This window comes from Blastococcus sp. Marseille-P5729, assembly GCF_900292035.1.
GTDB lineage: Bacteria > Actinomycetota > Actinomycetes > Mycobacteriales > Antricoccaceae > Cumulibacter.
This window is the reverse complement of record NZ_OMPO01000005.1, coordinates 1-42,960: the sequence shown is the minus strand read 5'-3', so window position 1 is coordinate 42,960 and position 42,960 is coordinate 1. Positions and strand designations below refer to the sequence as shown.

General features: G+C 68.1%; 42 protein-coding genes and 2 pseudogenes. 28 read left to right on the top strand and 16 right to left on the bottom strand.

Going from position 1 to position 42,960, the window contains the following annotated elements:
• Positions 1-249 precede the first annotated feature (249 nt).
• Positions 250-519, bottom strand: a pseudogene (locus DAA40_RS16000) (hypothetical protein); the annotation flags it as partial.
• A 212-nt stretch (positions 520-731) separates the two neighbouring features.
• Between DAA40_RS16000 and bluB the strand changes: the two are divergent.
• The 3 genes from bluB (at position 732) to lipA (ending at position 3,242) form a co-directional block, all read left to right on the top strand.
• On the top strand, positions 732-1,361 hold the full coding sequence (bluB, locus tag DAA40_RS15995) for a 5,6-dimethylbenzimidazole synthase (protein ID WP_106850766.1): 630 nt from the start codon (positions 732-734) through the stop codon (positions 1,359-1,361).
• 9 nt (positions 1,362-1,370) lie between these two features.
• On the top strand, positions 1,371-2,240 hold the full coding sequence (gene lipB, locus DAA40_RS16815; RefSeq protein WP_234356433.1) for a lipoyl(octanoyl) transferase LipB: 870 nt from the start codon (positions 1,371-1,373) through the stop codon (positions 2,238-2,240).
• A 69-nt stretch (positions 2,241-2,309) separates the two neighbouring features.
• Positions 2,310-3,242, top strand: coding sequence for a lipoyl synthase (gene lipA, locus DAA40_RS15985; protein ID WP_106850765.1), 933 nt, complete (start codon positions 2,310-2,312; stop codon positions 3,240-3,242).
• A gap of 159 nt (positions 3,243-3,401) precedes the next feature.
• Here the strand turns inward: lipA and DAA40_RS15980 are convergent, their stop codons facing one another.
• The 6 genes from DAA40_RS15980 to DAA40_RS15955 form a co-directional block, all read right to left on the bottom strand.
• On the bottom strand, positions 3,402-3,818 hold the full coding sequence (locus DAA40_RS15980; protein WP_106850764.1) for a VOC family protein: 417 nt from the start codon (positions 3,816-3,818) through the stop codon (positions 3,402-3,404).
• Between the two features lie 55 nt (positions 3,819-3,873).
• The gene (locus DAA40_RS15975; RefSeq protein ID WP_234356432.1) at positions 3,874-4,254 is read right to left on the bottom strand and encodes a helix-turn-helix domain-containing protein; all 381 of its coding nucleotides are present in this window, start codon (positions 4,252-4,254) and stop codon (positions 3,874-3,876) included.
• Between the two features lie 95 nt (positions 4,255-4,349).
• Complete coding sequence (locus DAA40_RS15970) at positions 4,350-5,609, bottom strand: ABC transporter ATP-binding protein (RefSeq protein WP_106850763.1); 1,260 nt, start codon at positions 5,607-5,609, stop codon at positions 4,350-4,352.
• Positions 5,610-5,615: 6 nt separating this feature from the next.
• Positions 5,616-6,458 carry a carbohydrate ABC transporter permease gene (locus DAA40_RS15965; protein WP_106850762.1) on the bottom strand — a complete coding sequence of 281 codons (843 nt, stop codon included), beginning with the start codon at positions 6,456-6,458 and terminating at the stop codon, positions 5,616-5,618.
• Position 6,459: 1 nt separating this feature from the next.
• Positions 6,460-7,425 (bottom strand): carbohydrate ABC transporter permease, encoded by a 966-nt coding sequence (locus tag DAA40_RS15960; RefSeq protein WP_106850761.1) that lies wholly within the window; start codon positions 7,423-7,425, stop codon positions 6,460-6,462.
• A 1-nt stretch (position 7,426) separates the two neighbouring features.
• The gene (locus DAA40_RS15955; protein WP_106850760.1) at positions 7,427-8,725 is read right to left on the bottom strand and encodes an extracellular solute-binding protein; all 1,299 of its coding nucleotides are present in this window, start codon (positions 8,723-8,725) and stop codon (positions 7,427-7,429) included.
• 170 nt (positions 8,726-8,895) lie between these two features.
• On the opposite strand from DAA40_RS15955, the gene DAA40_RS15950 reads away from it, so the two are divergent.
• The 14 genes from DAA40_RS15950 (at position 8,896) to DAA40_RS15885 (ending at position 23,621) form a co-directional block, all read left to right on the top strand.
• On the top strand, positions 8,896-10,128 hold the full coding sequence (locus tag DAA40_RS15950) for a DUF4032 domain-containing protein (RefSeq protein ID WP_106850759.1): 1,233 nt from the start codon (positions 8,896-8,898) through the stop codon (positions 10,126-10,128).
• A gap of 139 nt (positions 10,129-10,267) precedes the next feature.
• Positions 10,268-11,215, top strand: a complete 948-nt coding sequence (locus tag DAA40_RS15945) for an ABC transporter permease (RefSeq protein WP_106850758.1) — start codon at positions 10,268-10,270, stop codon at positions 11,213-11,215.
• A complete protein-coding gene (locus DAA40_RS15940) occupies positions 11,212-12,075 on the top strand; it encodes an ABC transporter permease (RefSeq protein WP_106850757.1) in 864 nt (287 codons plus the stop codon). Before DAA40_RS15945 ends, DAA40_RS15940 begins: the two co-directional genes overlap by 4 nt.
• The gene (locus DAA40_RS15935; RefSeq protein WP_106850756.1) at positions 12,072-13,097 is read left to right on the top strand and encodes an ABC transporter ATP-binding protein; all 1,026 of its coding nucleotides are present in this window, start codon (positions 12,072-12,074) and stop codon (positions 13,095-13,097) included. Before DAA40_RS15940 ends, DAA40_RS15935 begins: the two co-directional genes overlap by 4 nt.
• Positions 13,098-13,152: 55 nt before the next feature.
• Positions 13,153-13,971 carry an ATP-binding cassette domain-containing protein gene (locus tag DAA40_RS15930; RefSeq protein WP_106850755.1) on the top strand — a complete coding sequence of 273 codons (819 nt, stop codon included), beginning with the start codon at positions 13,153-13,155 and terminating at the stop codon, positions 13,969-13,971.
• A 264-nt stretch (positions 13,972-14,235) separates the two neighbouring features.
• The gene (locus DAA40_RS15925; protein WP_199849857.1) at positions 14,236-15,450 is read left to right on the top strand and encodes a M20 family metallopeptidase; all 1,215 of its coding nucleotides are present in this window, start codon (positions 14,236-14,238) and stop codon (positions 15,448-15,450) included.
• Positions 15,450-16,892 carry an aldehyde dehydrogenase family protein gene (locus DAA40_RS15920; RefSeq protein WP_106850753.1) on the top strand — a complete coding sequence of 481 codons (1,443 nt, stop codon included), beginning with the start codon at positions 15,450-15,452 and terminating at the stop codon, positions 16,890-16,892. The genes DAA40_RS15925 and DAA40_RS15920 overlap by 1 nt, the downstream gene beginning before the upstream one ends.
• 27 nt (positions 16,893-16,919) lie before the next feature.
• Entirely contained in the window at positions 16,920-17,441 is a 522-nt protein-coding gene (locus tag DAA40_RS15915; RefSeq protein WP_106850752.1) for a DUF1697 domain-containing protein, read from the top strand.
• A 111-nt stretch (positions 17,442-17,552) separates the two neighbouring features.
• Positions 17,553-18,923 carry a sensor histidine kinase gene (locus DAA40_RS15910; RefSeq protein WP_106850751.1) on the top strand — a complete coding sequence of 457 codons (1,371 nt, stop codon included), beginning with the start codon at positions 17,553-17,555 and terminating at the stop codon, positions 18,921-18,923.
• On the top strand, positions 18,920-19,582 hold the full coding sequence (locus tag DAA40_RS15905) for a response regulator transcription factor (protein ID WP_106850750.1): 663 nt from the start codon (positions 18,920-18,922) through the stop codon (positions 19,580-19,582). Before DAA40_RS15910 ends, DAA40_RS15905 begins: the two co-directional genes overlap by 4 nt.
• Positions 19,583-19,665: 83 nt before the next feature.
• Positions 19,666-20,547 carry an ABC transporter ATP-binding protein gene (locus DAA40_RS15900; protein WP_106850749.1) on the top strand — a complete coding sequence of 294 codons (882 nt, stop codon included), beginning with the start codon at positions 19,666-19,668 and terminating at the stop codon, positions 20,545-20,547.
• On the top strand, positions 20,544-21,701 hold the full coding sequence (locus tag DAA40_RS15895; protein ID WP_106850748.1) for an ABC transporter permease: 1,158 nt from the start codon (positions 20,544-20,546) through the stop codon (positions 21,699-21,701). Before DAA40_RS15900 ends, DAA40_RS15895 begins: the two co-directional genes overlap by 4 nt.
• Positions 21,702-21,802: 101 nt before the next feature.
• Positions 21,803-22,729 carry a homoserine O-succinyltransferase gene (gene metA / locus DAA40_RS15890; RefSeq protein WP_106850769.1) on the top strand — a complete coding sequence of 309 codons (927 nt, stop codon included), beginning with the start codon at positions 21,803-21,805 and terminating at the stop codon, positions 22,727-22,729.
• 85 nt (positions 22,730-22,814) lie between these two features.
• Complete coding sequence (locus DAA40_RS15885) at positions 22,815-23,621, top strand: SDR family NAD(P)-dependent oxidoreductase (protein WP_106850747.1); 807 nt, start codon at positions 22,815-22,817, stop codon at positions 23,619-23,621.
• 9 nt (positions 23,622-23,630) lie between these two features.
• On the opposite strand, the gene DAA40_RS15880 is transcribed toward DAA40_RS15885, so the two are convergent.
• Together DAA40_RS15880 and DAA40_RS15875 are read right to left on the bottom strand one after the other, a co-directional pair.
• Positions 23,631-23,987 (bottom strand): hypothetical protein, encoded by a 357-nt coding sequence (locus DAA40_RS15880; protein ID WP_106850746.1) that lies wholly within the window; start codon positions 23,985-23,987, stop codon positions 23,631-23,633.
• A gap of 157 nt (positions 23,988-24,144) precedes the next feature.
• Complete coding sequence (locus DAA40_RS15875) at positions 24,145-24,522, bottom strand: hypothetical protein (protein ID WP_158716482.1); 378 nt, start codon at positions 24,520-24,522, stop codon at positions 24,145-24,147.
• 140 nt (positions 24,523-24,662) lie between these two features.
• On the opposite strand from DAA40_RS15875, the gene DAA40_RS15870 reads away from it, so the two are divergent.
• The gene (locus tag DAA40_RS15870; RefSeq protein WP_199849856.1) at positions 24,663-25,307 is read left to right on the top strand and encodes a GNAT family N-acetyltransferase; all 645 of its coding nucleotides are present in this window, start codon (positions 24,663-24,665) and stop codon (positions 25,305-25,307) included.
• A gap of 54 nt (positions 25,308-25,361) precedes the next feature.
• Positions 25,362-25,676 carry a hypothetical protein gene (locus tag DAA40_RS15865; protein ID WP_106850743.1) on the top strand — a complete coding sequence of 105 codons (315 nt, stop codon included), beginning with the start codon at positions 25,362-25,364 and terminating at the stop codon, positions 25,674-25,676.
• 102 nt (positions 25,677-25,778) lie between these two features.
• Here the strand turns inward: DAA40_RS15865 and DAA40_RS15860 are convergent, their stop codons facing one another.
• From DAA40_RS15860 to DAA40_RS15850, 3 genes are all read right to left on the bottom strand, one after another.
• Positions 25,779-26,723: a GDP-mannose 4,6-dehydratase gene (locus DAA40_RS15860; RefSeq protein WP_199849855.1), complete on the bottom strand. Its 945-nt coding sequence runs from the start codon at positions 26,721-26,723 to the stop codon at positions 25,779-25,781.
• A 5-nt stretch (positions 26,724-26,728) separates the two neighbouring features.
• Entirely contained in the window at positions 26,729-27,706 is a 978-nt protein-coding gene (locus DAA40_RS15855) for a GDP-mannose 4,6-dehydratase (RefSeq protein ID WP_106850741.1), read from the bottom strand.
• 199 nt (positions 27,707-27,905) lie between these two features.
• Positions 27,906-28,625, bottom strand: a complete 720-nt coding sequence (locus DAA40_RS15850; protein ID WP_199849854.1) for a PaaI family thioesterase — start codon at positions 28,623-28,625, stop codon at positions 27,906-27,908.
• A 302-nt stretch (positions 28,626-28,927) separates the two neighbouring features.
• Here DAA40_RS15850 and DAA40_RS15845 point away from each other — a divergent pair, with 302 nt between their 5' ends.
• The 4 genes and pseudogenes from DAA40_RS15845 (at position 28,928) to DAA40_RS15830 (ending at position 32,679) form a co-directional block, all read left to right on the top strand.
• Positions 28,928-29,839 carry an ABC transporter ATP-binding protein gene (locus DAA40_RS15845; protein WP_106850740.1) on the top strand — a complete coding sequence of 304 codons (912 nt, stop codon included), beginning with the start codon at positions 28,928-28,930 and terminating at the stop codon, positions 29,837-29,839.
• Positions 29,839-30,771: an ABC transporter permease gene (locus DAA40_RS15840; protein ID WP_106850739.1), complete on the top strand. Its 933-nt coding sequence runs from the start codon at positions 29,839-29,841 to the stop codon at positions 30,769-30,771. Before DAA40_RS15845 ends, DAA40_RS15840 begins: the two co-directional genes overlap by 1 nt.
• A gap of 292 nt (positions 30,772-31,063) precedes the next feature.
• A pseudogene (locus DAA40_RS17095) lies at positions 31,064-31,660 on the top strand (sensor histidine kinase); the annotation flags it as partial.
• A 422-nt stretch (positions 31,661-32,082) separates the two neighbouring features.
• On the top strand, positions 32,083-32,679 hold the full coding sequence (locus DAA40_RS15830; RefSeq protein WP_234356431.1) for a response regulator transcription factor: 597 nt from the start codon (positions 32,083-32,085) through the stop codon (positions 32,677-32,679).
• A gap of 136 nt (positions 32,680-32,815) precedes the next feature.
• On the opposite strand, the gene DAA40_RS15825 is transcribed toward DAA40_RS15830, so the two are convergent.
• Entirely contained in the window at positions 32,816-33,148 is a 333-nt protein-coding gene (locus DAA40_RS15825) for a plasmid stabilization protein (protein ID WP_106850736.1), read from the bottom strand.
• 152 nt (positions 33,149-33,300) lie between these two features.
• Between DAA40_RS15825 and DAA40_RS15820 the strand changes: the two genes are divergently transcribed.
• From DAA40_RS15820 to DAA40_RS15805, 4 genes are all read left to right on the top strand, one after another.
• On the top strand, positions 33,301-33,801 hold the full coding sequence (locus tag DAA40_RS15820) for a CinA family protein (protein WP_106850735.1): 501 nt from the start codon (positions 33,301-33,303) through the stop codon (positions 33,799-33,801).
• Between the two features lie 37 nt (positions 33,802-33,838).
• The gene (locus tag DAA40_RS15815) at positions 33,839-36,142 is read left to right on the top strand and encodes a molybdopterin-dependent oxidoreductase (protein WP_106850734.1); all 2,304 of its coding nucleotides are present in this window, start codon (positions 33,839-33,841) and stop codon (positions 36,140-36,142) included.
• 196 nt (positions 36,143-36,338) lie between these two features.
• On the top strand, positions 36,339-37,937 hold the full coding sequence (locus tag DAA40_RS15810) for a sodium-dependent transporter (RefSeq protein ID WP_199849853.1): 1,599 nt from the start codon (positions 36,339-36,341) through the stop codon (positions 37,935-37,937).
• Positions 37,934-38,095, top strand: a complete 162-nt coding sequence (locus tag DAA40_RS15805) for a methionine/alanine import family NSS transporter small subunit (protein WP_106850732.1) — start codon at positions 37,934-37,936, stop codon at positions 38,093-38,095. The genes DAA40_RS15810 and DAA40_RS15805 overlap by 4 nt, the downstream gene beginning before the upstream one ends.
• A gap of 194 nt (positions 38,096-38,289) precedes the next feature.
• Here DAA40_RS15805 and DAA40_RS15800 read toward each other — a convergent pair whose 3' ends face one another.
• Positions 38,290-38,898, bottom strand: a complete 609-nt coding sequence (locus DAA40_RS15800) for a hypothetical protein (RefSeq protein ID WP_106850731.1) — start codon at positions 38,896-38,898, stop codon at positions 38,290-38,292.
• Between the two features lie 141 nt (positions 38,899-39,039).
• The gene (locus DAA40_RS15795) at positions 39,040-39,657 is read right to left on the bottom strand and encodes a YqgE/AlgH family protein (protein WP_106850730.1); all 618 of its coding nucleotides are present in this window, start codon (positions 39,655-39,657) and stop codon (positions 39,040-39,042) included.
• A gap of 130 nt (positions 39,658-39,787) precedes the next feature.
• Here DAA40_RS15795 and DAA40_RS15790 point away from each other — a divergent pair, with 130 nt between their 5' ends.
• Entirely contained in the window at positions 39,788-41,125 is a 1,338-nt protein-coding gene (locus DAA40_RS15790) for an MFS transporter (RefSeq protein ID WP_106850729.1), read from the top strand.
• Between the two features lie 33 nt (positions 41,126-41,158).
• On the opposite strand, the gene DAA40_RS15785 is transcribed toward DAA40_RS15790, so the two are convergent.
• A complete protein-coding gene (locus DAA40_RS15785; RefSeq protein WP_106850728.1) occupies positions 41,159-42,595 on the bottom strand; it encodes a CCA tRNA nucleotidyltransferase in 1,437 nt (478 codons plus the stop codon).
• Positions 42,596-42,960: the final 365 nt, after the last annotated feature.

The following is a 42,960-nucleotide window of genomic DNA, read 5'->3' as shown; positions in this document are numbered from 1 at the left end:
GCGGGAAAGCTCCCACCGCAGCGCGCCGGGGCCTCTTCCCTCTCCTGGCCCGCAACCCTGCCCGTGGCAAGGAGCGGCCCCGGCGCCCTGCAAAAGACCCGGCGGGGGGGCGCGCTGCGCCTCCACGACCCCCCCCCCTGGCTGGGGTGGGCGGCTCGGGCCCCCGCGCCCGGCACAAATCCCCCGGGCGGGGGGGGGGCGCCCCCCCGGGGGGGCCCCCCCGCCGCTGCTTTGGCGTGTCGTGCACGGTTACTCGTCGCGGTCGTTCGCCTTGCGTGCGGTTCGGCCGACCGGCATCGCCGTCCACTCGATGCGTTCCGGGAGAGTCCACCCCCGCCACCGCGCGAGCAGATACACCGCGGCACCGACAAGCGTCGCGACCGGCATCCCGATTCCCGGGCTACCGGCGGCCTGGAACGCTGCCCGCACACCCGCGGCGACCAGGGCCGGCGTCGCGTACAGCGGAGTGCCGCTGGCCAGCACCATGGGGATGCTGCCCATCGCGATGTCACGCACCGCCCCACCGCCGAGGCGTTGGCCAGGACACCGACCAGGTCGAGGACGTCGATCGTCTGCGCGAGCACCTCGCCGTCCATCGGTCTCCTTTCCCGCCGCCGTACGCCACGGTCGTACGCCACGGTCGTGCGCCGGCCGACGCCGCCGCGCTTCGTCGGCGCCTTCGGGCGCAACCTACCGCGCGGCCGCGACAGGGCATACGAAAGCATGGACGCATGGACGTGTATGAGGCGATCGCGCGACGCCGCGACGTACGGGCCGAGTTCACCGGCGAGCGGATCGACGAGCCGGCGCTGCTGCGGATGCTCGGCGCGGCGCACCAGGCGCCGAGCGTCGGGCACAGCGCGCCGTGGGACTTCGTGGTGGTCCAGGACGCCGACATCCTCAACCGGATGGCCGCGCACGTCGCGCAGAGGCGGCAGGAGTTCGCGGACTCTCTGCCGCCTGCGCGACGCGAGACCTTCGACCCGATCCGGATCGAAGGCATCCGCGAGAGCGGCACCGGCGTCGTCGTCAGCTACGACCACTCGCGCGGCGGCAACCACATCCTCGGCCGGCACACGATCGCCGAGACTGGCGTCCTGTCGGTCGCCCTGGCCATCGAGAACCTGTGGCTGGCCGGCGTCGCCGAGGGAGTCGGCGTGGGCTGGGTGTCGTTCTACGACGAGGACTTCCTGACCTCCCTCGTCGGCCTGCCGGACGGCGTACGACCGGTCGCCTGGCTGTGCGTCGGACCGGTCTCGCAGCTGCAGGAGGTGCCCGATCTCGAGCGCTTCGGCTGGCGGGGGCGCCGTCCGCTGCAGGACGCGATCCACCGTGACACGTGGGACGGCCCGCGCGCGTAGGATCTTGGCGTGCCAGCGCCGTCCGACCTCGACCCAGCGCCGTCCAGCCTCGACATCGAGTGGCTCGGCCTGCGCGAGGGACGGCGCATCGACTACCAGTGGGCGTGGGACTACCAACGCTCGGTGCACGCCCGCGTCGCCTCCGGCGAGCTGCCGGGACGGGTGCTGCTGCTGGAGCACCAGCCCGTTTACACCGCCGGCCGGCAGACCCTCGCCGAGGAGCGGCCCTTCGACGGCACTCCGGTCATCGACGTAGACCGTGGCGGCAAGATCACCTGGCACGGTCCGGGACAGCTCGTCGGCTACCCGATCATCACGCTGCCGGGCCGGATCGGCGTCGTCGACCACGTGCGCCGCATGGAACAGGCGGTGATCGACATGCTCGCCGAGCTCGGCATTGCCGGCCGTCGCGTGGAGGGGCGGACCGGCGTCTGGCTGCCCGCGGTCGGAGCGGCGCCGTTGACGGCGTCCGGCCCGGACATCCCGGACGCGGCTGGACGGGAGCATTCCTCGGCCGGGCAGCACGAAGAGCCAGAGACTTCGGAGGGTGCTGGGCGCGCGTATGACTCGGTACCGCTGTCGTTGCGGAATGTGGTGGCGACGCCGGGGCGGCCGGAGCGCAAGATCTGCGCGATCGGGATCAGGGTGGCCCGGCGTACGACGCTGCATGGCTTCGCGGTCAACGTCAGTAACGGGAATGCAGCCTTCGAGAACATCATCCCGTGCGGCATCAGCGACGCGGGCGTGACGTCGATCGCCGCCGAGCTCGGCGACGCCCCGCCGCTGGCCGAGGTCGCGCGGCTGCTCGAGCCGCACCTACGACGCTGCTGTGACTACGCGACCCCGCTCGCCGACGTCCTCTCCCCACCTGCGTCGTAGTTGGACCCGCTATAGCGGGTCCGAATGTGACGCGAGCGGTCGATTGACCGGCGGGAGTAGCCTGGTGCGGTGACTGTCGTACCTGAGGGACGCCGCCTGCTGCGGGTAGAGGCCAAGAACGCCCAGAGCCCGATCGAGCGCAAGCCGTCGTGGATCAAGACCCGCGCCAAGATGGGCCCGGAGTACCGCGACCTGCAGTCGCTCGTGAAGTCCGAGGGCCTGCACACCGTCTGCCAGGAGGCCGGCTGCCCCAATATCTTCGAGTGCTGGGAGGACCGCGAGGCGACCTTCCTCATCGGCGGCGAGCACTGCACTCGCCGCTGCGACTTTTGCCAGATCGAGTCGGCCAAGCCCACGGCGTACGACACCGGCGAGCCGATGCGGGTCGCCGAGTCGGTGCAGAAGATGGGGCTGCGCTACGCGACGGTGACCGGTGTGTGCCGCGACGACCTGCCTGACGAGGGTGCCTGGCTGTACGCCGAGACGATCCGGCTCATCCACGACCTGAACCCCGGCACCGGCGTCGAGATGCTCGCCCCGGACTTCTCCGGCAAGCCCGAGCTGCTGGCCCAGCTGTTCGAGGCGCGTCCCGAGGTGTTCGCGCACAACGTCGAGACCGTTCCGCGGATCTTCAAGCGGATCCGGCCTGGCTTCCGCTACGAGCGCTCGCTCGACGTCATCACCCAGGCGCGGGACGCCGGCCTGGTCACCAAGTCGAACCTGATCCTCGGCATGGGCGAGACCCGCGCCGAGGTCAGCGAGGCCCTCCAGCAGCTGCACGACGCCGGCTGCGACCTGGTCACGATCACCCAGTACCTGCGCCCCAACATTCACCTGCTACCGGTCGACCGGTGGGTCAAGCCAGAGGAGTTCGTCGAGCTCGCCGACGAGGCGAAGGCGATCGGCTTCGTCGGCGTCATGTCAGGGCCGCTGGTGCGGTCGTCGTACCGCGCCGGACGCCTCTACCAGCAGGCGATCGACGCCCGCGCCGCCGCGCACTGACCATTTTCCCGCACGCAGCCACGAGCCTCCCCCGCCGATAGATCGGGCAGGACCGGGACGGTCCGGCTGATAGCGCACAAACCTCCGTAAATCTGGGGGTCGAAGTGCATAGTGCACACGACGTGCCAGATCTGCGTAGTTTCCGGCCGCATTCGGTTCTCAGGTGGCGGCCGGCGCCGGCTGGGTGATCCGGATCTGGTTGCCGAACGGGTCGCGGATCGCCATGTCGATCCCGTAGGGCTGCTCGGTCGGCTCCTCGGTGATGTCGACCCCGGCCGCCTCCAGCCGTTCGAACGCAGCCCGGACGTCGTCGGTCTCCAGGATCGTCCAGGTTCCGGCGCCCTTCTCGGTGAGCTCGACGACCTGCGCCGCGGTCTTGGCGTCGATCGCCGGCGGGCCTGGCTTCTGCAGCAGAATGCGGCGACCGGGCTGGCCGGGCAGCTGGACGGTGAGCCAGCGCATCGGGCCCAGGTCGACGTCCGTCTCGACCTCGAACCCGAGGACGCCGGTGTAGAACTCCAGTGCCCGATCCTGATCAGTCACGTACATGGGGGTGATGGCGATGTTGGTAATCATGGGAGCAACGCTAGGGGGTGCTCGGCCCCGCGGGCTTCTCCGAAATCACCCCACATCACCCCACCGGGCGAGAGTTGGCCATGATCCAGCACCCGGGAGCGTTCGGCAGTGGCCCGAGGGCGCGGTGGGCGGACGGTGTCCGTCCCATCAGCCGGACGAAGGTGCGGGTGAAGGTCCCCAGGGACTCGTACCCGACCTCGATCGCGATCTCGGTGACCGATCGCTGGGTCGAGCGCAGCAGGGTCGCCGCACGCTCGATGCGGCGGCGGTAGAGGTACTGGTGCGGGGTCTCCCCGAAGGTCAGCTTGAACTGCCGGATGAAGTGATTCGGCGACAGGCAGGCCACTGCCGCCAGGGTCGCCACGTCGAGCGGCTCGGCGTACCGCCGGTCCATCACATCGCGAGCACGTAGCAGCTGGCGCGTCCGGGACTCCACACCGCGACACTATCGGGTCGTTCGGGACCCCAGCACAGCGACAGGTGCCCACCGGCACGTCGTGACGACGAGCCGGGGGGCGCCTGTGGAGCGGGCTACTCGGGGCGAACCGCGGTCGCACCGTCCTGGGGCGCGTCACGGTCGGCGTCGACCGGGCGTGACGTCGCGGACGGCGCCCCGTTGCCCGAGCCGGCACTGGAGGTGACGGTGAGGTTCTGCCCCGACTCCGGATCGAACAGGTGGATCTTGCTGGCGTCGATCTGCAGCTCGGCCTCCTCGCCCTCGCTGATCCGGCTGGCCGAGTCAAGCGAGACCACCATCTGGCTGCGCATCGAGTCGCCGTCCAGGTCCTTCTCGAGCTGGTCGAGCTGGGCCTGCACCTCCGGCGGCGCATCGAAGGGGATGTAGGCGTACTGCTCGTTGCCCAGCCACTCGACGACGTCGACCGTGGCGCGGAAGGTCGAGCCCGCCGCCGGGTTGTCGACCACGGTGGCGTCCTCGAAGTGCTCCGGGCGGATGCCGGCGATCAACAGCCCCTTGCCCTGCACTCTCTCGGCCTTGTCCGGCGGCAGCTCCACCTGGCCGAAGGGCAGCTTCACCGTCGATCCCTCGACGGTCGCCGGCAGGAAGTTCATCGGCGGCGAGCCGATGAATCCGGCCACGAACAGGTTCACTGGGTTGTTGTAGAGCTCGCGTGGCGAGGCCAGCTGCTGCAGGACGCCCCGCTTGAGGACGGCGACCTTGGTGCCGAGCGTCATCGCCTCGGTCTGGTCGTGGGTGACGTAGACCGTGGTGATACCGAGCTTCTTCTGCAGCCGGGCGATCTCGGTGCGCATCTGTCCGCGCAGCTTCGCATCGAGGTTGGACAGCGGCTCGTCGAACAGGAACGCGTCGGCGTCGCGGACGATCGCCCGGCCCATCGCCACACGCTGCCGCTGACCGCCGGAGAGATTGCCCGGCTTGCGCTCGAGGTGCTCGTCGAGCTCGAGCGTCTTGCTCGCCTCGCGGACCTTCTCGTCGATCTCCTGGTCGCTGAACTTCTTGCTCAGCCGCAGCGGGAAGGCGATGTTCTCGTACACCGACAGGTGCGGGTACAGCGCGTAGTTCTGGAACACCATCGCCAGGTTGCGGTCCCGGGGCGACAGGTCGTTCACCCGCTTGCCGCCGATCATCATGTCGCCGGAGGTGATGTCCTCCAGGCCCACGATCATCCGCAGCAGCGTGGACTTGCCGCAGCCGGACGGCCCCACGAGGATCAGGAACTCGCCGTCCTCGACATCGATGGAGACGTCGTTGACCGCCGGGAACCCGTCGCCGTACTTCTTGACGATGTTCTTCATCTGGATATCGGCCATGAGGAATTAGCCCTTCACTGCGCCGGAGGTCAGACCGGCGACGATCTTTCGCTGGAACAACAGGACGATGATGATGATCGGAACGGTACCGATCACCGCGGCCGCCGCCAGCAGAGAGGACGGCGGGTTGAACGGATCGGAGCCGACGAGGAAGGACATCGCTGCCGGGATCGGCCGCGCGTTGTCGCTCGAGGTCAGCGAGATTCCAAAGACGAAGTCGTTCCAGGCGAAGAAGAACGTCAGGATCGCGGTGGTGAACACACCGGGGGCCGCGAGCGGGACGATCACCTTGCGGAACGCCTGCCATGACGTGGCGCCGTCGACCTGGGCCGCCTGCTCCATCTCCCACGGGATCTCCCGGAAGAAGGCCGACAGGGTCCAGATCGCCAGCGGCAGCGTGAACGACATGTACGGGATGATCAGGCCGAGCCAGGTGTCGAACAGCCCGATGTTGCTCCACAGGTCGAACAGCGGGCTGACCAGCGACACGACCGGGAACATCGCGATCGCCAGCGCCACCCACAGCACGAACTTCTTGCCCTTGAACTCCAGGCGGGCCACGGCGTACGCCGCGAGCGTCGCGACGATGACCGACAGCAGCGTCGAGATCAGCGAGATGCCGATCGAGTTGATGATCGCCTTCACGAAGCTGGAGTGGTCGCCGGTCAGCAGCGCCTGGTAGTTCTCCCAGCCGGCGAAGCCGCCCTCCTTGGGAAAGAAGCCGGGGCTGCCGGCCGTGATCGACTCCTGCGACTTGAACGACAGCGAGATGATCCAGGCCACCGGCAGCAGGCACCAGACCATGATCAGCAGGAAGCCGAGCACCATTCCTATCTTGCGTAGGTTCATCTCAGCTCTCCCCTCGGGCTTGCGCGAGATCGACGCGGAATATCTTCACCAGCAGCGCGGCGATCGCCAGCACGCTGAGGAAGAGCACCACCGACAGCGCCGAGCCCATGCCGAGGTTCAGCAGCTCGATGGACTGCCGGTAGGTCAGGAAGGACACCGACTCCGTGTTGTTCGCACCCCGGGTCATCACGTAGATGTTGTCGAAGATGCGGTAGGCATCCAGGGCCCGGAACAGGACGGCGACCATGATCGCCGAGCGCATGTTCGGCAGGATCACCTTGTACAGCCGCTGCCACCACGTGGCGCCGTCCACCTTGGCGGCCTCGAGGGTGTCCTCGGAGACCTGGGCCAGGCCGGCCAGCAGCAGCAGCGACATGAACGGGGTCGTCTTCCAGATCTCCGAGATCATGATCGCGATCATCGACGAGCCGTAGCTGCCGAACCAGTCGAAGTTGTCCTCGACGAACGGCAGCCAGTAGTTCACGAAGCCGTTGTTGGCGCTGAAGGCGAACTGCCAGGCGAACGCCGAGACGACCGTGATGATCCCGTAGGGGATCAGGATCGACGTGCGGATCAGCCCGCGGGCGAAGATCACGCGGTGCATGATCAGCGCGAACGCCAGACCGATGACGAACTCGACCGCGACCGTGACGACCATGATCATCACGGTGTTGGCGGTGTCGCGCCAGAAGATCGGGTCGGTGAAGATTGCGCCGTAGTTGCTCAGCCCCACCATCTCCCGGTCGTCCGGAGAGGTGAGCCGATACTCGAACAGCGAGAGCCAGAGTGCCTGGAGCATCGGCCATGCGGTCACGAACAGCATCAGGATGACCGCCGGCAGCACAAGCTTCTGCCCGAGCCGGTTCTCGGCCTTCAGCCGGTCCGACTCGGCGTTCTTGGCCCTGCGGTCGGCCTTCCGGTCGACCTGGCGGTCGAGGTCCTCAGGGGGTGCGGTGTACGTGCTCATGTCACACCAACGCCTCTCCGTTGAGGACCGCCTTGATGAACTCCGCCGACTCCGACGGAGTGTTCTCGTTGACCTCGGTCGGCGGGTGCCACGAGGTCTGGATCGCCAGCGACATGTCGTTCCACACGGCGGACACTGGGCGAGGACCACCGGCGTCCAGCGACTCCGCGAACAGCTGCAGCAGATCGGCGGGGTATGACTCGGTCAGCTCGGGCGCCTCGTAGAGCGACAGCTTCGCGGGCATCAGGCCGTCGGTGGTCGCCAGGTCGATCTGCGACTGGTCGTCGGCCACGCACGCCGCGGCCTCGAGCGCGAAGTCGAGATCGTCGGACGCCGCGTTCACCCCGATGTCGATGCCACCGACCGGCGGGCGTGACTCCTGGCCTGCCACGGTCTGCGGGTAGCGGGCCCAGCCGAGATCCTCGATCTGCTCGTCCGTGTATCCCGCGCCCTTGTAGACGAAGGTCCAGTTCATCATGAACCCGCCGCCGTTCTGGAACAGGTACGGCAGCACGGTTCCCTCGTTCGCGTTCGTCAGGTCCGACTGCGCCGCGGGCGAGCTGGCCAGCATCTCGACGACGGCCGCTGCCTGCTTTCCGGCGTCCGAGTCGATCTCGATCTGGGCGTCGGCCCCGGCCTCGAGATCGGTCGCGATCTCGCCGCCGGCGCCCATCACGAGGGCGTTGATCCAGACGGCGTACGCCTCGTACTTCTTGGCCTGGACGCCGACCGTGCCGTCGTTCTCGGCCGCCGCGGTGATGATCTGCTCCCAGGTGACCGGCTGGCTCATGTCGAGCCCGGCCTGCTCCGCAAGCGACTTGGAGTACCACATCACCTGCGTGTTCGCCCACTGCGGGATGCCGTAGACCTTGTCCTCCCATTTCACAGTGTCCGCGATGCCGCCGACGACGTCCTCACCGACCGCCTGGTCCTCGTACTCCGAGGGAATCTCGGCGAGGAAGCCCGCGTTGGCGAACTCCGGCACGAAAACCGGATCCAGGCTCATCAGGTCGATCCCGGCGTCCTCTGCCGCCAGCCGGCGGGCGGCCTGCACACGCTGCTGGGAGGCGTCGGTCGGCAGCAGCTGGACGTCGATCGAGTACTCGTCGGTGCTGCATCGTTCGGCGGTCGCCCGGTTGGTCTGCTCGCCGTCCGGGTTGACGTACCACGTGAGTGTAGGTTTTCCATCGGCGGCGCTGCAGGCGGTGAGCGTCGCCGCCGCCAGGCCGGCCGCGATCATTGCGGCCGCCCTTCTGCGCGGCCGCGCCGTCTGCCGCGCGGTCCTCGTCGGTCGGGCCATGGGAAGTAAGCCTCCTTGTGCTGTGTCGCGCCCCACATACTTCCCCCGATTCGAACGATCGCGACAGAGGGAAGCGGCGCAATCCGGTTTCAGTTACCCAACCGTGACCGGAACTACCCGGCGCTAGCAACGGTTCCGGCAGACCCCTCTGACCTGGCATGATGCCTCGCATGGCGCTGCGCATCCTCGCCATCACACCGCCGCCCGGGCTGCTGACGCTGCCCTGGCACCTCCCGCTGGAGCAATGGGAGGGCGAGTTCGTCGCGGGCTTGCCGCGAGGAATCTCGCGGCATGTCGTCCGGTTCGTGCGGGTCGGGGAGGATGACGTCCTGGCCGTCAAAGAGACGCGGCCGTACTACGCCGACCGGGAGTACCGGCTGTTGCGTGACCTACGACGATTAGGTGAGCCGGTGGTCGAGCCGGTCGCCGTCGTCTCCGGACGCCGCGCCGCTGACGGCACGGAGATCGAGCCGGCGCTCGTGACGCGCCGACTGCCCTACTCACAGCCCTACCGCGAGATCTTCGCCCGCGGCGTAGATCCGGCCGTCGTCCCGCGACTGATCGACGGCCTCGTCGTCCTGCTGACCCGCCTGCACCTCGCGGGATTCGCGTGGGGTGACTGCTCGCTGTCCAACACGCTCTTCCGTCCGGCGGCCGGGGAGTACGTCGCATATCTGGTGGATGCCGAGACCGGCGAGCTGCACGACCAGCTCAGCGACGGGCAGCGCGCGTACGACATCGACACCGCGATCGGGAACATCTTCGCCGAGGTCATGGATCTGCAGGCCGCGGGCAGCCTCACGACCGAGGTCGACGCGCTCGAGGTCGCCGAGCGGTTGCGCGACCGGTACGACGAGCTGTGGCAGGAGCTCACCGCCGAGGAGGACTTCTCGACCGACGAGCTGTGGCGAATCGAGCAGCGTGTCGAGCGGCTCAACGCGCTCGGCTTCGACGTCGACGAGCTCGACATCGTCACCGACTGGGACGGCGCCACGGTGCGCATCCAACCCAAGGCCGTCGAGCCGGGATTCCACCGCCGTCGCCTGCAACGTCTGACCGGCATGACGATGGAGGACAACCAGGCGCGGCGGCTGCTCAATGACCTGGATGCCTACACCATGCACAACGACCTGCAGCGCGAGAACCGCGAGCTGGTGGCGCACCGGTGGCTGACGCGGATCTATGAGCCGATCGTGCGGATGGTCCCCGTTCACGTGCGCGGCGAGCTGAGCGATCCGGAAATCTTCCACGAGGTGCTCGAGCACCGCTGGCTGCTGTCGGAGCGGGCCGGTCACGAGGTCGATATCTTCGATGCCGCCCGCAGCTATGTGCGCGACCATCTACGACTCGATCCACTGGAGACGACGCTCACGATGCGTCCACTCGACGCCGACGGGACGTGAGGCGCCCGGCACTCACCGTCCTCGCTCACGATGCGGAAGAAGGGTCTGGTTGTCCGGCCCCGTCCGTGCCGCGATCAGCGGGCGCAGCCAGTGGCGAGTTGGGTAATGTTGCGCCAAACCGGACCCGAGGAGCGACCGTATGGCGGTGAAGATCCTGACGCGAGTCGGCATCTTCCTGCTGACACTGTTCGTGGCCTCGCTGGTGGTGTTCGCCTTCATGAACCTGCTGCCAGGTGATCCCGCCCGCGTCGCGCTCGGGCTGAACGCCGACGACGCCTCCGTCGCGGCGCTGCGGGAGAAGTTCGGGCTGAACCGGCCGTGGTTCGTGCGGTACGTCGAGTGGATCACCGGCATGATGCAGGGCGACTTTGGCCGCGCGTGGATCGGCGACTTCGACCTCAGCCCGCAGATCTGGGAGAAGCTCAACCGGACCCTCGTGCTGGTGCTGTGCGGGATGGTGGTCGCGCTGGTCATCGCCGTCCCATTCGGCATCGTCATGGCCGTGCGGCACCGCCGCCCGAGCGGAGCGGTCCTGTCGGTGATCTCGCAGATCGGCGTCGCGATCCCGGCGTTCGGGCTCGGCCTGATCCTGATCAACTACCTAGCGCTGCGCGTCGGCTGGTTCAAGGTCGGCGGATACACCGCGCCGCAGGAAGACTTCGTCATGTTCCTGCGCCAGATCACCCTGCCGGCGCTGTCGCTCGGGCTGGTACAGGGCGCCGTCCTCTCTCGATACGTGCGGTCAGCGGTCCTCGACGTCCTCAAGGCCGATTACATGCGTACCGCCCGCGCGAAGGGGCTCACGCCCTACCAGGCGATCATCCGGCACGGGCTGCGCAACGCCTCGATCCCCGTCGTGACAGTGCTCGGGCTGCAGCTGACAACTCTGCTGGTCGGCGCGGTCGTCGTCGAGCGGGTGTTCGTGATCCCCGGCCTGGGCGACATGCTGCTGACCGAGGTCGCCAACCGCGATCTGATCGGCGTCCAGTCGATCGTGATGGTGCTGGTGTTCATCACGCTGCTGATCACGCTGATCGTCGAGCTGCTGTACGTCTTCCTCGACCCCCGCCTGCGGAGCAACCGATGACCGCGACTGCCGCCATCAAGCCCCAGCGCCGAAGCCGGCTCGGCGAGCTGAACTGGAACCTGCTGATCGGCGGGTTCCTCGTCGGGCTGATCGTGCTCGTGGGCGTGATCTCCATCTTCTGGACGCCGTACCCACCCAACCTGAACTCGGTGACCGAGAAGTACGCGCAGTTCAGCGGCTCGCACTGGCTGGGCGGTGACATCTACGGCCGCGACGTGACGAGCCGGATCATGGTCGGGGCCCGGACGACGCTGCTGGTGGGCATCGTGGCCGTCAGCATCGCGGCCTGCATCGGCGTACCGCTCGGGATCTGGGCAGCAATGACCAAACGGCGGTGGGTCAGCGAGCTGGTAATGCGCGGCAACGATCTGCTGCTGGCCTTCCCCGCGCTGCTGCTGGCGATCATGCTGAAGTCCATCTACGGTGCCTCGACCCTGATCGCGATGGTGGCCATCGGAATCGCGACGATCCCGTCGTTCGCCCGCGTCGCTCGGGCAGGCACCTTGCAGGTGCTGCAGACGGACTACATCATGGCGGCGCGGGCCGCGGGGCACGGATCGTTCAAGATCGCGCTCAAGCACGTGCTGCGCAACATCGCCAGCGTCGTGATCGTGCAGGCCTCGGTCGCCTTCGCGATCGCGATCCTCGCCGAGGCGGGGCTGTCCTTCCTCGGCCTCGGAACTCCCCCGCCGAACGCCACCTGGGGCACCATGCTCTTCGACTCGCAGGCCGTTCTCTACCGGGCCCTGCGACTCGGGGTGGTGCCGGGCGTTGCGATCGCGCTCGCCGTGATCGGCTTCAACCTGCTCGGCGACGGACTGCGCGACAAGTTCGACGTCACCCTCTCGGAGGCACGATGAGCGCGCCCACCCCTCCTGCTGACACCCGTTGTAGTAAGCGGCGGGTGCTGACGGTCGAGAACCTGTGCGTCGACACGGCGAACTTCCGGCTGCTGGACGGCGTCACCTTCTCCATCGACGGCGACGAGCGCGTCGGGCTGATCGGCGAGTCCGGCTCGGGCAAGTCGGTGACCTCGCTGGCGATCATCGGCCTGCTGGCCGAGAACCTGTCGGCGTCCGGCCGCGTCGTCCTGAACGACGTCGACCTGATGGCGCTGCGCGAGAAGCAGCTTGCCGCGCATCGCGGCAAGGACGTCGCGATGGTGTTCCAGGAGCCGATGACGGCACTGAACCCGTCGATGAAGATCGGCCGGCAGATCGCCGAGACGATGCTGATCCACGACACCCAGCCCTCGAAGAAGACGGCGATGCGGGAGGCGGTGAAGCTGCTCGAGCAGGTCGGACTTCCCGACCCGGAACAGTCGGCCGAGAAGTACCCGCATCAGCTCTCCGGCGGGCAGCGGCAGCGGGTGGTGATCGCGATCGCCCTGGCCAACGACCCGTCGCTGCTGATCTGCGACGAGCCGACGACCGCGCTGGATGTCACCGTGCAGGCGCAGGTGCTCGACCTGATCCGCGAGGAGGCTGACCTGCACGACTCGGCGCTGCTGTTCATCACCCACGACCTGGCGGTGGTGGCGATGATGTGCCACCGGGTGCTTGTGATGTACGGCGGGTGCGTCGTCGAGGCCGGCACGGTGCACGAGGTGTTCGAGTCGCCGCGCCATCCCTACACGGCCGGGTTGCTGGCGTCGTCCGATCTGGACGAAGTGGATGAGGAGGGCAACCTGCAGGCGATTCCCGGCTCGGTTCCGCCGGCGGGGCGGTTCCCCGACGGCTGCGTGTTCCGCAACCGGTGTCCCAACGCGACCGACGAGTGCACCGTCGTACCGCCGTGGACGACACGCGATGGCCAGCCGGTGGACGCCGTCAGCGGCAACAGCGGCTACGCCTGCTACCACCCGATCGAGATGCCGCGATGAGCGCCGTCCTCTCGCGGCGGGTTTCACCCCGCTGCCTCCGGATGCGGAGAGCGTGATGGGCGAGCCGATCATCCGGGCCGCTGAGCTCACCCGCGAGTACCCGCTGCGGCGCACGTCGCTGTTCACTACGCCGGGTGTCACTCTCGGGCTGGACCACGTGTCCTTCGAGGTCGCCGCCGGCGAGCGCTTCGCCATCGTCGGTGAGTCCGGGTCGGGCAAGACCACGTTGCTGCGTATCCTCGCCGGGCTCGACGAGCCGACGTCCGGGGAGATCGAGGTCGCGGGCATCGACCTGTCGAAGAACGGCAAGCACGTGAATCAGCTGCGCAGCAAGCTGCAGATGGTCTTCCAGGACCCGATGAGCTCGCTGGACCCGCGGATGAAGGTCCGCGACATCGTGGCTGAGCCCCTCGACGCGCAGGGCATCTCGCATACGAGCGCCGACATCGACAAGCTGCTCGAGGACGTCGGCATCGACCCGTCGTACGCCGATCGCTACCCGCACCAGTTCTCCGGTGGACAGCGCCAGCGGATCTCCATCGCGCGGGCACTCGCGCCCAACCCGAGCATCCTGATCGCCGACGAGCCAGTGTCGGCGCTCGATGTGTCGGTACGCGCCCAAGTGCTGAACCTGATCAACAGGCTGGTACGCGATCGGTCGCTGACGCTGGTGTTCGTCTCGCACGACCTGTCCGTCGTCCGGCATCTGTGCCAGCGGGTCGCCGTCCTCAAGGAGGGCAAGCTGGTCGAGATCGGCGACACCGACCAGGTGTACGGCGACCCGCAGTCCGAATACACCAAGCGGCTAGTCGCCGCGATCCCGACCCTGCGCAGGTCGCTGGCCGGCGTCAGTACCGAGGATCTGCTCGCCTGATCACCTTAGTCATCGCCATGCGTCGATGGCAGGCCCTTGATGATCCTGGTCATGATCTGATCCGTTCTTCTTACGCCTTCGGCTGGTGACCGCCTTGTTCGGATCATAGGGAGCCGCCGCCGCGATCCCGGGTACCGCGAAGCCGGCGGCCCCCTACCAGCGAGTAACGGCCCGATCGGCGCGCGCGGCCGGGCAACTTTCGTGCGTCCAGCTGGTGGGCCGATATGTTGGCGGTCTGGTGCCGACGGGCGAGGGATGGTGGCCGTGACCGCGAACTGGGACGTCGAGGACGACGAGCTGATCGGATTCGTACAACAACTGGTGCGGATCCCCAGCGTGTACGACACCGACCCGCCGCACTCGGTCCAGAGCCCGCACACCGAGGCCGAGGCCGCCGAGGCGGTCGCCGGGAAGATGCGAGAGTGGGGCTGGGATCCGACCGTCGAGGACGTCGTCCCCGGCCGCCCGAACGTCGTCGCGGTGCTGGACTGTGGCATTCCCGGCCCGACGCTGATGTTCGAGGGGCACACCGACGTCGTGAGCCCGGGGTCTCACAGCGACTGGTCGTTCCCGCCGTACTGCGCGGAGATCCGCGACGGGCGGCTGCTCGGTCGTGGATCCGCGGACATGAAGGGCGGGCTGGCCGCCGCGATGTACGGCGTACGCGCGCTGCAGCTGCAGGGCGAGTTCCCCGGGCGCATCGTCGTCGCCGCGCTGTGTGACGAGGAGGGCATGATGCTCGGCGCCAAACACTTCGCCAAGCAGCCGCTGGCCAAGGAGATCGACGGCGTCGTCGTCTGCGAGCCCGAGGACTACGAGGTGTGCGCGGTCAGCAAGGGCGCGATCCGGCTGCGGGTCACGGTCTTCGGCAAGATGGCGCACGGCGCGATGCCCCAGCACGGCCGAAACCCGGTGCCGGTCGCTGCGCGGATGATCGTGCGGCTGGCCGAGCTGCAGGATCAGCTTCAGCAGCGCAACGGCACCCATGAACACCTCGGCGACGACTACATCACCACGACGATGATCCAGGCCGGAGATCTCGACCAGCTCAACGTGATCCCGGCGCGCGCAGTCTTCCTCTGCGACATTCGGACCACCCCGGCGGTCGATCACGATGACCTGCTGTTCCAGATCCGGCAGATCGTTGACGAGACCGCGCTCGAGTCGGACTGCAAGGCCGAGGCCGACGTCATCGACGACCGCCCGCCCGTCGACACCCCGATCGATTCCCCGGTCGTCTCGGCGTTGGTCCAGGCGCACGTCAACGTCGTCGGCTCACAGCCGGCGTACGGCGGCGTCCCCGGGACGACCGACGGCACCATCCTGGTACGTGACGCGGCGCTGCACAGCGTGGTATACGGTCCTGGGGATAAGTGGATCGCGCACCAGGCCGACGAGTGGGTCGGGGTGGACGACGTCAAGACCTGCGCCCGGGTGTACGCCGAGACCGCATCGATCTTCCTGAATGAGGCCAGGTAATGCCAGATTTCCCTGCAGGACTGCCGATTGGCGAGGCATGGGTCGAGCCATCGACGTACGCCGATGTGCTGTTTCCATACGACGGCTCGGTGGTCGGCCGGGCGCCGGTCGGATCGAAAGAACTCGCTTCGAAGGCTGTGGATATCGCTGTGGATGCGCGGCCGGCCATGGCTGCGCTGCCGTCCCATGTGCGTACCAAGGCACTGCGGCTGGCGTACGAACGGTTCGTCGAACGGCAGACGGAGATCGAGGATCTTCTGGTGCTCGAGACCGGCAAGCCGCTGGTCGACTGCCGGGTCGAGACGGCTCGCTCGGCGCTGACCCTCAGCACCGCGGCCGAGGAGGTGGCCCGGCTGCACGGCGAGACGGTGCCGCTGGACATGCTGCCGGCCGGCGAGGGCCTGATCGGCTTTTGGACCCGGCGTCCGATTGGGGTCGTCGTCGGCATCACCGGCTTCAACTACCCGGTGCTGCTGGCCTGCCACAAGCTGGCGCCGGCCGTCGCGGCCGGTTGTCCGGTGATCCTCAAGCCGCCGCCGCAGGCCCCGCTGGCCACCCTGTGGCTCGTGCACCTCATGCGCGAGGCGCTGGTAGAGGCGGGCGGCCCAGCGTCCGGCATCCAGCTCGTCTCCGGCGGGCCGGAGGTCGGCGAGGCGCTCACGACCGACCCGCGCATCGGGATGGTGTCCTTCACCGGGTCCGCCGGCGTGGGTCACCAGATCGCCCGGGCCGCCGCCCCGCGCAAGGTGGTGCTCGAGCTGGGTTCGAACGCAGCCCTGGTGGTGGCCGCGGACGCCGATCTCGACGCCGCCGCGGACGCCGTCGTACGAGGCGGGTTCTACGCCAACGGCCAGGCCTGTATCTCGGTGCAGCGGGTGCTCGTCGAGGAGCCCGTCGCACAGGAGTTCACATCGAAGGTCATCGATGCGCTGGACCGGGTGGTGGTCGGTGATCCACGGTCGGCCGACACCAGGGTGGCGCCGCTGATCGACGCAGGCTCCACCGAACGGGTGCAGCAGTGGGTCGACGATGCTGTCGCCGCGGGCGCGACTGTGCTCGCGGGCGGATCGACCGACGGTCGCGTCGTCCGCCCCACCGTGCTGAGCGACGTCCCCGGTGATGCTCAGGTGTGGCGTGAGGAGGTGTTCGGGCCGGTGGTGTGCCTGAAGACCGTTCCCGACCTGCCGTCGGCGTACGACGAGGTCAACGACTCGCGCTACGGACTGCACTGTGCGATCTACACCTCGTCGCTGCAGACCGCGTTCGAGGCGATCGAGCAGATCGAGGCCGGCGGGATCGTGGTGAACGAGGTCCCGGGATTCCGCTCGGACATCGCGCCGTACGGCGGGGTCAAGGACTCGGGCATCGGTCGCGAAGGTCCGCGCTTCGCGATCGAGGAGATGACCGTGACCCGGATGGCGACCATCCGGCCCGCGCCTTAGACGGGGCCGCCGGTTACGGTGAGCACCATGACCCAGGTCGAGTACGCGGCCCTGCTGCGCGGAGTCAGTCCGACGAACGCGCCGTCCGCCGAGCTTCGCGCAGCCTTCGAGGCGGCGGGCTTCGACGAGGTCAGCACCGTGCTGGCCAGCGGCAACGTGCTGTTCCGCGCGGGACGCCGGTGCGCCCCCGCCACCGTTCGCCGACGTGCGGAGCGCGCGCTGGAGGAACGTCTCGGGCGCACCTTCCTGACCATCGTCCGGCCGGTGGACGAGCTGCGCGCGCTCATCGCGGCCGATCCGTGGAAGGACTGGCCGCTGGCCGACGGCGCCAAGAAGGTCGTCACCTTCCATCTGTCCGAGCCTGCCGAACCGCCGCCGCTGCCCGTGGTGCACTCCGACGGGACAATCCACGACCTGCGGGGAACCGAGTCGTTCTGCAGCTATGTGCCGGGCCCACGCGGCGGCGCCTTCATGACGGTCATCGAGCGGACCTTCGGCAAGGAGGTCACGACCCGTACCTGGGACACCGTCCGCCGCCTTGCGCGGTAGCGGGGCGCCGCTGATCTACCGCTGCTGATCGACATCGCCGCCGCCGGTAACGTCCGTTCTCCGTCGTACGGCGGAGGCGTCGGCGTGGGCCGATTGCATAGGGTCAAACGCATGCCCACCCGTCGTCGCCCCGATGCGCGGGCTGCGCGCATCGACCTGCTGCTCGCCGCAGCATTGGCCGGCGTCGGCGCCCTGGTCGCGCTGCTGTCCATCAAGGCGAATCTCCTGGAGCCCCAGCCGGTATGGGTGCCCCTTCTCGCCTCGTGCGCGCTCGCCGTGCCCATCGCCGTTCGCCGGCGTTGGCCGGTCCCAGCGATGCTCACGCAGGCCGTGATCTACATCGCCGCCATGGAGCTCGGCGTCCTCGAGTTCTACGCCTCGCAGGTCTGCCTCTTCGTCGGGGTGTACGCCGTCGGTGCGTGGGAGACGAATCGCCGACTGGCGTTCGGCAGCCGGCTGCTCATCGTGCTGTCAATGGCCGCCTGGTTCGTGATCGGCGTACTGCGCCATCTCGACGACCCACAGGTGGCAGCGGACCGGTCGGGGTACGTCGCCTTCGTGGCGATCCAGCTGATGATCAACGCGGCGTTCTTCATCGGCGCCTGGCTGTTCGGAGATCGCGCGTGGCGCGACGCGCTCGCCCGCGCCGACCTCGACCGCGCGCACGGCGAGATCACTGCCCAGCAGGTGCAGCTGGCCGAGCAGGCGGTCGGCCTGGAACGCGTGCGGATCGCCCGCGAGCTGCACGACGTCGTCGCGCATCACGTCTCGGCAATGGGCATCCAGGCAGGCGCGGCGCGGCGGGTGCTGGAGTCCGACCCCGACCGCGCCGCAGCCATGTTGCGCACCGTGGAGCAGTCCGCCCGGGAGGCCATCGGCGAGCTACGCACGATGGTCGCCGCGCTGCGCAACGACTCGGCGTCCGAGGAGGGACCACCGCCCACTCTCGATGACCTCTCGTCGTTGCTCGATGCGGCTCGCTCCACCGGTCAGCAGGTCACGTTCACGACGGTCGGTGAGCGGCGCGCGTTGTCTCCCGCGGTCGGGCTGACGATCTACCGGGTCACCCAGGAGTCGCTGACCAACGCGCGAAAGCACGCACGACCGAATGCCGCGGTCGACGTCCGGCTGCGTTACACGGCCGCGGACGTCGAGGTCGAGATCGCCGACGACGGCCTGCCAGCAGCCACCGCAAGCGGACCCGCTCAACCCGTGATTCAACCGAGCACCCCGACACCCGGCGGAGGGCTCGGGCTCGTCGGTATGCGGGAGCGGGTGATCGCGCTCGGCGGCGAGCTGGAGGCCGGGCCGCGCTCCCGCGGCGGTTGGCTGGTCCGCGCCGCGATCCCGGTGCCGCAGCCGTCCAGCAAGCCGACCGACCCGGCCGACCCGGCCAACCCGGCCAACCCGGCCAACCCGGCTGAGCCTGGCCCGCGCGGGCCAGGCGATGACGCACGAGCGACGAGGGAAGTCCATCCATGACGCGAATCCTGCTGGTCGACGATCAGGCGCTGGTGCGAGCGGGCTTCCGCACCATCCTGGAGTCCGAGCCGGGTTTCCAGGTCGTCGGGGAAGCAGCCGACGGGCAGGAAGGGGTCCGGCTCGCGAGCGAGCTCCGGCCCGACGTCATCTGCATGGACGTGCAGATGCCGGTGCTCGACGGGCTGGCCGCCACCAGGCAGATCTGCGCGGGCGACAGCACGGGCTCGGTGCTGATGCTGACAACCTTCGATCGTGACGACTTCCTGTTCGAGTCACTGCAGGCCGGGGCCAGCGGCTTTCTGCTGAAGACCGCCGAGCCGGAGCAGCTCATCGACGCCGTCCACGCGCTTGCCCGCGGTGACGCGCTGCTGGCGCCGTCCGTGACCCGCCGGGTGCTGGAGCGGTTCGCCGTCCCCACACGGCAGGAGCAGGTACCTCCATCACCCGAGGCACTCGATGAGCTGACCGAGCGGGAACGCGAGACCCTGCTGCATCTCGCGCAGGGCCTGTCGAACGCCGAGATCGCCGCCAAGATGTACGTCGGCGAGGCGACCGTGAAGACCTATGTGTCGAGCATCCTGAGCAAGCTCGCGATCCGCGACCGGATTCACGCCGTCATCTGGGCCTACGAGCACGGCGTCGTCCGGCCCGGCGGCTGAGCTCCGCTCCCTCTCACGGGGGAGAGGGATTCTGGCCGCGCGGGGGAGTCGGCCGGCCCGACCGGCGCCCTAATGTCGAAGGCATGATCGAGCTACATGAGGTCAGCCGTTCGTTCGGCGACCGCAAAGTACTGGACGACGTTTCCTTCAGCATCGCGCCCGGCCGGATGACCGGTTTCGTGGGCGGCAACGGCGCCGGCAAGACGACGACGATGCGGATCATCCTCGGCGTCCTGAGCGCCGATTCGGGCAGCGTGACCGTCGACGGCGAGCCGATCACCGCCGACTACCGCGCGGCCATCGGCTACCTCCCAGAGGAGCGCGGCCTCTACCCCAAGATGCGCATCGACGAGCAGCTGGTCTACCTGGCACGGCTGCACTCGATCCCCGCCCCCGCGGCCAAGAAGCGGGCGGCCGAGCTGCTCGATCTGCTCGGCCTCGGTGAGCGCGCGAAGGACGACCTCGAATCGCTCAGCCTCGGCAACCAGCAGCGGGTCCAGATCGCCGCCGCCCTCATGCACAACCCGCAGGCGCTGATCCTCGACGAGCCGTTCTCCGGACTCGATCCGCTCGCTGTGGAGACGCTGCTCGGCGTCCTGCGCGAGGTCGCCAACGCCGGAGCACCTGTCCTGTTCTCCTCGCACCAGCTCGAGGTCGTGGAGCGGCTGTGCGACGACCTTGTGATCATCGCCGACGGGCGGATCCGCGCAGCCGGCGAGCGCGAGACGCTGCGTCGCGAGCACTCCCGCCCGGAGTGGGTGCTGGAGTCCACCGCCGACCTCGGCTGGCTTCGGGAGGCCGGCGTCCAGGTCATCGAGTTCGACGGCGGGCACGCCCGCTTCGTCGCCGAGACGCAGGACGAGGCCGACCGCGTCCTGCACGCCGCGATCGAGCGCGGGTCGGTCACCCGTTTCGCGCCGCACATCCGTCCACTGACCGAGATCTTCCAGGAGGTCGTTCGATGAGCACCGTCACTCCCACCACTGCCGACGGGATCGCGTCGGCCGCCCCAGGCCCGGACGACGAGATGCCACGCGGCCGGCGGGTCGCGTTCTGGCCGGCCGTCGCGGTCGTGGCTCAACGCGAGCTGATGGTCAAGCTGCGCTCCAAGGCCTTCCTCGTGTCGACCGCCATCACGCTACTGGTGGTGATCGCCTCCGTCGTCCTCACCTCGATCGGGCCGAGCCTCTTCGGCGGACCGACGTCCGTGGCAGTCACCAGCCAGACCGAGCAGGTCGTGAGTGCCCTGGACGACGTCGAGACCACGGTGGTGGACTCCGACGAGGCCGCGCGGGACGCCGTCCGCGACGGGACCGCGGACGCGGCCGTGCTCGGCAGCTCCGACGCCTCGGGGCTCACCGTCATCGGTGACCGGACGGCGCCCGACGACCTGGTGCAGGCGCTGTCGATCGCACCGCAGGTCGAGCTGCTCGATCCCAACGCGCCCAACCCGGTGGTCACCTACTTCATCGGCTTCGGGTTCGGGTTGGTCTTCTTCATGGCCGCGATCATGTTCGGTCAGGCCGTTGCGCAGTCGGTGGCCGAGGAGAAGCAGACCCGGATAGTCGAGATCCTGCTGGCCGCCGTCCCGGCCCGGGCGATGCTCGCGGGCAAGGTGCTCGCGGCGTCCCTGCTGGCCTTCGGCCAGATCGCGCTGATCGCGATCGCCGTCTTCGTGTCGGCGATGCTCACCGACAACACCGTCGTGCTCGACGGGCTCGCTGGGCCGCTGATCTGGTTCGTCGTCCTGTTCGTGGTCGGCTTCATCATGATCTCGGCGCTGTTCGCTGCGGCCGCCGCGCTGGTCTCGCGGATGGAGGACCTGCAGTCGACTGCGAGCCCGGTGATGATGCTGGTGATGCTCCCCTACTTCCTGGTGATCTTCTTCAACAACAACCCGACGGTGCTCGCCGTGATGTCGTACATCCCCTTCTCGGCGCCGGTTGCCGTACCGATGCGGCTGTACATCGGGACGGCGGCGTGGTGGGAGCCCTTCGTCGCGCTGGCGATCATGCTCGCGACGACGGTCGGCATCCTGTGGTTCGCCGCGCGCACCTACGAGCGGTCGCTGCTGAAGACCGGCAAGGTGATCCGCTGGCGCGACGCCCTCCGCGCCTAGCCCCCGACCCGATTCTGGAACGTAGTGCTCGCTGAGCGGGCGCTACGTTCCAGGATCGGGGGCGGGTTCACCGCGGCGGCGATCGTGGGAAGATGGTCGGCATGCCTGTAAACATCCCGCATGATCTCCCCGCGCGCGCCGTGCTCGAGGCGGAGAACATCTTCGTGATGTCCGACGAGCGGGCGAGCCATCAGGACATCAGGCCGTTGAGGATCGCGATCCTGAACCTGATGCCGCTGAAGATCGCGACCGAGACCCAGTTGCTGCGGATGCTCGGCAGCACCCCGCTGCAGGTCGAGGTCACCCTGCTGCACATGGCCAGCCACGAGTCGCGCAACACTCCGCCGGAGCACCTGCGTGCCTTCTATGCAACCTGGGACGACATCCAGCAGGACTACTTCGACGGGTTGATCATCACCGGCGCACCCATCGAGAAACTTCAATTCGAGGACGTCGACTACTGGCCCGAGATGGTCAAGATCCTCGACTGGAGCCGCGAGCACGTCTACTCCACCCTGCACATCTGTTGGGGCGCGCAGGCCGCGCTCTACCACCAGTACGGCGTCGACAAGTTCGAGCTGCCCGCGAAGACCTTCGGCGTCTTCGACCACCAGGTGCTCAAGCCGACAGCGAAGCTGGTTGCCGGGTTCGACGAACGGTTCGCGGCGCCGCACTCGCGGCATACCGACGTCCGGGTCGAGGACGTCGAGGCGACCGGCAAGATCGACGTGCTCGCCGTCAGTGAAGAAGCCGGCCCGTTCCTATTCGCGACCCCTGACGGACGACAGATCTTCGTCATGGGGCACCCGGAGTACGACCGCGACACCCTTGAGCGCGAGTACCGCCGCGACATCGATGCGGGCATGCAGATCGAGCCGCCGAAACACTACTTCCCGGACGACGACCCGGCCAAGCAGCCGGTGATCCGCTGGCGCGGCCACGGCTCGCTGCTCTACGCGAACTGGCTGAACTACTGCGTCTACCAGGAGACGCCGTTCGACCCGAGCACGATAACCCGGGAGCAATAGCCCACCGCGCACGCCCGCCCTTGCAACCTGCGGTGGGTTATGACTCGATATAGCGAGTCGAAACGTACCGAAGGTGGAGGTTTTCATGTTCTCGAGCGAGGATCCGACGGCGGCGCCCGCGTCGTACGCCGGGCTGTTCGACCTGACCGGCAAGCGCACGATGGTGGTCGGCGGTGGCTCGGGCATCGGCCGTGAGGTCGCGCGAGGCCTGGCCGAGCACAATGCACAGGTCGTGGTCGCCGACCGCGACCTCACGGCTGCGGAGCAGACGGTACGTGAGCTGCATGGGCTCGGGGAGGCGGTCGAGCTCGACGTCCTGGACACCGCGCAGATCGAGGACGCCGCCTCCACGCACCCGGACCTCGACGCCCTGGTATTCACCGCGGCAACCAATGTCCGCAAGCGCATCGTCGACTACACCGCGGAGGAACTCGACCGGGTCCTCGACCTGAACCTGAAGGCGACCTTCCACCTCGTGCGCTGCTTCGGCGCCGCGATGGCACAGCGACCCGGGGGCGGGTCGATCATCGGGTTCTCGTCAATCCGTGCGGTGGCCGTCGAGCCGGGGCAGGCAGCGTACGCCGCGACGAAGGCCGGGATGGTGCAGATCCTGCGGACGGCGGCCGCCGAGCTCGGGCCCCGGAAGGTGCGCTGCAACGCGATCGCCCCAGGGGTGGTGACGACGCCGCTGACCCAGCAGATCCGCGATGTGCCGTCGTGGAACGATGCCTACGCACACAAGTCCGCGCTCGGCCGGTGGGCTGCCCCGCACGAGATGGTCGGGGCCGCGATCTACCTGGCCAGCGACGCATCAACGTTCGTCACCGGGTCGGTGCTGTACGTCGATGGCGGGTGGACGGCGATCGACGGGCGCTTCGAGCCGCCGAACTAACCCCTGGCGCTAGTTGCCGCTGGTGCCGCCGCCGAAGTCGACGTTCTCTTCCTCGAAGCATTTCGCGCCGACCTCGGTCAACACGTCAACGCCCTCGTCGCTCAGATCGTCGCCTCGGCCTTCCGCCAACAGATCGGTGTCCATGTCGACCAGCGCGTCCTTGTCGTCGTCCGACAGCCGATCATCGAGCTCGGGCGCCATGCACTCGGCGACGGCTTCGGCCTTGTCATCGGCCAGACCGGCCTCCTCGAAGGCACTTTTGAGCGTGTCCTCGATGTCATCGGTACTCGTGCCGCACGCCGACATGCTGAACACGGCGCCGGCCGCGACGAGGCCGGCGAGACTCTTACGGATGATCGCGGTCATTTGACAGCTCCTCACGAGATCGTTGACCCCAGTCATACCCCATGGCGCAGCGGCCTACACCGCCCGGCCACACCGCCCGGCCACACCGTCCGGCCGAACGGCACGAACGGCGACGCGCCGGTACCCGATGGGCACCGGCGCGTCGAGAAGCCAGGAATTAGGACGGCGCAGAGCCGCCGGTCTCTCCCGTGACCGCCTCGCCGCACTCGTTGAAGATCTCGTCGAGCTTCTCCTCGTCCTCGCTGGAGATATCCGGGACGTCGTTACCAACGATGTCCTTGGTGTCGAGGTCCATGAACTTGTCGAGGGTGTCGGAGGACAGCTCGTCCTCCATCTTGGGTGCCGCGCAATCGGCAACCTGCTTTGCCTGCTCCTCGGGCAGCCCGACGCTGCTGTACATGTCCATGAGCTTGTCGTTGATCTCGCCCTCGCTAGGCTTTCCCCCGCAGGCTGCGAGGGCGAAGGTGGCGAGACCGATGAATCCGGCGCCGAGGGTACGGCGTACGGCGAGGTTCTTCATAGGTGGGGCTCCCATGCATGAGGATCACTCTTGGCAGTGATCATGTCGATGACCGACATACGACGGCGCGCGGTGCCGTACCGTTCCTCCGAGCTCGAACGCCCCGCATGACCCGCACCACTATGGTTTCTGCATCACCGCCAAAGGAGGTCGCCATGGCCGTCCCCGCCACACCCGCGCCGGAACCGGACCGATGGTTCGATCAACCGCCCCTTGCCGGCGAGCACGTCACGTTGCGTCCGCTGCAGCAGCCGGACGCCGACGAGTGGCTGGGAGCACTCGGCGATGAGCGGACGGCGTCCGAGCTCTGGCGCTGGATGCCGGTGCCCCGGCCGACCACACCCGAGCAGGCGCATCAGGTAGTCGCCGACCATCTGGAACGGCAGCAGGCCAGAAAGTCGGTGTGCTTCACGCAGATAGACAACGACTCGGGTCGTCTGGTCGGGCTCACGACGTATTACGACATCGACCCGGCGCTGCGGACGCTGGCGATCGGATGGACCTGGATCGCCAAGCCGTTCTGGTCCAGCGGGATCAACCCCGAGGCCAAGCTGCTCCTGCTGCGGCGCGCGTTCGACGACCTGGGCGCGGCGCGCGTCGTCTGGCACGTCGACATCTACAACGAGCGCTCACTGGCGGCGGTGCTGAAGCTCGGCGCGGCGCGTGAAGGCGTCCTTCGCAAGCACCGGATCCGTCCGGACGGCACGTGGCGCGACACGGTCCAGTTCTGCATGACCGATGACGACTGGCTGGCCGCGCGTCCTCGCCTCGTGGATCGCCTCGAGTCCATCGGCGAATAGCGGTCGCCAGACCGCAGGACGGACGCGGGTGCCCCCGGCCGTAGGCTATGAGCCATGTCTGACCTGTCGACCCCAGATGAGCTGTGGCAGCGCCTGCAGGAGCACACCGAGGCGGTCGAGCGCCGCGCAGCGAAGGACTCCTCTTTCGACAAGTACGAGGTGCTCGGCATGCACGCCGACGTCCGCCCATATCTGGAGAACTGGGGCGCCTACAACCTCGAGCAGCGGGTGGCGATCGCCGAGGCAGTCAACTACCTGACGGACGTCCACGACTCGTTCAACGACGCCGGCGCCGACGGGTACGACGACGACCGTGCGCTGCTGGCGCAGCTGCCTGGTCGCATCCAGGAGCTCGAGAACCCGCAGTAGGCGGCTACGGGCGAACCACGATGAATGGCCACGACCGGGTCCGGTGCAGTCGGAACGCTCGGCACGATCGCGCTTGGTGGCAGTCGTGGGCTAGCGCGAGCTTCATCTCAGGTCCTCGGCCACCATACGGGAGACGACCTCCGCGAACTCGACGGTCGGCCTCCACCCCAACTCTGCTCTGGCGCGGGTGGCATCGGCACGGAGCTCGGTAGCATCCCTCGGCCGGACGAATCGCGGATCGACCCGCACGTGCCGCTCCCAATCCATGATGCCGGCGGCCTCAAAGGCGGCCGCCACGAAGTCGCGCACGCTGTAGGAACGGCCGGTGCCGATCACGACGTCCATCGCCTCGTCGTGGGCTGCCGCACGGAGCATGGCATCGACGTAGTCGGGGGCCCAGCCCCAGTCGCGTCGCGCGTCGAGATTGCCCAGCACGAGCTCGTCGCTCTCGCCACGGGCAATCGCAGCGACCCCGCTGGTGATCTTGCGGGTCACGAACGACTCCGGACGCCGGGGCGACTCGTGGTTGTAGAGGATCGCCGAGCTGGCATGCAGCCCATGCTGGCGGAAGACTCTGCACGCATGGTGTGCCATTGCCTTGGCGGCGCCGTACGGCGATAGCGGGGCGATAGGGGTCGACTCGTCCTGCGGGCTGGTGGCCGGCTCGCCGAAGAGCTCCGCACTGGATGCCTGCACGAAGCGGACATCCCTGCCGGTGCGGCCCTGTAGGTCGAGCGCCGCCGACATGAGTGCGATGGGGGCCAGGCCGCTGACCTCAGCCGTCAACACCGGGTGCTCCCACGAGTAGGCGACCGAGGAGATGCCCCCGAGGTTGTAGACATGATCGGGCTCGACGGTTTCGATGAGCGCTGCGAGCGCCGGCCGGTCGGCGAGATCGCCACGGTGCAGGACGACCCGATCGTCGATCTCGAGGTGCGCGTCTTCGTCCCGGGCCAGCCCGTGCACCTCCCAGCCCTCGCTGAGAAGGCGCTCGGTCAGGTAGTAACCGTCCTGACCGTGCACCCCGGTCACCAGTGCCCGTGGCATGTGACTCATCCCTTGGCGACGGCTCGAAGGTCCGACTCGACCATCATCTCGATCAGGCCGCGGAAATCCACCGTCGGCTCCCAGCCGAGCGCCTCACGAGCCTTGCTGGCGTCGCCAACGAGGATGTCGACCTCCGCAGGACGCATGTGCTCCCGATCCTGGTCGACGTACCGCTGCCAATCCCCCAGGCCAGCCGTCTCGAACGCGACCTCGAGCAGCTCGCGGATCGTGTGGGTCTCACCGGTGGCGACGACGTAGTCGTCGGCTGTGTCCTGCTGCAGCATCCGCCACATGGCTTCGACATAGTCTCCGGCAAAGCCCCAGTCCCGGCTGGCATCCAGGTTGCCCATGACCAGGCGATCCTGTAATCCTGTCTTGATCCGGGCGACCCCCATAGTCACCTTGCGGGTGACGAACTCCGGCCCACGACGCGGAGACTCATGGTTGAAGAGGATCCCGGATGAGGCATGCATGCCGTAGGACTCGCGGTAGTTAATGGTCATGTAATGGCCGTAGACCTTCGCCACGCCGTACGGCGAGCGCGGCCAGAGAAGGGTGGTCTCCTTCTGCGGAGTCTCGTGGACCTTGCCGAACATCTCCGAGCTCGATGCCTGGTAGAAGCGCACCTTGCCCAGGTCATCACCGGCGTAGATGCGGATCGCGTCCAGGATGTTCAGCACGCCGAGCCCGGTCACCTCGCTGGTGATGCGGGCGTTGTCCCAGGAGTACTTCACGAAAGACACGGCACCGAGGTTGTAGACCTCGTCGGGTTGGCTGGCATTGAGCGCGCGCAGCAGGCTCGGCACGTCCGTCAGGTCACCCGTGTGCAGCTGGACGTCGGGTACCTCGCGGCGGACGATGCTGCGCTTGGGGTTGTTCTGGCCGCGGAGCAGGCCGTGGACCTCGTACCCCTTCTCGAGCAGCAGCTCGGAGAGGTAAAGGCCGTCCTGACCAGTGATGCCGGTAATGAGCGCTCGTCTCACGCACTCCCCCTTTATCGTCGCAGAGAAACGACCATCAGATAGCCCATCGAAGCCTGTACGGAGTGTGTGCGATGGCCGGATGAGCAGGATCTCACCGGTAACCGCGGATCGTGTCGACTAGGACATCGCCCGTTCGACGGAGGAGGGCGACTGTGGTTGGGCGGGTGAAGTGGGGCATTTCTCGTTCGCGGACACCTCGCTAACGCCGTGGGGAGTCGCCTACTGGCTGACTGAATAGTTCGAACTCTCCGGCGTCGCTCATCGGTGCGCTCAACAGCTCCCGCGCCATCTTCGGGACGATGAAAAGCCCTTCGGCCTCGACGGTGACCTGGCCGTCGGCGTCCAGCACGTGACCCTTGACGGTCGTCTTCCATCCGTCGGTGCGATCGACCCAGCCTTCCGCAGTCAGGTTGTGCTGCAGCGGCGAGGGCCTACGGTAGGTCAGCGTCAGGTAGGCGGTCATCCCGGGCTTGCCGATCAGCGGAGGCACCGAACCGAGGACCTGGTCCATGATCATCGCGAGCATCCCGCCGTGTACGTGCTTGGGCGGGCCTTCGTACGCCGCTCCCAGGTTGAACGTGCAGGAGACCCGCTTGGCCGCACGGTCGCGGTGCATCTTCAGCGGCGGGGCGAAGGCGTTGCGCCGCCCGACCGCCGGGTTTCCCGGATCACGCCAGCGCCCGTCACTGCTGACCCGCAGCCCGAGCGGGCCTTCGTGCGCGTTCACGAGCAGCTTTGCGCTGATGTCGCGGACCTGCGCGGTCAGGTCGTCGACATCGGCAGGATCGACCTTGGTGCGAATCGTGGCGTCGAGCAGTTCGCGGACGGCGTCCGCCAGGTCTTCGTAGGCTCGCTCCTTCTCGCGAAGCGTCTCCGGGTCGCGTACCTCGCCCGCGACAGGCAGAAATCCATCACTCACCCCACCATCATTCACCCTCAAGAATCCGCGAGGACGCGCGTAGCGCGCTCGTCACACTTCTGGCGGGGCTCGCAGGAAATCCGGCTTGCACGGCGGCGGGTGTGCTCAACGGATACTCGTTTCGAATCGAGGTGGGACCGTTTCCGGCGGCGACTCGTCAAGACGAGACTTGTGCGGCCGAGCCGGGTAGCGATCGCTGTTCGCTCGCGATTCCATGAGGCAGCACCCCACGACCGGCTGCTACTCCACACCTGTGACATTTGGGACTAACCGGGGCTGATTTCCCCGGTGAAGATGGGGTCATGAGCACTCCAGTCATCGAAGTCACCGACCTCAAGCGGCGGTACGGCGGCAAGGACGGTTTCGAGGCCGTCAAGGGCGTCTCCTTCGCCGTCCACGCTGGCGAGCTGTTCGCTCTCCTGGGCACCAACGGCGCCGGCAAGACCTCCGCGCTCGAGGTCGCCGAAGGCATCGCACCTCCGGCCGCCGGCTCGGTCGCAGTACTTGGCCTTGATCCCTACACTGAGCGCACCCGAGTCCGCCCACACATGGGCATCATGCTGCAGCAGGGCGGACTCCCCGACGATCTAACAGTGCGCGAGACCGCCACGATGTGGGCCGGCACCCTCGATGATCCCCGCCCGGTCGACGACGCGATCGCGATGGTCGAGCTCACCGACCGCAGCGACGTCCGCGTCGCGTCACTGTCCGGCGGCGAGCGGCGCCGAGTCGACCTCGCGCTCGCTCTCATGGGCAATCCGAAGGCGCTGTTCCTCGACGAGCCGACCACCGGCCTCGATCCGCAGAGCCGCCGCACCACCTGGGAACTCGTACGCCGCCTCAAGGCCGACGGATGCGCCGTCGTCCTGACCACCCACTACCTCGACGAGGCCGAAGAGCTAGCCGACCGACTCGCCATCATGCACCAGGGCGAGATCGTCACCGAAGGCACCGCGGCGGAGATCGCGCAGGCCTACCCGGCGACCATCACCCTCCGCGGGGTCGACGCCCGCCGGCTGCCGACGATCACCGGCAGCGCCGCGCAGGACGGCGACCGCACCACCACCCAGACCCGCCAGCTCCAGCGCGATCTGACGACTCTCATGGTCTGGGCCGAGCGTGAGCGGATCACCCTCGATGATCTGCACGCCCGTGAGGCGTCCGTTGAGGAGGCATTCCTCGCGATCGCGGGCAAGCACCACGAGGAGGCGTGATGAATCCAAAGGCTGCTCACGACGTCTCGGCGTCGTCGGTCGCTGCGCGACACTCCTCGCTCGACGACCACCGGGACCAAATCGACAACCACGCGAACGCACTCGAAGGGACTGGCATGACGACCGCAACCATTGCCGAGAAGCCGAAGAAGTCGATGCTGGCACGCACCATGTCGCTGGCGGCCGGCGAGATGCGGATGCTGCTGCGCAACAAGACCGCGATCACCAACGTCATGATCGTGCCGCTGCTCCTGCTCGGCACGCTCGCAGCAGTAAACGGGTTCGATGGCGCGAACACCGGGATCGGCAACGCCGTCCTGATCGCGGGCGTGATCCTCGCGATCGGGTACGTCGTCTACTACAACCTCGTGACGACCTTCGTAGCCCGCCGCGAGTCCTACGTGCTCAAGCGGATGCGGACCGGTCCGACCAGCGACGCCGGCATCATCGCCGCCGCGTCGGTGCCGAGCGTCGTCCTCGCGTTCCTGCAGGTCATCGTCGTCCTGGTCGCCCTGATAGTGCTGGGCCACGCACCCGGCCTGGTCAACGTCGTCCCGGTGATCGTGGCGATCGTGCTCGGAACCCTCGCGTTCGGCGGTCTGGCGCTGATCTCGACCGGCTTCACCCGCACCGCGGAGACCGCCCAGATCACCACCCTCCCAGTCCTGATGATCTCGCTCGGCCTCTCCGGGATGTTCTTCCCGCTGCACCTCCTCCCCGACGTCCTGGCCCGCATCGCGCACTACACACCCGGTGCCGCGATCGTGGACCTGCTCAACATCGGCGTCGCCGGCACCGGGGTGGACGGTGAGCAGCTCGCGGTGTCCGACACCTGGACGGCGATGCTGCAGCCAGCCGGCATCCTCGTCGCCTGGACGGCGATCGGCGCCTACTACCTCGGCAAGCGCTTCCGCTGGGAGCCGCGCCGCTAGGCTCAATCACGCACACAACCGGTCGTTGGCGCACGTCTCGCGTGCGCCAACGACCACATCGCGTACGGCGAGGAGGTGATCAGCAGTGGTACGGCGGTGGTCCCATCTGAGCAACCTCGAGAAGTTCGACGCCTACACCCGCTGGTCGCTGTACGCACTCGTCGCGGTGGTCCCCTTCGGGATCCTCGGGTGGGCGGGCGATCTGCACGAGGGCCGGCCACTCGTCCAGGCTGGGTTTTGGCTCTCCGTCGCGGCACTCACCCTCGGATGTCTGCTCGCGTCACGTCAGCTGATGAGCAGCGAACGTGCCGGCATGCACCTCAGCCCGGTCGTCACCGCCCTCATCCTGCTCGGTTGTGCCGGCGTCGTCATCATCGCGACGTCGGAAAAGCCGATCGATCCAGAAGGCCTGAGCGACGAGGGCTGGATCGTGCTGACCGCCGTGGCCTTCGCCGTGGGCTGTACGACCGCCACGATCCCGTTCCGTTACGTCGTGGTGATCGGCGCTGCGGCCGCCGCCGCGACGACGTACCTGCTCAACAGCGACGGGAACGGCCAGGAGATGACCTTCGGTGTGCTCGGCGCGTTCGCCTTCTACGTCTCGGCCGCGGTCGCCATGCGTGCCTCCATCGGGATGCTACAGCTCATGCGCCGGATCGACCACGCCCGCGAGATCGAGTCCCAGCTCGCCGTAGCCGAGGAGCGGCTGCGGTTCGCCCGCGACCTGCACGACACCCTCGGGCACAACCTGTCGGCCATCGCGCTCAAGAGCCAGGTCGCCCGCGCTCAGCTCGCGCGCAACCCCGAGGCGGCCGGCGCAGAGGTGGACGCCGTCCGCGCGCTGGCCGACGAGTCCCTCACCGAGATGCGGGCCGTCGTCCGCGGATATCGCGACTCCGACCTGGATGCCGAGCTCGCCGGTGCCCGTTCACTACTGGCCTCCGCGGGCATCAAGTGCACTATCGCCGGTTCGGCCACCGACGTCAACGAGCTCGCATGGGTGGTTCGCGAGGCGGTCACCAACGTCATCCGGCACAGCGACGCCCACCGGTGCTTGATCGAGCTCAGCCAGGATCACGGCCAGAGTCGCGTGCGGGTCTGGAACGATGGTGCCCGACCAGCCGTAGCGCCGACAACGCAGAGCGGCAACGGCATCGACGGGCTGCGCGCTCGTCTCGCAGCCAGCGGCGGTTCGGTGCGCATCGAGCGCCCGCGCCCGGGCGAGGTCGAGCTCATCGCGACCATCGAACGGCACCCGGCGATGAAAGGACATGAGGGACAGATCAGGCACGTGACCTGGCCGGCATCCGTGTGGTCATCGCGGACGACGAACGGCTCATTCGGGACGCATTCGCGGCCCTGCTGGGCTTCGAGGGCGACATCGAGGTCGCCGCGGTCGCATCTTCCGGCGAACAGGCGCTCGCCGAGGCCGCGCGTCACGAGCCGGACGTCGCCCTGCTCGATCTGCAGATGCCAGGTATGGATGGCATCGAGACCGCGTCGGCACTTCTCCGCAGCCAGCCCGACCTCGCCGTCATGATCGTCACCTCACACGGCCGGCCCGGTTATCTGAAACGTGCCCTGGAGGCCGGCGTGCGAGGATTCGTCCCGAAGACGGTCTCGGCCCCGGCGCTTGCCAGCGCCGTCCGCTCGGTCGCGTCCGGCAGCCGGTACATCGATCCCGACCTGGCCGCCGAGGCGATGCAGGCAGGCGACTGCCCACTGACCGCCCGCGAGTGCGACGTCCTCGAGCTGGCCGCCGATGGCACGGGCATCGACGAGATCGCTGCCAAGGCATCACTGTCGGCGGGCACGGTCCGCAACTACCTCTCGTCGGCGATGCTCAAGCTGGATGCCGCCAACCGCCACGAGGCAGTCGCCACCGCTCGGCGCTACGGCTGGATCTGAACCCGCGCCGATGCCCGGGGTCCAACACCCGACTGAAGGGCGTTCGGTTGCCGGAGCTCGGTGACCCGTCCGCCAGGAACCTTCAACCGAATCCGATTCCGGCTCGGTACAGGGTCCACACGAGCGCGGCGGGCGCTCAGTCCTTCTCGTCAACGGCCTTCTCGAGCTGGGCCTTGTTCATCTTCGAGCGGCCTTCGATGTTCTTGGCCTTCGCCTCGGCGTAGAGCTGATCGCGGGTGCGCCCGCCCGCGCCCTTGTGCGACCGCAAGCCGCCCCGGCGTCCGGACGAGATGTCCTCCAACGACTGCTTGCTCGCCTCGTCGGACTCGCCGGCGCGCGCTCGCTCCTTGTTCACGGTGCGGGCGGCGATCTCCTCGGCGGTGTCCTCGTCCTCGCCCCGCTCGAGCAAACCGTCCTTGATGTGGTCGTACTGTCGTTCGCGCTTGTCGCTCCACCCAGATCGTGGCATCTCGATCGCCTCTCCTTCGGGGCTCGTCGGTGCGGACGTTGTCCTCTGTCATACCCCACGCACGCGGTCGCAACCGACGGCGCCTGCTGGTTGATCGGCCCAGATCCAGGGCATGTCTGATTGATCCAGGAATTTCGGAGGAGGGCAGCGAGATGACAACAGCCGAGTCCCGCAACTCTGGGCTCGCGGAGCGCATCGCCACGCTCGCGGGCGAATCAGGACTGACCGTCGCCGCCGCGGAGTCGCTCACGAGCGGGGGCTTTTCCAGCGCCCTAGGCGCGGCGTCCGACTCCTCAGACTGGTTCGTGGGCGGCGTCGTGGCCTACAGCAGGCGCGTCAAGCACGAGGTGCTCGGCGTCCCGGAGGGACCGGTGGTCTGTGCGGAGGCCGCCACGGCAATGGCCGCCGGTGTTCGGTCCATGCTGGGCGCGGACGTCGCCGTGGCGCTCTCAGGTGCCGGCGGCCCGGACCCGCAGGACGGCCAGGCCCCCGGCACGGTCTATCTGGCCGCGGATTGCGACGCCGACAGCCAGGTGCAGCGGGTTCAGCTGTCTGGGCCACCGTCGGAGGTGGTCCAGCAGTCGGTCACTCTCGCGCTGGAGATGATGCTCCGGCTCCTCGAGAAGCAGAGCGCGGGGGCGGACGACGCCTAGCGTCGCAAAGCCACTGCCAGGTCACTACCCTCGGCACATGGGCACCTTGCATCTGTCGCACTGGGGAACCTACGAGGCCGAGGTCGAGAACGGCCGGATCACCAAGGTCACGCCGTACGCCGGTGACCCGGACCCGCACCGCATCGTCGAGAACATCGTCGCGATGCAGGACCACCCGACGCGCATCGATCGCCCCTACGTGCGCCGCGGCTGGCTCGAGCGCGGCCCCGGACCGACGAGTGGCCCGCACGCCTCCCAGCACTGCGGCCCGGGTCGCGGTCGGGACGAGTTCGTCCCAGTGAGCTGGGACGAGGCGCTCGACCTGGTCGCCGGCGAGCTGCGCCGGCTGTACGACGGCCCCGGACCGGAGTCGATCTACGGCGGCTCCTACGGCTGGTCGAGCGCCGGCCGGTTTCACCACGCCCAGTCCCAGGTCAAGCGCTTTCTGTCTGCCGCCGGCGGGTACGTCGGGCACATCAACAACTACAGCTTCGGCGCCTCGGCGCCGTTCCTGTCTCACGTCATCGCGACCGAGGCGCAGTGGGAGACCAAGGCGACTACCTGGAAGTCGATCGCCGAGAACGCCGAGCTGATCGTCGCCATCGGCGGCCTGGCGCGCAAGAACTCCGCCATCGCCAACGGCGGCGCCATCCACCACGACCTCGTCTACTGGCTGGAGCAGGCTCGCTCGCACGGCGCAGAGCTGGTCAGCATCTCGCCGCTGCGCGACGACCTCCCCGTCGAGGGGCGTTGGATACCGGTACGCCCGGCATCCGACGGCGCCCTGCTGCAGGCGATCGCCCACGAACTTATCGAAGCAGATCTATACGACAAGGAATTTATCGGGAACTACACCGTCGGGTTCGACCTGTTCGCGCAGTCGCTCGAGGGCCGGACGCCGGAGTGGGCCGCCGAGCAGTGCGGCATCGAAGCCGACGCGATCCGCGAGCTCGCCCGGGAGATGGCCACCAAGCGGACCTTCCTGACGATGTCGTGGTCGATGCAGCGCCAGCAGTACGGCGAGCAGACCCTGTGGCTGGGCGTCTGCGTGGCCGCCCTGCTCGGCCAGATCGGGCTGCCCGGCGGCGGGTTCGGGCACGGCTACGCCTCGACCAACCGAGTGGGGCATGAGGAGATGGCGCTCGGGCTGCCGACCTTCAGCAAGGGCCACAACCCGGTGCGCACGTACATCCCGGTGAGCCGGATCGCCGACATGATGCTGCACCCCGGCGACGAATACACCTACGACGGGCGGATCTTGCGCTACCCCGACATCAAGCTCGTCTACTGGGCCGGCGGCAACCCCTTCCACGCGCACCCGGACCTCAAGCGGCTGCGGGAGGCATTCGGTCGCGTCGATACGTTCGTCGTCCAGGACTCCGTCTGGACCGCGACCGCCCGGCACGCCGACATCGTGCTGCCTGCGACGCTGTCAATCGAGCGCGACGACATGGGCGCGGCGATCACCGAGAGCATGCTGGTCCCGATGAAGCAGCTGGTCCCGCCGTACGGCGAGGCCCGCGACGACTACTGGATCCTTCAGCAGCTGGCGCAGCGTCTGGGCTGCGACGAGGCGTTCTCCGAGGGCAAGCCGGTCATCGAATGGCTTGAATGGATGTACGACAAGTTCGCCACGAAGTACGCATCCCGCGGCTACTCCCTCCCACCGTGGGAGACCTTCTGGGAGGACGGCGAGCCTATCGAGATCCCGAAGTCCGACCCGGACCGCGTGATGCACAGCGAGTTCCGCGAGGACCCGTCGGCGAACCCGTTGCGGACGCCGAGCAAGAAGATCCACCTGCAAAGCGACGAGATCGAGGACTTCGGGTACGACGACTGCCCCGGCACGCCCACGTGGCGGGCGCCGGACGACTGGGCCAACCGTGCCGACTACCCGCTGGCGCTGATCGCCAACCAGCCCAAGGCTCGACTGCACAGCCAGCTCGACCCGGGCGGCTACTCCGCGTCGACCAAGGTGGCTGGGCGCGAGCCGATCCGGCTGCACCCGGACGACGCGGCGGCGCGCGGGATCGCCGACGGCGACGTCGTAAAGGTCTCCAGCCCGCGCGGTTTCTGCCTCGCGGGCGCCGTCCTCTCGGAGGATCTGATGCCCGGCGTCGTCCAGCTCTCCACCGGCGCGTGGTACGACCCCGACGAGGACGGCAACTGCATCCACGGCAACCCGAACGTGCTGGTCAAGGACATCCCGGTCTCGAAGCTCAGCCGCGGCAACGTCGGCCAGCACGTTCAGGTAGAGGTCGCGAAGTACGACGGGACGCCGCCACCGGTCACTGTCTGGTCGCCACCCAAGATCGCCGAGGAACTACCCGACCGTCGATGACGGTCGCAGGCCCGCAGAGACGACTCAGTGACGACCGTGACGGGTGCGCGCTGGTCGAAGGTCGTGGGTTCGTTGGGACGTCGGGCGGCTAACGGGGTGGTTACCTTCGGGTAACGGACGACGTCCCAGTACATCGCGTTGTGGCATGGTGAGGCGATTTGTTGTTTCACGCCGACCACACAAGGAGCGAGGACTCGTGGCCACCAAAGTGCAGTCCACCGAGCGCGAGCAGTGGAGCCACCAGACCGGCTTCATCCTCGCCGCGATCGGCTCGGCCGTCGGTCTGGGCAACATCTGGCGGTTCCCCGGGGTCGCCTACGAGGGTGGCGGCGGCGCTTTCCTCGTCCCGTACCTGATCGCGCTGCTCACCGCCGGCATCCCGATCCTGTTCCTGGACTACGCGATCGGCCACCGGTTCCGCGGCGCGGCACCGCTGGCCTTTCGACGTATGAAGAAGTGGACCGAGCCGCTGGGTTGGTTCCAGATCATGCTGTCGTTCGTCATTGCGGTGTACTACGCGGCCGTGATCGCCTGGTCGATGAGCTACTTCGTGTTCTCCTTCGACATGGAGTACGCCGACGATCCCAAGGGCTTCTTCCTCGGCGAGTACCTGCAGGTCGGCGAGCCGGAGATCTCCACCAGCATCGTGGCAGGCGTAGCCATCCCACTCGTGCTCGTCTGGGTCGCGGTGCTCGTCATCCTGGGCCTCGGCGTGGCCGGCGGTGTGCAGCGGGTCAACGTCATCGGCATTCCGCTGCTGCTGGTCGCCTTCATCGCGCTGGTGATTCGCGCGCTGACCCTGCCCGGCGCGACTGACGGCCTCAACGAGCTGTTCACCCCCGACTGGGAGGCGCTGAGCGATCCGGATGTCTGGATCGCGGCGTACAGCCAGATCTTCTTCTCGCTGTCGATCGCCTTCGGCATCATGATCACGTACGCCTCCTACCAGAAGCGCAAGGCCAACATGACCTCCTCCGGTCTGGTGGTGGCCTTCGCGAACTCGTCGTTCGAGATCCTCGCCGGCATCGCGGTCTTCTCGACCCTCGGCTTCCTGGCCTTCGAGCGAGGCGTCGGCGTCGGGGAGCTCGAAGGCCTCACCGGCCCGATTCTCTCATTCGTCACCTTCCCGGCCGTTCTGGCGCAGATGCCCGCTGGCAGCCTGTGGGGCGCGGTGTTCTTCGGCGCTCTGGTGATCGCCGGGTTCACATCGCTCATCTCGATCCTGCTGGGCGTCTCGGCGTCGCTGCAAGAGAAGCTCGGCGTCTCGCGTCGCGCCGCGGCAGTCGGCGTCGCGGCCGTCTGCGGCACCATCTCGGTCGCGCTGTTCTCCACGACGTCCGGTCTGCTCGCCCTCGACACGGTCGACCAGTGGGCGAACAACATCGGCGTCGTGACCTCGGCGATCCTGATGGCCATCATCGTCATCTGGATCATCCGCAAGGGCGACGAGCTGCGCTTCCACCTCAACTCCGTCTCGACCTTCAAGGTCGGCAGGATCTGGATCCTGCTGCTCGGCGTCCTGGCCCCGATCTACCTGTCGTACATGCTCATCGAGCGCATCATCACCCTCATCAGCGACGGGTACGAGCAGCTGCCGACCTGGTACCTCGTCGTCTTCGGGTGGGGCACCATCGCGTTCACGGTGATCGCGGCGTTCGTGCTCACCGCACTGCCGTGGCGCAACAGCACCGAGCGCTTCACGCCGTGGCCGCAGCTGCGCCACGACGACGTGAAGACCGCGCTCGCCGGACCTCCCCAGTCCGCGGACGGATCGACGAACGGAGAGATCAAGTGACCGGACCGGCCATCACCATGCTCGTCGTGTCGATCCTGCTCGTGTGGGGTGGGCTCGTCGCCAGCATCGCCTACCTGCGGGCCCGCCCGGAGGTCGTCGCCGGACCCGCGGCGATCGACCCGGACGAGTACGCGCAGGACGACCACCGCCACGAGTGACCTGCCTCTGAATGTGGAAAGCCGGTGTGGTGGCTTCTTCCCCAAGCCACCACACCGGCAAGACCCATTGAATCGCACCGCGGTTCACCATGCACGTCGACACGCCCGGCATCGACACCTCGGCGTGATTGGTCATCACCACGCGACTCGCGTCCGGCCGCCACCCGCCTGCGTCTGCGGTGGATGGGGCCCGTTCAGCCGCCGTCGTACTGGTCCCCGCCGGGACAGGCCTTGTGCCAGTACCGGATCACCGAGTCGGCGTACTTCTGGTAGTCGCCCTCGAACCCGAGGGCGGCCTGGTACTTCTCGACCCACTCCTTGACGCCGTCAGGAGCAAGGTCGACGGCAGGTTGCAGCAGGCTCTCGGCCTCCGGCGAGTCCTTTTTGTAGTAGTACTCGGCCCAGGCATTGCACCACGCGACGGTCGCCTCGTCTGCCGGACCGGACGGCTCGGCCGGCCCAGCTGACGAGCTGATCCCGCTGCCGCCCGCACAGTTCTCGTCGCGCCAGCTGTTGATCGCGTCGTTGGCCTGGGTGCCCTTCTTCGCGGCCTCCTCGTCGTCGTCGTCGGCCTCCTTCGCCTCGATCCGCGCCTCGACGTGCTCGTAGACGCCTTCCGGCGCCATCTCCAGAAGGTCCTTCAGCCACTGCTCCTGGTTCTCGACGTTCGAGTCGTTGAAGTACTCGTCGTACTCGGCGCAGAAGGTCTCGATGTTCTCCGCGGTTGGCTCGACCGGGCCGGACGAGCATCCGGCCAGCAGCAGTCCGGTGCTCAGCACTCCGGCGATGACGATTCGGCGCATGGCGGCCTCCGGCGGCAAGAGTCTTCTCAGGGAACGCAGTCGCTGACGCGGAGGCTGCGAACCGGGTTCCACCTGAGCATAGGGCTCCACAGCGGACTTGACGATGGCGCGCCGTCCGACGGCTCGCGCGGCCGATCGAGGCTAGTTGCGGGCAGGGTTGTCGGGGCAGCTGCGCAGGAACGCGGCGTCGCCCTGCTGACGCGCCAGCACTCCGCGCCACAGGGTCGCGGACGTCGGCGACACCGCGTCGTCGGCGTGGCTCGGCACGACCAGCCACGCGCCCTCGTCGATCTCGAGCTCGAGCTGACCCGGTGACCAGCCGGAGTAGCCCTGGAACAACCGGACGCCGGACACCGCCGACAGGATCGCGTCGGGATCCACCTCCCCCTCCACCCGGTAGAGCGACTGGTGGCGGTAGCGCTTGACCTCGACCAGCCCCTCGACGTCCAGCCCCGGACGGCCCACCGCGAGGCAGAGCACCAGGTCGTAGTCGCACGGCCCACCGCGGTGCAGCTTGCGCGGCGGCATCGCCGATCGCCACCAGCGCGGAAGAGCCACCCGGACGTCGTCGCGGGTCGGCTCGGAGAGGATGACTCCCTGGTAGCCCTCGTCGTAGTCCCCCACGATCAGCACCACCGTTCGATCGAAGGTGGGGTCGCCCAGCGCCGGCATCGCGAGCAGCAGCGCACCCACCTCCGGACGGCGGAGCTCATCCGAGCCGCGGCCGTCCAGCCAGTCCTGTACCCCGTCGCGCTGCATCGCCTCCTATTGTCTCCCAGGCCGGCACCGATGTCTCCCGCCCGGCGCATCCCCTCGGGCTGCGACGCCGCGGCGTCCGCAGACACGGACCACCGTTCATCACCCGAGGCAGGGTCGTAGTCTTGAGCGTGTGACCGGATTGCAGCATGACGAGGTACGCGCTCACGCGCACCCACACCTCGAGGCGATGCGCGGGTCACATGCCGTCAAGGCGATCATCAGGCTGCCGGCATTCCGCCGGTTGTACGGCGCGAGAATCGCCGCGCAGTGGGCCGATGGGTGCTTCCAGGCGAGCCTCGCCGGCACCGTCCTGTTCAACCCGCAGCACGCCGCGAGCCCGACGGACATGGCGGCGGGCTTCGCGGTGATGCTGCTGCCCTACTCGCTGATCGGACCGTTCGTCGGCGTCCTGCTCGACCGCTACAGCCGGCGCCACCTGATGACCGTCGCCATGATGCTGCGGGCACTGATCACCGTGCTGACCTGTGTGGTCATTTGGCAGGGCTACCAGGGACTCGGGTTCTTCGTGCTCGCGCTGCTGAGCTTGTCATTGAGCCGGTTCTTCCTGTCCGGGCTGTCAGCGGGCCTGCCGCACGTCGTTCCTCGCAACACGCTGGTCACCTCGAACGCCTTCACCACCACCAGCGGCACGATCTCCTCGTTGATTGGCGGGGGATGCGCCATCGGCCTGCTCAACGCAGCCGGCAAGAGCAACCACGGGTACGCCGTGGTCGCGGCCACGAGCGTGCTCGGCACGCTGCTCGCGGCCTGGCTGATGAGCCGCTTCGCCCCCACCATGCTCGGGCCGGACCACGCCACCCGCCAGTCCGCGCAACGAGTGGTCGACGTGCTGCGCGGCGTCCGGGACGGCGCCCGGCACATCCTGGCGCACCCCGAGGTGGCCGGCGTCCTGACCTCCATCGCGGCGCATCGGTTCATCTTCGGCGCCGTCGGCGTCTCGCTACTGCTGCAGTTCAAGAACCATGTCACCGAGGCCGGTCTGATCCCGCACGACATCGCCGGCATCGGCATCGCGCTCGCGGCCGGCGGCGTGGGCGCACTGCTGGCCGCCGCCATCACTCCGGCAGTCGCGCGGGCGATCGGCAAGAACGCGTGGATCGTCGGCGCGTACAGCACCCTCGGCACCGCAGCTGGTCTGATCCTGCTGGTGGACCGCTCCTGGTCGATGATCGTGGCCTCGTTCTGCCTGGGGTTCGCCGGACAGGCCGTCAAGGTCTGCGCCGACACAATCGCCCAGGAGACCATCGACGAGTCCTTCCAGGGACGCACCTTCGCCGTGTACGACACGACCTTCAACGTGGCGTTCGTGCTGGGCGTGGTCCTCGGCGCGTACACGCTGCCCGAGAACGGGCGCAGCACGTGGTTCTTCGTCTCGATCGCCGCCTGCTACCTGCTCGTCGCGCTCCTGTACCGGGTCATCGCCCGCAAGCACGAGGTACCGCGCTAGCCGGTGTGACGTGACGCCGTCGCGTCATACCGGCTAGTTGATGCCCTCGCGGGCCGCCCACGCCTTCAGCTCGGCGACCGCCTCGTCGTGGGAGAGCGGGCCCCGGTCCAGGCGCAGCTCCTTGAGGTGCTTCCACGCCCGACCGACCACCGGGCCGGCCGGCACGTCAAGGATCCGCATGATCTCGTTGCCGTCGATGTCGGGGCGGACGGCGCGCAGGTCCTCGGCTGCCTGGATGTCCGCGATACGCGCCTCGAGCTCGTCGTACGCCGCCGAGAGACGCGCGGCTCGGCGTCGGTTGCGGGTCGTGCAGTCCGACCGCACGAGGACGTGCAGCCGCGAGAGCAGGTCGCCTGCGTCGGTGACATAGCGGCGCACCGCCGAATCGGTCCAGTTGCCCTCGGAGAAGCCGTGGAAGCGCAGGTGCAGAAAGGTGAGCTGGGCGACGTCTTCGACGACCTGCTTGGAGTAGCGCAGCGCGCGCAGCCGCTTGCGCACCATCTTGGCGCCGACCACCTCGTGGTGGTGGAAGCTGACGCCGCCGCCGTCCTCATGGCGCCGGGTCGGGGGCTTGCCGATGTCGTGCAGCAACGCCGCGAGCCGGGTGACGAGGTCGGGGCCATCCAGCCCGAGCCGCGGCTCGAGGTCGATCGCCTGATCGAGGACCGTCAATGAATGTGCGTAGACGTCCTTGTGCTGGTGGTGCTCGTCGATCTCCATGCGCAGCGCCGCGAGCTCGGGCAGGACGACGTCCGCGATGCCGAGCTCCACCATCGCCTCCAGCCCGGGCCGGGGCCGGGGCGTCAGCAACATACGGGACAGCTCGCCCTGCAGCCGTTCGGGCGTGATGCGCGCCAGCTCGCCGCTCATCGCCATGGCGGCGGCCGCGGTCGCCGGGTCGGCGGTGAAGCCGAGCTGGGCGATGAAGCGCACCAGCCGGAAGATCCGCAACGGATCGTCGGCGAAAGACTCCTCCGGGGCGGACGGCGTCCGGAGCACCCCGGCCTCGAGGTCTCGGATCCCGCCGTACGGGTCGTAGAAGGCGCCGTCGATCAACGAGATCGCCATCGCGTTGACGGTGAAGTCGCGCCGGGCGAGGTCGTCGGTGATTGATTCGCCGAAGACCACCTCCGGGTTGCGGGAGACCCGGTCGTACCGGTCGGCGCGGTAGGTGGTGATCTCGATCTGAAAGCCGTGGTGCGTCAGCGCAACCGTGCCGAACTCGATGCCCGTGGTCCACACCGCCTCGGCGTACCCGTCGATCAGCTCCAGCACCTGCTCGGGTCGCGCGGAGGTCGTCATGTCGAGGTCGGTCGAGCGTCGCAGGTCCAGGGTGCCGCGCAGCGCGTCGCGCACAGGGCCGCCAACCAGCGCCAGCTCGTGCCCCGCGTCGCCGAAACGGTCGATGAGCGGACCGAGGACCGGCTGCAGGACGGCCGCGAGCTGGGCGGCGGGCTCAGGGGTGTTCATCGCGATCGAGACTACCGACCGGCCACCGACCCTTGTCGACGCGAGGCCCGCACCGGATCCTGGGCCCGCCGTCCGCGGCGGCGGATGTCATGGGCAAGACGGACCGACCGGCGCGGCGAATCGAGCCGGGCCGGCCCACGCGACAGCCGGCTCGGCCCCGGCGTCGGGCGGAGTGAACGCGCGCGGCGAATTACTCGCGTGTAGCGCAAACCAAACTTGACTTGGTTAACGTAGGAACATGGCTCACTCGCTTCCCCCGGATCAGGCAGCTGGTCCTGCCGATCCGTCGGATGAGCAGGGCCGTGCGTCAGAATTGCCTAAGCGGCGACCCAGCCCCGTCGACGTGATCGCCCATCGCCGGGACC

What these genes read in the sequence shown, in the direction of transcription:
- DAA40_RS15885 (WP_106850747.1), top strand. Translation starts at nt 22,815, where the DNA reads ATGTTCTCGAGCGAGGATCCGACGGCGGCGCCCGCGTCGTACGCCGGG.
- DAA40_RS15900 (WP_106850749.1), top strand. Translation starts at nt 19,666, where the DNA reads ATGATCGAGCTACATGAGGTCAGCCGTTCGTTCGGCGACCGCAAAGTA.
- DAA40_RS15895 (WP_106850748.1), top strand. Translation starts at nt 20,544, where the DNA reads ATGAGCACCGTCACTCCCACCACTGCCGACGGGATCGCGTCGGCCGCC.
- DAA40_RS15845 (WP_106850740.1), top strand. Translation starts at nt 28,928, where the DNA reads ATGAGCACTCCAGTCATCGAAGTCACCGACCTCAAGCGGCGGTACGGC.
- DAA40_RS15970 (WP_106850763.1), bottom strand. Translation starts at nt 5,609, where the DNA reads ATGGCCGATATCCAGATGAAGAACATCGTCAAGAAGTACGGCGACGGG.
- DAA40_RS15945 (WP_106850758.1), top strand. Translation starts at nt 10,268, where the DNA reads ATGGCGGTGAAGATCCTGACGCGAGTCGGCATCTTCCTGCTGACACTG.
- DAA40_RS15795 (WP_106850730.1), bottom strand. Translation starts at nt 39,657, where the DNA reads ATGCAGCGCGACGGGGTACAGGACTGGCTGGACGGCCGCGGCTCGGAT.
- DAA40_RS15955 (WP_106850760.1), bottom strand. Translation starts at nt 8,725, where the DNA reads ATGGCCCGACCGACGAGGACCGCGCGGCAGACGGCGCGGCCGCGCAGA.
- DAA40_RS15965 (WP_106850762.1), bottom strand. Translation starts at nt 6,458, where the DNA reads ATGAACCTACGCAAGATAGGAATGGTGCTCGGCTTCCTGCTGATCATG.
- DAA40_RS15910 (WP_106850751.1), top strand. Translation starts at nt 17,553, where the DNA reads ATGCCCACCCGTCGTCGCCCCGATGCGCGGGCTGCGCGCATCGACCTG.
- DAA40_RS15870 (WP_199849856.1), top strand. Translation starts at nt 24,663, where the DNA reads ATGGCCGTCCCCGCCACACCCGCGCCGGAACCGGACCGATGGTTCGAT.
- DAA40_RS15800 (WP_106850731.1), bottom strand. Translation starts at nt 38,898, where the DNA reads ATGCGCCGAATCGTCATCGCCGGAGTGCTGAGCACCGGACTGCTGCTG.
- DAA40_RS15915 (WP_106850752.1), top strand. Translation starts at nt 16,920, where the DNA reads ATGACCCAGGTCGAGTACGCGGCCCTGCTGCGCGGAGTCAGTCCGACG.
- bluB (WP_106850766.1), top strand. Translation starts at nt 732, where the DNA reads ATGGACGTGTATGAGGCGATCGCGCGACGCCGCGACGTACGGGCCGAG.
- DAA40_RS15960 (WP_106850761.1), bottom strand. Translation starts at nt 7,425, where the DNA reads ATGAGCACGTACACCGCACCCCCTGAGGACCTCGACCGCCAGGTCGAC.
- DAA40_RS15860 (WP_199849855.1), bottom strand. Translation starts at nt 26,723, where the DNA reads ATGCCACGGGCACTGGTGACCGGGGTGCACGGTCAGGACGGTTACTAC.
- DAA40_RS15920 (WP_106850753.1), top strand. Translation starts at nt 15,450, where the DNA reads ATGCCAGATTTCCCTGCAGGACTGCCGATTGGCGAGGCATGGGTCGAG.
- DAA40_RS15950 (WP_106850759.1), top strand. Translation starts at nt 8,896, where the DNA reads ATGGCGCTGCGCATCCTCGCCATCACACCGCCGCCCGGGCTGCTGACG.
- DAA40_RS15940 (WP_106850757.1), top strand. Translation starts at nt 11,212, where the DNA reads ATGACCGCGACTGCCGCCATCAAGCCCCAGCGCCGAAGCCGGCTCGGC.
- metA (WP_106850769.1), top strand. Translation starts at nt 21,803, where the DNA reads ATGCCTGTAAACATCCCGCATGATCTCCCCGCGCGCGCCGTGCTCGAG.
- DAA40_RS15875 (WP_158716482.1), bottom strand. Translation starts at nt 24,522, where the DNA reads ATGGGAGCCCCACCTATGAAGAACCTCGCCGTACGCCGTACCCTCGGC.
- DAA40_RS15930 (WP_106850755.1), top strand. Translation starts at nt 13,153, where the DNA reads ATGGGCGAGCCGATCATCCGGGCCGCTGAGCTCACCCGCGAGTACCCG.
- DAA40_RS15840 (WP_106850739.1), top strand. Translation starts at nt 29,839, where the DNA reads ATGAATCCAAAGGCTGCTCACGACGTCTCGGCGTCGTCGGTCGCTGCG.
- DAA40_RS15905 (WP_106850750.1), top strand. Translation starts at nt 18,920, where the DNA reads ATGACGCGAATCCTGCTGGTCGACGATCAGGCGCTGGTGCGAGCGGGC.
- DAA40_RS15880 (WP_106850746.1), bottom strand. Translation starts at nt 23,987, where the DNA reads ATGACCGCGATCATCCGTAAGAGTCTCGCCGGCCTCGTCGCGGCCGGC.
- DAA40_RS15820 (WP_106850735.1), top strand. Translation starts at nt 33,301, where the DNA reads ATGACAACAGCCGAGTCCCGCAACTCTGGGCTCGCGGAGCGCATCGCC.
- DAA40_RS15825 (WP_106850736.1), bottom strand. Translation starts at nt 33,148, where the DNA reads ATGCCACGATCTGGGTGGAGCGACAAGCGCGAACGACAGTACGACCAC.
- DAA40_RS15815 (WP_106850734.1), top strand. Translation starts at nt 33,839, where the DNA reads ATGGGCACCTTGCATCTGTCGCACTGGGGAACCTACGAGGCCGAGGTC.
- DAA40_RS15785 (WP_106850728.1), bottom strand. Translation starts at nt 42,595, where the DNA reads ATGAACACCCCTGAGCCCGCCGCCCAGCTCGCGGCCGTCCTGCAGCCG.
- DAA40_RS15935 (WP_106850756.1), top strand. Translation starts at nt 12,072, where the DNA reads ATGAGCGCGCCCACCCCTCCTGCTGACACCCGTTGTAGTAAGCGGCGG.
- DAA40_RS15865 (WP_106850743.1), top strand. Translation starts at nt 25,362, where the DNA reads ATGTCTGACCTGTCGACCCCAGATGAGCTGTGGCAGCGCCTGCAGGAG.
- DAA40_RS15980 (WP_106850764.1), bottom strand. Translation starts at nt 3,818, where the DNA reads ATGATTACCAACATCGCCATCACCCCCATGTACGTGACTGATCAGGAT.